The 43,626-nt window shown below is 71.3% G+C and carries 46 protein-coding genes and 2 pseudogenes; 36 read left to right on the top strand and 12 right to left on the bottom strand.

All coding sequences use genetic code 11. The annotated features are described in order from the left end of the window. The first annotated feature begins 64 nt into the window (after positions 1-64). Entirely contained in the window at positions 65-1,048 is a 984-nt protein-coding gene (thiL, locus tag QM641_RS06520; RefSeq protein ID WP_415114666.1) for a thiamine-phosphate kinase, read from the top strand. Positions 1,049-1,053: 5 nt separating this feature from the next. Here thiL and rsmD read toward each other — a convergent pair whose 3' ends face one another. Next, positions 1,054-1,611, bottom strand: coding sequence for a 16S rRNA (guanine(966)-N(2))-methyltransferase RsmD (gene rsmD / locus QM641_RS06515; RefSeq protein WP_415114664.1), 558 nt, complete (start codon positions 1,609-1,611; stop codon positions 1,054-1,056). Between the two features lie 45 nt (positions 1,612-1,656). Here rsmD and QM641_RS06510 point away from each other — a divergent pair, with 45 nt between their 5' ends. The 8 genes and pseudogenes from QM641_RS06510 to QM641_RS06475 all read left to right on the top strand — a co-directional run. After that, positions 1,657-3,807: an ATP-dependent DNA helicase RecG gene (locus tag QM641_RS06510; RefSeq protein WP_415114662.1), complete on the top strand. Its 2,151-nt coding sequence runs from the start codon at positions 1,657-1,659 to the stop codon at positions 3,805-3,807. A 24-nt stretch (positions 3,808-3,831) separates the two neighbouring features. Further along, entirely contained in the window at positions 3,832-4,329 is a 498-nt protein-coding gene (coaD, locus tag QM641_RS06505; protein ID WP_415114660.1) for a pantetheine-phosphate adenylyltransferase, read from the top strand. A 57-nt stretch (positions 4,330-4,386) separates the two neighbouring features. After that, positions 4,387-4,959, top strand: coding sequence for a YceD family protein (locus QM641_RS06500; RefSeq protein WP_415114668.1), 573 nt, complete (start codon positions 4,387-4,389; stop codon positions 4,957-4,959). 2 nt (positions 4,960-4,961) lie between these two features. Further along, a complete protein-coding gene (gene rpmF, locus QM641_RS06495; protein ID WP_347344213.1) occupies positions 4,962-5,171 on the top strand; it encodes a 50S ribosomal protein L32 in 210 nt (69 codons plus the stop codon). A 20-nt stretch (positions 5,172-5,191) separates the two neighbouring features. After that, positions 5,192-5,884, top strand: a complete 693-nt coding sequence (gene rnc / locus QM641_RS06490; RefSeq protein ID WP_415114657.1) for a ribonuclease III — start codon at positions 5,192-5,194, stop codon at positions 5,882-5,884. Then, a complete protein-coding gene (mutM, locus tag QM641_RS06485; protein ID WP_415114655.1) occupies positions 5,877-6,818 on the top strand; it encodes a bifunctional DNA-formamidopyrimidine glycosylase/DNA-(apurinic or apyrimidinic site) lyase in 942 nt (313 codons plus the stop codon). The genes rnc and mutM overlap by 8 nt, the downstream gene beginning before the upstream one ends. 180 nt (positions 6,819-6,998) lie before the next feature. Further along, positions 6,999-8,465: an ATP-binding protein gene (locus tag QM641_RS06480; RefSeq protein WP_415114653.1), complete on the top strand. Its 1,467-nt coding sequence runs from the start codon at positions 6,999-7,001 to the stop codon at positions 8,463-8,465. Positions 8,466-8,542: 77 nt separating this feature from the next. Then, positions 8,543-8,707 (top strand): annotated as a pseudogene (locus QM641_RS06475) (zinc finger domain-containing protein); the annotation flags it as partial. On the opposite strand, the gene QM641_RS06470 reads toward QM641_RS06475, so the two are convergent. Then, complete coding sequence (locus QM641_RS06470; protein ID WP_415114651.1) at positions 8,691-9,599, bottom strand: SDR family NAD(P)-dependent oxidoreductase; 909 nt, start codon at positions 9,597-9,599, stop codon at positions 8,691-8,693. The pseudogene QM641_RS06475 and the gene QM641_RS06470 sit on opposite strands and share 17 nt — an antisense overlap. 124 nt (positions 9,600-9,723) lie before the next feature. Beyond that, on the bottom strand, positions 9,724-9,963 hold the full coding sequence (locus QM641_RS06465; RefSeq protein ID WP_415114649.1) for a hypothetical protein: 240 nt from the start codon (positions 9,961-9,963) through the stop codon (positions 9,724-9,726). A gap of 34 nt (positions 9,964-9,997) precedes the next feature. On the opposite strand from QM641_RS06465, the gene QM641_RS06460 reads away from it, so the two are divergent. Further along, entirely contained in the window at positions 9,998-11,254 is a 1,257-nt protein-coding gene (locus QM641_RS06460) for a GNAT family N-acetyltransferase (protein ID WP_415114647.1), read from the top strand. 216 nt (positions 11,255-11,470) lie between these two features. Next, a complete protein-coding gene (locus QM641_RS06455; RefSeq protein WP_415114645.1) occupies positions 11,471-12,790 on the top strand; it encodes a DUF222 domain-containing protein in 1,320 nt (439 codons plus the stop codon). Positions 12,791-12,817: 27 nt separating this feature from the next. On the opposite strand, the gene QM641_RS06450 is transcribed toward QM641_RS06455, so the two are convergent. Genes QM641_RS06450 through QM641_RS06440 form a run of 3 tightly spaced genes read right to left on the bottom strand, consistent with a single transcriptional unit; the run spans position 12,818 to position 15,512 of the window. Then, positions 12,818-13,825, bottom strand: coding sequence for a GNAT family N-acetyltransferase (locus tag QM641_RS06450; RefSeq protein ID WP_415114643.1), 1,008 nt, complete (start codon positions 13,823-13,825; stop codon positions 12,818-12,820). After that, positions 13,822-14,409: a GNAT family N-acetyltransferase gene (locus QM641_RS06445; protein WP_415114641.1), complete on the bottom strand. Its 588-nt coding sequence runs from the start codon at positions 14,407-14,409 to the stop codon at positions 13,822-13,824. The genes QM641_RS06450 and QM641_RS06445 overlap by 4 nt, the downstream gene beginning before the upstream one ends. Beyond that, on the bottom strand, positions 14,406-15,512 hold the full coding sequence (locus QM641_RS06440; RefSeq protein WP_415114639.1) for a GNAT family N-acetyltransferase: 1,107 nt from the start codon (positions 15,510-15,512) through the stop codon (positions 14,406-14,408). The genes QM641_RS06445 and QM641_RS06440 overlap by 4 nt, the downstream gene beginning before the upstream one ends. 463 nt (positions 15,513-15,975) lie before the next feature. On the opposite strand from QM641_RS06440, the gene smc reads away from it, so the two are divergent. After that, a complete protein-coding gene (gene smc, locus QM641_RS06435; protein ID WP_415114637.1) occupies positions 15,976-19,467 on the top strand; it encodes a chromosome segregation protein SMC in 3,492 nt (1,163 codons plus the stop codon). A 20-nt stretch (positions 19,468-19,487) separates the two neighbouring features. On the opposite strand, the gene QM641_RS06430 is transcribed toward smc, so the two are convergent. Continuing rightward, a complete protein-coding gene (locus QM641_RS06430; RefSeq protein WP_415114635.1) occupies positions 19,488-19,994 on the bottom strand; it encodes a hypothetical protein in 507 nt (168 codons plus the stop codon). A gap of 4 nt (positions 19,995-19,998) precedes the next feature. Continuing rightward, the gene (locus QM641_RS06425) at positions 19,999-20,328 is read right to left on the bottom strand and encodes a helix-turn-helix transcriptional regulator (protein WP_415114633.1); all 330 of its coding nucleotides are present in this window, start codon (positions 20,326-20,328) and stop codon (positions 19,999-20,001) included. 68 nt (positions 20,329-20,396) lie between these two features. Between QM641_RS06425 and ftsY the strand changes: the two genes are divergently transcribed. Together ftsY and QM641_RS06415 are read left to right on the top strand one after the other, a co-directional pair. Continuing rightward, complete coding sequence (gene ftsY / locus QM641_RS06420; RefSeq protein ID WP_415114631.1) at positions 20,397-21,269, top strand: signal recognition particle-docking protein FtsY; 873 nt, start codon at positions 20,397-20,399, stop codon at positions 21,267-21,269. A 55-nt stretch (positions 21,270-21,324) separates the two neighbouring features. Then, positions 21,325-21,825, top strand: a complete 501-nt coding sequence (locus QM641_RS06415; RefSeq protein ID WP_415114629.1) for a DUF2004 domain-containing protein — start codon at positions 21,325-21,327, stop codon at positions 21,823-21,825. Positions 21,826-21,830: 5 nt separating this feature from the next. On the opposite strand, the gene lipA is transcribed toward QM641_RS06415, so the two are convergent. Both lipA and lipB read right to left on the bottom strand, forming a co-directional pair. Further along, positions 21,831-22,862, bottom strand: coding sequence for a lipoyl synthase (gene lipA / locus QM641_RS06410; RefSeq protein ID WP_415114627.1), 1,032 nt, complete (start codon positions 22,860-22,862; stop codon positions 21,831-21,833). Then, positions 22,859-23,542, bottom strand: coding sequence for a lipoyl(octanoyl) transferase LipB (lipB, locus tag QM641_RS06405; RefSeq protein ID WP_415114625.1), 684 nt, complete (start codon positions 23,540-23,542; stop codon positions 22,859-22,861). The genes lipA and lipB overlap by 4 nt, the downstream gene beginning before the upstream one ends. Before the next feature lie 33 nt (positions 23,543-23,575). Between lipB and QM641_RS06400 the strand changes: the two genes are divergently transcribed. Next, entirely contained in the window at positions 23,576-24,190 is a 615-nt protein-coding gene (locus QM641_RS06400; protein WP_415114623.1) for a TetR/AcrR family transcriptional regulator, read from the top strand. Positions 24,191-24,234: 44 nt separating this feature from the next. Beyond that, a complete protein-coding gene (gene ffh / locus QM641_RS06395) occupies positions 24,235-25,788 on the top strand; it encodes a signal recognition particle protein (protein WP_415114621.1) in 1,554 nt (517 codons plus the stop codon). A gap of 35 nt (positions 25,789-25,823) precedes the next feature. Here the strand turns inward: ffh and QM641_RS06390 are convergent, their stop codons facing one another. Then, on the bottom strand, positions 25,824-26,984 hold the full coding sequence (locus QM641_RS06390; protein ID WP_415114619.1) for a glutamate--cysteine ligase: 1,161 nt from the start codon (positions 26,982-26,984) through the stop codon (positions 25,824-25,826). Between the two features lie 122 nt (positions 26,985-27,106). On the opposite strand from QM641_RS06390, the gene QM641_RS06385 reads away from it, so the two are divergent. The 12 genes from QM641_RS06385 to pyk all read left to right on the top strand — a co-directional run bounded on the left by QM641_RS06385 (position 27,107) and on the right by pyk (position 37,677). Further along, positions 27,107-28,270, top strand: a complete 1,164-nt coding sequence (locus tag QM641_RS06385; protein ID WP_415114617.1) for an NAD(P)/FAD-dependent oxidoreductase — start codon at positions 27,107-27,109, stop codon at positions 28,268-28,270. Then, positions 28,267-28,518, top strand: coding sequence for a (2Fe-2S)-binding protein (locus tag QM641_RS06380; protein WP_415114614.1), 252 nt, complete (start codon positions 28,267-28,269; stop codon positions 28,516-28,518). Before QM641_RS06385 ends, QM641_RS06380 begins: the two co-directional genes overlap by 4 nt. Next, positions 28,506-29,903: an FAD-dependent oxidoreductase gene (locus QM641_RS06375; protein ID WP_415114612.1), complete on the top strand. Its 1,398-nt coding sequence runs from the start codon at positions 28,506-28,508 to the stop codon at positions 29,901-29,903. Before QM641_RS06380 ends, QM641_RS06375 begins: the two co-directional genes overlap by 13 nt. Next, entirely contained in the window at positions 29,900-30,817 is a 918-nt protein-coding gene (locus tag QM641_RS06370; protein WP_415114610.1) for a dihydrodipicolinate synthase family protein, read from the top strand. Before QM641_RS06375 ends, QM641_RS06370 begins: the two co-directional genes overlap by 4 nt. Next, complete coding sequence (locus tag QM641_RS06365; RefSeq protein WP_415114608.1) at positions 30,817-31,818, top strand: proline racemase family protein; 1,002 nt, start codon at positions 30,817-30,819, stop codon at positions 31,816-31,818. Before QM641_RS06370 ends, QM641_RS06365 begins: the two co-directional genes overlap by 1 nt. 16 nt (positions 31,819-31,834) lie before the next feature. After that, positions 31,835-33,301, top strand: a complete 1,467-nt coding sequence (locus QM641_RS06360; RefSeq protein WP_415114606.1) for an aldehyde dehydrogenase family protein — start codon at positions 31,835-31,837, stop codon at positions 33,299-33,301. A gap of 208 nt (positions 33,302-33,509) precedes the next feature. Further along, the gene (rpsP, locus tag QM641_RS06355; RefSeq protein WP_415114604.1) at positions 33,510-33,908 is read left to right on the top strand and encodes a 30S ribosomal protein S16; all 399 of its coding nucleotides are present in this window, start codon (positions 33,510-33,512) and stop codon (positions 33,906-33,908) included. Between the two features lie 4 nt (positions 33,909-33,912). Beyond that, on the top strand, positions 33,913-34,143 hold the full coding sequence (locus QM641_RS06350; protein WP_415114602.1) for an RNA-binding protein: 231 nt from the start codon (positions 33,913-33,915) through the stop codon (positions 34,141-34,143). Continuing rightward, on the top strand, positions 34,144-34,737 hold the full coding sequence (rimM, locus tag QM641_RS06345) for a ribosome maturation factor RimM (protein WP_415114600.1): 594 nt from the start codon (positions 34,144-34,146) through the stop codon (positions 34,735-34,737). It abuts the gene before it with no gap. A 1-nt stretch (position 34,738) separates the two neighbouring features. Continuing rightward, entirely contained in the window at positions 34,739-35,446 is a 708-nt protein-coding gene (gene trmD, locus QM641_RS06340) for a tRNA (guanosine(37)-N1)-methyltransferase TrmD (RefSeq protein ID WP_415114598.1), read from the top strand. A gap of 11 nt (positions 35,447-35,457) precedes the next feature. Further along, positions 35,458-36,123, top strand: coding sequence for a GNAT family N-acetyltransferase (locus QM641_RS06335; RefSeq protein WP_415114596.1), 666 nt, complete (start codon positions 35,458-35,460; stop codon positions 36,121-36,123). 132 nt (positions 36,124-36,255) lie between these two features. Further along, the gene (gene pyk, locus QM641_RS06330; RefSeq protein WP_415114594.1) at positions 36,256-37,677 is read left to right on the top strand and encodes a pyruvate kinase; all 1,422 of its coding nucleotides are present in this window, start codon (positions 36,256-36,258) and stop codon (positions 37,675-37,677) included. A gap of 17 nt (positions 37,678-37,694) precedes the next feature. Here pyk and map read toward each other — a convergent pair whose 3' ends face one another. Then, the gene (map, locus tag QM641_RS06325; protein ID WP_415114592.1) at positions 37,695-38,477 is read right to left on the bottom strand and encodes a type I methionyl aminopeptidase; all 783 of its coding nucleotides are present in this window, start codon (positions 38,475-38,477) and stop codon (positions 37,695-37,697) included. Positions 38,478-38,532: 55 nt separating this feature from the next. Here map and QM641_RS06320 point away from each other — a divergent pair, with 55 nt between their 5' ends. The 8 genes and pseudogenes from QM641_RS06320 to QM641_RS06285 form a co-directional block, all read left to right on the top strand. Beyond that, positions 38,533-39,030: an MFS transporter permease gene (locus QM641_RS06320; RefSeq protein WP_415114590.1), complete on the top strand. Its 498-nt coding sequence runs from the start codon at positions 38,533-38,535 to the stop codon at positions 39,028-39,030. A gap of 173 nt (positions 39,031-39,203) precedes the next feature. Beyond that, a complete protein-coding gene (rplS, locus tag QM641_RS06315; protein ID WP_415114588.1) occupies positions 39,204-39,545 on the top strand; it encodes a 50S ribosomal protein L19 in 342 nt (113 codons plus the stop codon). Between the two features lie 74 nt (positions 39,546-39,619). Then, positions 39,620-40,360 carry a signal peptidase I gene (gene lepB, locus QM641_RS06310; protein ID WP_415114586.1) on the top strand — a complete coding sequence of 247 codons (741 nt, stop codon included), beginning with the start codon at positions 39,620-39,622 and terminating at the stop codon, positions 40,358-40,360. Beyond that, a complete protein-coding gene (locus tag QM641_RS06305) occupies positions 40,357-41,016 on the top strand; it encodes a ribonuclease HII (protein ID WP_415114584.1) in 660 nt (219 codons plus the stop codon). Before lepB ends, QM641_RS06305 begins: the two co-directional genes overlap by 4 nt. A gap of 44 nt (positions 41,017-41,060) precedes the next feature. After that, positions 41,061-41,384: a DUF2469 family protein gene (locus QM641_RS06300; RefSeq protein WP_415114582.1), complete on the top strand. Its 324-nt coding sequence runs from the start codon at positions 41,061-41,063 to the stop codon at positions 41,382-41,384. A 102-nt stretch (positions 41,385-41,486) separates the two neighbouring features. Further along, on the top strand, positions 41,487-41,849 hold the full coding sequence (locus tag QM641_RS06295) for a YraN family protein (protein ID WP_415114580.1): 363 nt from the start codon (positions 41,487-41,489) through the stop codon (positions 41,847-41,849). Beyond that, the gene (locus QM641_RS06290; RefSeq protein ID WP_415114578.1) at positions 41,846-43,378 is read left to right on the top strand and encodes a YifB family Mg chelatase-like AAA ATPase; all 1,533 of its coding nucleotides are present in this window, start codon (positions 41,846-41,848) and stop codon (positions 43,376-43,378) included. Before QM641_RS06295 ends, QM641_RS06290 begins: the two co-directional genes overlap by 4 nt. After that, positions 43,375-43,626: pseudogene (locus tag QM641_RS06285) on the top strand (DNA-protecting protein DprA); the annotation flags it as partial. The gene QM641_RS06290 and the pseudogene QM641_RS06285, both read left to right, overlap by 4 nt.

Below are 43,626 nucleotides of genomic sequence, written 5' to 3'. Positions count from 1 at the left end.
CGCGCGGGCGCGGCCGGGCGGGGGCGAGCGGGGGCGGGGCCGCCGCGCCGGGTAGCGTGGGGGCGTGCACGAGGCGACGGTGGGGGAGCTCAGCGAGGGCGAGATCCTCGGCCGGATCCTCGCGGTGCTGGCCGGGTCCTCGCAGGCCGTCGTCGGGCCCGGCGACGACGCCGCCGTGCTCGCGGTCCCGGGCGGCCGCGTCGTGGTGACGACGGACACGCTCGTGCACGGCCCCGACTTCCGCCTCGCCTGGTCGAGCGGTCGTGACCTGGGATTCAAGGCCGCTGCGGTCAATCTCGCCGACATCGCCGGCATGGGGGCGCGGCCCATCGCGCTGCTCGTCGCGCTCGCGATGCCCGCGCACACGGACATCCGGTTCGTCGAGGAGCTCGCCGCCGGCCTGCGCGAAGCCTGCGACACCCTGGCACCCGGATGCGCCGTCGAGGGGGGCGACCTCACGATCTCCGAGACGCTCACGATCGCCGTGACGGCCATTGGAGTGCTCGACGGCGCCGAGCCGGTGCTCCGCTCCGGCGCCCGTCCGGGAGACGTCGTCGCCGTCGCCGGTGAGCTGGGCCTCGCCGCGCGCGGGCTCGCGGTGCTGTTCGACCGCTTCCGCGACGCCTCGGGTGAGCCGGTCGCCGTGGACGAAGGCATCCTCTCGACGGAGGAGCACCGGGCGCTCCGGGCGCAGCGGCGACCCGCGCCCCCGATCCGGCTGGGCGCGGTGGCGGCGGATGCCGGGGCGCACGCCCTCATGGACGTCTCGGACGGCCTCGCGCTCGACGCGCGGCGCATGGCGACGGCATCCGGCGTGACGATCGACCTCGACGCGTCCCTGCTCGGCGACGATCCGGCGCCGGCGCTGGAGGGCGGCGAGGATCACGCCCTGCTCGCGATCTTCCCGGACGGGCCGCTGCCGGATGGTTTCCGCGCGATCGGCCGGGTCGTGCCGCGCAGCGCGGTCCCCGTGACGGTCGACGGCGCGCCGTACGAACGCGCCGGCGGCTGGGATCCCTACCGCGACTGGGATCACCGCACCGGCTGAGCGGGTCAGGCCCGCGCGACCCACCAGAGCATCGTGTCTCCGTAGCGCTTCGAACGGGTGAGGGCGAGCCCGTCGGGCAGGATCGGCTGCGGGGAGCGGGCGGCGCGCTCGATCACGACCACGGCATCCGCCGCCAGTGCGGGCACGAGAACCTCCAGGGTCGCGGCGAGCTCCGAATCGCCGAGGTCGTAGGGCGGGTCGAGGAAGACGAGGTCGTACGGTCCGGGCTCCCGGCGCAGGAACGCGTCGGCGCCGGTGCGGCGGACGTGCACGCGGGCACCCGGCACCGCGCGAGCGACGTTCCTGGCGTTGCGCTCTGCGACGGATGCCGCGACCGGCGCCTTCTCGACGAGCTCGGCCGACGCGGCGCCACGGCTCACCGCCTCAAGCCCCAGCGCGCCGGAGCCTGCGTAGAGGTCGAGGACGGCGGCATCCCGCACCAGGCCCGCGGCCTCCAGCGCGCCGAACAGCGACTCGCGCACCCGGTCGCTCGTGGGCCTCGTGCCGGAACCGGGCACCGCGAGGGCGAGCGAGCGGGCCCGGCCTGCGATGATGCGCGTCACACGCTCACGATATCCGTGTCGTACCGCTTGCCTAGACTCGGAGCCATGTCCGTCACGCTGTCCTCGCGCCTGGACGGCGTCGTGGGCGGCAAGACCGCGGGCACCCTGTCGCGCGCCTTCGGCATGAGCACCGTCGGCGACCTCATGGCGCACTATCCGCGTCGCTACGCGCTGCGGGGCGAGCTGACCCCGATCTCGTCGCTTCCGGTGGGGGAGACCGTCACGATCGTCGCCGAGGTGCGTGCGGTGAACGCCCGGCACATGCGGCAGCGCAAGGGCTCGATCCTCGAGGTCGTGATCGGCGACGGAGACGGCACGGTCTCGCTCACCTTCTTCAACCAGGCCTGGCGCCAGAACGAGCTCCGCGTCGGCAGGCAGGGCATCTTCTCCGGCAAGGTCGGCGAGTTCAAGGGACACCGCCAGTTCGCCCACCCCGACTACGAGCTGTTCGACGACGAGGACGAGGCGCGGGTGAGCGCGCAGGCACGCCAGCACCTGCCTATCCCGATCTACCCCGCCACCAGCACCGTGACCAGCTGGCAGGTCAAGCGCGTCGTCGACCACGTGCGCGAGGTGCTGGGCCCCGTGCCCGATCCGCTCCCCGAGGAGTTCCGCCGCCGGCACGGCCTGCTCGATGCCCGCACCGCGCTTGACCGCATCCACGCGCCCGATCTCATCGAGCACGTCGAGCCGGCCCGTCAGACCCTCCGCATGCACGAGGCGTTCGTACTGCAGGTCGCGCTGCTGCAGCAGCGCCAGTTCGTCCGCGCCCTCTCGGCGACATCCCGCCACCCCGGGCCGCTGCTGGCGCGCTTCGACGCCGAGCTGCCGTTCGAGCGCACGCCCGACCAGGTCGCCGTGGGTGACGTGATCGCACAGGATCTTGCGGGCGCATGGCCCATGAACCGCCTGGTGCAGGGCGAGGTCGGCTCGGGGAAGACGCTCGTGGCGCTGCGCGCGATGCTGCAGGTGGCCGAATCGGGCGGTCAGTCCGCCCTCATTGCCCCCACCGAGGTGCTCGCCGCTCAGCACGTGCGCTCCATCGCGCGGATGCTCGGACCGGACCTCGCGCCCGAGCTCATGCCGACCCTGCTGACCGGACAGCTGCCGGCGGCGCAGCGGCGCAAGGCGGCGCTGCGCGCGGCATCCGGCCAGGCACGCATCGTCGTCGGCACGCATGCGCTGCTGAGCGAGTCGACCACGTTCGCCGATCTGGGGCTCGTGGTCGTCGACGAGCAGCACCGCTTCGGCGTCGAGCAGCGCGAGACGCTGCGGGCCAAGGGCACCTCGCCCCATGTGCTGGTCCTCACGGCCACCCCGATCCCGCGCACGGTGGCGATGACCGTGTTCGGCGACCTCGACGTGTCCACCATCCGCACCCTGCCGCCCGGGCGCCCGGGCATCTCGACGTTCGTCGCGCCGCTGGGCGAGCGACCGGCCTGGTTCGCGCGGGTGTGGGAGCGCGTGGCCGAGGAGGTCGCGCTCGGCCGGCAGGCGTTCGTCGTGTGCGCGGCCATCGACGCCGAGACCGCGGGGAGCGACGACGCCGATCCGGCCATCGCCGCTGCGGCCGAGGGCAGGACGCGGTGGGGCGTCGTGCAGGTGCAGGATCTCCTGTCGCGGCATCCGGCGTTCGCCTCGGTACGCGTGGAGACCCTGCACGGAAAGCTCCCGACCGAGCAGAAGGATGCCGTCATGCAGGCCTTCTCGCGCGGTGAGATCGACGTGCTCGCGGCCACCACCGTCGTCGAGGTCGGGGTCGACGTGCCGAACGCGTCGACCATGGTGATCCTCGAGGCCGACCGCTTCGGCGTCTCGCAGCTGCATCAGCTGCGCGGCAGGGTGGGCCGTGGCAGCGTGCCGGGGCTGTGCCTGCTGGTCACCGAGGCGCCGGCCGGAACGCCCGCCCGCGCGCGCGTCGAGGCCGTCGCCGGCACCGGCGACGGGTTCCGCCTCGCCGAGATCGACGTGGAGCTGCGCGGCGAGGGCGACGTGCTCGGCGACGCGCAATCCGGCGCGAGATCGTCGCTGCGGCTGCTGCGCGTGGTCGCCGACGCCGACCTCATCGCCCTCGCGCGGGCCGAGGCCGAGCGCGTGCTCGACGACGATCCCGCGCTGCTGCGCCATCCCGGCCTGGCCGAGGCGCTCGAGCGCCGGGTCGGTCAGCAGGAGCGTGCCGCCCTCGCGAAGAACTGAACGCGATCCGCGTAGGCTCGTGCCATGAACAACCGCATCGCGGTGGTCCCGGGCTCGTTCGATCCGCCGACCCTCGGCCACCTCGACGTCATCCGCCGCGCGGCCACGCTCTACGACACGCTGCATGTGCTCGTCGTGCACAATCCCGACAAGGAGGCGATGCTCCCGATCGCACGTCGGGTGAGCCTGCTGGAGCAGGCGATCGCCGAGGCGGGCATCGCCGGCGACGTCATCGTCGCCTCGTGGAGTGTCGGACTGCTGGTGGACTACGCGGCAGAGGTCGACGCGGGGGTGCTCGTCAAAGGCATCCGCTCGCAGGTCGACGTCGCCTACGAGACGCCGATGGCGATCGTGAACCGGCACCTCACGCACGTAGAGACGGTCTTCCTGCTGCCCGATCCGGCGCACGCGCTGGTCTCCAGCTCGCTCGTGCGACAGGTGGCCGCGCTCGGCGGCGACGTCACGCCGTTCGTGCCTCCCGCTGTCGCGCGCCTCCTCGACACCGGCACCGCCGACGGCTGAGTTCGGCGTCCGCACAGCGGCAGCCCGCTACCATGGACGACCGTGGTCAGGAAGCGCGTGAACGGTCCCTTCGTCCTGCCGGTGCACGATATCGTCCATCGCGCGGGCGAAATGAGGGAGTTCGCGTTCGAGACCCCGGCGCCGCAGAAGTGGGGCGAGGGTCTGGTCGCCGTCGCGGCGGGTGAGCCGGTCGACGTCGAGGTGCGGGTGGAGTCGGTGCACGAGGGCATCCTCGTCTCCGCCGACATCGCCACGCAGTACGAGGGCGTGTGCGGACGCTGCCTCGCCGACCTCGTCCGGCCGGTCGAAGTCGAGTTTCAGGAACTGTTCGGCTATCCTGGGGACGAAGCCCTCGACCTCCAGGTTCAAGACGACCACGTGGATCTTGAACCCCCGATTCGGGATGCGATCGTCTTGGCGCTTCCGTTCCAGCCGGTGTGTCAGCCGGATTGCCCCGGCCTCGACCCGGTCACGGGCGAAAAGCTGACGAGGGAGCCGGGGCACGAGCCCCGCGAATCCACCGATCCGCGCTGGGCCGAACTAGAGAAGGTCATCCGCGGTGACCAGGCACCCCGACCGGACGCCGAGAACACCGCCCTGAACATCACCCTGAACACAGAGAAGAGCTAGTCATGGCAGGCAACCCCCCGAAGCGCAAGGTCTCCCGCTCCAACACCCGCTCGCGTCGCGCGCAGTGGAAGGCGGAGGCTCCGGCGCTCGTGAAGTCGGTCGAGAACGGCAAGGTCGTCTACAGCCGCCCCCACCAGGCGAAGGTCGTGACCGATTCTCAGGGCACCGAGCTGTTCCTCGAGTACAAGGGCCGCAAGGTCGCAGACATCTGACCCGTGCGGCTGAGTTCGCCGTGACCGATCTCACGCTCACGCACGACGCGCTGGTCGAACAGCTCGGGGTGCGCATCGACCCCGAGCTGCTGCAGCTCGCGCTCACCCATCGCTCGTACGCGTACGAGCACGGCGGCATCGCCCACAACGAACGGCTGGAGTTCCTCGGCGACGCCATTCTCGGGCAGGCGGTGACCGTGCAGCTGTTCACCGAGCATCCCGAGCTCGACGAGGGGGCGCTGGCAAAACGTCGCGCGAGCCTCGTCTCGACCGTCGCGCTGGCCGAGGTCGCCCGCCGCATCGGCCTCGGTGCGCACGTGCTGCTGGGTCGCGGCGAGGACCAGACCGGTGGCCGTGACAAGGACTCGATCCTCGCGGATGCCATGGAGGCGGTCATCGGCGCCACCTATCTCGCCGCGGGCGGGAGGGAGGCGGCCGCCCTCGTGCGACGGCTGGTCCAGCCGCTCATGGACGATCCCGCTCGCGACGGCGCCGCGATCGACCCGAAGACGAGCCTTCAGGAGCTCGCCGCGCAGTTGGGCATGGAGCCGCCGGTCTACGTCGTCGACGTCACCGGCCCCGACCACAACCGCGCCTTCACCGCAACCGTGACGGTCGGCGACGTGACGCTGACCGGTGCAGGCTCGAGCAAGAAGCAGGCCCAGATGGCCGGGGCGCTGGCGGTGTGGCGCGAGCTGGCCTCGCGTGCCTGAGCTTCCCGAGGTCGAGGTCGTCCGCGCCGGACTCGCTCCTGCGCTCATCGGTGCTCTGGTCGCCGGCGTCACCGTGCTCGACCCCCGTGCGCTGACCCGTCACCCCGGCGACGTGGCCGATTTCGAGCACACGCTCACCGGGGTCACGATCCGTGCGGTGGCCCGGCGCGGCAAGTTCCTCTGGCTTCCGTTCGACGGTGCGCCCGGGCGCGCCGACGCGGTCATCGCGCACCTGGGTATGAGCGGACAGCTGCTGCTGCGCGCACCGGGTGCGCCGGCCGAGCGCCACGAGCGCGTACGGCTGGAGGTCGATCATCCCCGGCACGGCGAGCTGGCCGTCGTGTTCGCCGACCAGCGGACCTTCGGGTCGCTCGCCGTCGACGCGCTCGTCGCGACGGGCGACGGTGCGCCGGGCGGGTGGGGGACGGATGCCGCGACCACCCCGTCCCAGGTCGCCCACATCGCGCGCGACCCGCTCGACGCCGCATTCGACGACCGCGCGTTCGCTGCTGCGCTCAGGCGCTCCCGCTCCACGGTCAAGCGCGTGCTGCTGGATCAGACCGTGGTCAGCGGCATCGGCAACATCTACGCCGACGAGGCGCTGTGGTCGGCCCGCATCCATCCGGAGACGCCTGCTGCCGCGCTGTCCACTCGTGCGGCAGGGCGCCTCCTCACCGAGGTGCGGGCCGTGTTCGAGAAGGCCCTCGCCGAGGGAGGCACGAGCTTCGACGCGCAGTACGTGAACGTGAACGGTCAGGCGGGCTACTTCGCGCGTTCACTACGTTCATATTCTCGCGAGGGCGAGCCCTGCTACCGCTGCGGCACCCCCATCCGGCGCGAGCCCTTCATGAACCGCTCGAGCTACTTCTGCCCGAGGTGTCAGCGGAAACGCCAGTCGAGTGAGGAGAGCGGAGTCCGTTCCCAGCGCCGCTGATCCGTCGCGAGATTTATCCGAGAGGCTTCAGCCGGACGGATGCCCAGGTGGTGGACAGCGAGATATTGCCGTTGAGTGTCCAGCCGAACTGTTCGGCGCGCTTCCAGATGCTGTCGCGGGGATAACCTGTTTCAAAACAGCCTGTTTTAGATCAGGCTGTTTTGGTCTAGGGTTTGGCCCATGGCAGTGAAGACCTACCGTTGGGCGGCGCGGTCGCAGTTCCGTGACCGTACCAAGGCTTTGGCGACGCTGGAGCGGTGGTGGAACTCGCCATCGCCAGAGCCCGTCAGCCTCTACGGTCGACGGCGCGTGGGGAAGTCGTGGCTGTTCCGCAGCTTCGCACACGGCAAGCCGGCGGTCATCCTGGTCGCCGATCGGGTGGCGGCCGGACAGCAGCTCACTCATCTGGCGGGGCAGCTCGCCGATTCCCTCGGCGTTCGCCCCCAGCTCGACAGCGTCGCCGACTTGTTCACGGTGCTGTATGACATGGCGGGTCGCCGCAAGACCCTCGTAGTCATCGACGAGTTTCCCTACCTGCTGGGCACAACCGCAGCCGAGCAACAGCGCACCCTGTCCTCGATCCAGGCGGTCATGGAACGCAAGCGCGACGAGTCCAGGCTCAAGCTCGTGCTCACCGGTTCGACGATCTCCCAGATGGAGGACCTCCAGGCGGAGAAGAACCCGCTGCACGGGCGATTGACGCCGTTGCCGCTGTGGCCGATGACCTTCGCCGAGGCCACTACGATGCTTACGCACCTTGACACGCTCGACCAGATGACACGGTACGCGATCTCGGGCGGCATGCCGCGCTATCTCGATGCCTTCGCTGGGGACGACCTTGCTGAAACTCTCGCGCGTAACGTGGTCGACCCGCACAGCCAGCTCTTCAACGAGCCGCGGTCACTGCTCAACAGTGAACTGCGTGAACCGGCAGTCTACTTCTCCATCCTCGCCGAACTCGCTCACAAGCCCCAAGATGTCGCTGCGGTGGCGTCCTCGCTGCGCATGGAAGCCAAGGAACTGTCGAGGTACCTGACCACGCTGGAGTCACTGCGACTGATAGCACGACGCCATCCGGTCGGAGTCGCCGCTACCGCGAGAGGGGCGCAGTGGACGTGCATCGACCACTTTGTGCGATTCTGGTTCCGCTTCGTGCAGCCCTTCCAAAGCGAACTCGAAGCGGGTGCAGATCCCGCCGCCCACGTGACCCGCAACATCCTGCCCCACCTGGCTGATCACGCTGCGCTCCCTTTCGAGGAAACTGTCGTCTCCTGGGTTCGCCAGCGATCAGCCGGTGCCACCGCAGTCGGGGCTTGGTGGGGGTCCGCTCTGCACGGACTGCGTGCGGCCAAAGAACGATTCACCGAAGAGATAGACGCGGTCGCGCTCCACGGCCGAAGCGTATCGATCGCCGCGGAGGCGAAATGGACCACCAAACCACTCGACGCCGGAGTCCTCACCGATCTCCTCGACTACAAGCTGCCCGCGTTGAGCCAGGCGGGGTTCCACACTTCAACGACTGAGATACTCCTGATCTCCAGATCAGGCTTCACCACCGGCCTACGCAAGCTGGCCGACACCACTCCACGGGTCGTCCTGAAGCACGCCTCCGAAATCCTCGGCGACCTCAAGGATCGACAGGACTGACCAGTGCGTCGAGGCGCTGACATCCGTGAGTGGACCTACGGGGATCCGGATTTCAACGCATCCAACTCGTGAAGTAGGGCTGGTTCGCGCACTCGCTGAACGCCTACGGCCGCGCGGGCCTTGCGTGCCCGCGGTGCGGCCGCCCGATCGTGCGGGTCTCGTTCATGAACCGGTCCTCGCACTACTGCCCCAGATGTCAGCGTCAACCTGCGCGTTCGGTGTGCGCTACAGGTCGATCATGATGCCGGTCAGCGTGGCCGAGAGGTCCCAGAGGCGCTCGCCGACAGCGGGGTCGAGCATGGCAGGCAGCGGTGGCACCGGTCCCGGCGGGCCGGCAGAGCCTCGGTGCTTCAGCGGCCCGTAGTAGGCGGCGGCGTTCGGTGCGGTGGCGGCCAGGAGCACCGGCTGCGCCCCATCGGCGGGAGACTGGAGGGCGCCGGTCATGCGGCCGATCGCGGTCACGACAGCGGGCGGGCCTCCCGTGTCGAAGATGGCCGTCGCGCACCAGCCAGGGTGCGCGGCCACCGCGGTCACTCCGATCCGTGCACGCTCGGCCCGCCTTCGCAATTCGCTTGCGAACACGACGGTGGCGAGCTTGGAGTCGCAGTACGAGCGGTAGACCGATCCGGTGGGGGAGCCGAACCCGTGCTCGATGCGACCGCGGACAGCCATCGTGGAGCCGAGCGTCACGACGCGCGCTCCGTCGGTGTACCTCAGCGCCGGCCATAGGCCGGCGCTGAGAGCCCACGCGCCGAGGTAGTTGACGCCGACCTGAAGCTCGAATCCGTCCCGCGTGAGCGCCCCAGGATCGTCGCTGCCGACGCCGGCGTTGTTGATCAGCAGGTCTACCGGGCGCCGACCGATGCGATCCGCGGCATCCGCGATGCTGCGCAGCGAACCCAGGTCGACGAGCTCTACCCGGAGATCGGCGTCGGGGTGCTCGACCCGGATCCGTGTCGCTGCGTCCTCACCGCGCTGGCGGTCACGGACGGCGAGCACGACCTCGGCTCCGGCGCCGGCGAGCGCGGCGGCGGTCGCGAGACCGATGCCGCCGCTCGCGCCTGTCACCACCGCGCGCTGCCCGGCGAGGTCGGGCAGCGAGAGCGGCTTCAGCCGGTCGCGGACGGCACGCATCCTCATCGTCCGATTCCGCCCATGGTGCGCCCTCCTCTACGCACGAACGCTCTCGACACCATTCTGGGTCGTCCGAGCTGCGGCGCCACGATCACCGCCGTGCGGAATCCGGCATGGTGTGGTCTCACGCGTCAATGATGACGGTCACGACGTCCCGGATCCGGCCCCGCCGGTACAGCTCCGCCGTGTAGGGGCCGGTCGGGTCGAAGGGGCTGATGCGCACCGCCCTGCGCCCATCGGGGGAGCGTAGCGCGATCGCCCAGTCTCCGGTTCCGCAGGGCGTCCAGCCCGCCGCGGCGAAGACGCGTTCCGCATCGATGTGGTCGGCGTCCGCAGGCAGCGCGGGATGGTCCCTGCGCTCCATTCTGAGGGGAGGAGCCCACTGATACCCTCGGCGGGTGGCATCCCCGCGAATCGTGCGCATCGACGGCGACACCGTGGTGCGACCGGTCAAGCCCTGGACGGCGACCGTGCACTCGCTCCTCCGCCACCTCCACGATGCCGGCCTGCCCGTGCCGGAACCGTTCGGAATCGACGCCGGCTTCGAGCGCGTGCGCCTCGTCCGCGGCGCGGCCGGTCAGGATTGCTGGCCCCACCAGCTCGAGACCTCCTCGGTGGCTTCGGCGGGACGTCTTCTCCGCCGGCTCCATGACGCCACGCAGGACTGGATGCCGCCGGCAGACGCGGTGTGGGCTGTTCCTGTGGAGGCCCCCTCTGACGGCGTGATCTGCCACGGCGACTTCCAGCCCGCGAACCTCGCGTGGCGCGATGGCGTCGCGGTCGGCGCCTTCGACTGGGACGACGCGCGTCCGGCCCCGCGCATCAGCGACATCGCCTATGCGCTCGAGTACCTGACGCCGTTCGAGACCGATTCCGCGGAGCTTGCACGGCGTGGCTTCCGCGGTCGCCCTGCACGGCGTGAGCGCATCGAGGCGTTCTTGGACGGGTACGGCTGGGATCAGCCGTTCGACGTCGTCGAGGCCGTGGCCACGCGCCAGCAGCGAGCCATCGACGAGGTCGTCCTCCACGGTGAAGGAGGCCATGAACCCGCGGCGACATGGGTCGCGGCGGGGTGGCCGGAACGCTGGAAGGCCAAGCTCGAGGTCACCCGGTCACTCACGGACGAGGTACAGCCCGGCACCCTTTCGAGCGTCGAACTGCGTCCGCTCACTCACGCGGATGCCGAGGCTCACTGCGCCGGAGAGGATGAGCAGACCGTGCGCTGGCTCACCGGCGGCTACGGCACAGTGGAGGGAACACGCGCCTATTTCGATGTGCTGGCAGGGAATGCCGCGGCCGGCCGCGGCAAGCGCGGCTTCGGCCTCTGGCGCGATGGCCGTCTTGCGGGCTATGTCGACTTCGATCCCGACAACGCCGACGGGCTTCAGCCGGGGGACGTGAACATCTCCTACGCCGTCCATCCCTGGGCCCGCGGTTCGGGCGTGGCGTCCGAGGCCGTACTCGCGATCTGCCAGCGCCTGCGCGACGAGGACATCGGACGCCGGGTCGCGATCCGCGTCGAGCCGGAGAACGTCGCGTCGGTGCGCGTGGCCGAGAAATGCGGCTTCCGTCCCGCCGGTTCGTTCACGTCGTCCACCGACACGCACCCCGACGGGACGCCGGTCGTTCTGAGCCTCTACCTTCTCGACCTCTGAGGGATTCGAGTGAATCCCTTCGAAATCGTGCAGATCTCCGAACAAGTGAGGCGGGGCACGGCTGTACGGATGCTGATCCACGAACGATCGTCGAAGAAATATGCTATACTTGAGCGTAACGAAGTACTCGCGCACCGTGCCCAACTTGTGCGCAGCAGATGGCAGCCACCCCGTGTACGGGTGGCGCGAACCCCCGGGAGGGTTGCTGTGGGGCACGTGGACGAAGCGTCGTCCGAGGGCACGCTCTGGAGGGAGCTGGATGCTCTCGTCGAGAGCCTGCTGGCCGTACGCTACGAGGTCGCGGCGGCGCAGGCGCGGGAATCGGAGCTGCTGGCTGCCGCGGTCGGGCTGATCGAGCAGCGGACGGCGGAGCGCCGAGCCCGAGGCGTCGTGTTCGGGAACGATCTACCTGTCCGCGAGGTCTCGGCGGAGTTGGGGGCTGCGATGCGGGTTGCGGATCGCACCGTGCAACGCCGCATCGACGACGCCTACACGCTGGTCACCCGATTCCCCGCCACGTTCAGCGCGTGGCGCAGCGGGCGCATCGAGAAGGCGCATGCCGCCGCGATCGTGGACGAAGGCGCGTTCCTCGCCGACGATGCGGTGCGAGGAGAGTATGAGGCGCTCGTCGTCGCGGTCGCGGAGGTCGAGTCCGCCGGGAGGCTCCGGCCCATCGCTCGAGCGATCGCCGCGCGTCTTGATCCCGAGGGCGCGGCCGAGCAGCGCGACGATGCGCAGAAGGATCGCGGCACGAGGGTGTACGACCTGGGCGCCGGCCTGGGTCGACTGATCGCCGACCTGCCGTTGCATCTGGCGCACGCGATTCAAGACCGCCTCACGAGGCAGGCCGAACTCATCCACGACGCCATCACTGACGCATCCGCTGCGACCGCGGATCCGAGCGACACCGGCGCTCACGACGACACGGAAGGCCTCGCGGATGCGCGGACGCTGGATCAGCTCCGTGCCGACGTGCTCGCCGACGTTCTGCTCACCGGCTCGCCCACGGCGTACGCCGCCGACGAGAACCTGGCCGGACTGCACGCGATCCAAGGACACATCCGGGTCACGATCCCCGTCGAATGCCTCGCCGGCACGAGCGCCGAGCCGGCGATCGCCGATGGCATCGGTGCCGTCAGCCCGGGCCTCGCGCGAAGGCTCGCGGCGACCGCGCCGGGATGGGACCGCATCCTCACCGACCTGCCCTCTGGAGTACCCGTCGCGGTCGATCGTTACCGTCCATCCGCAGAGCTGCACCGATTCGTCGCCGCGCGCGACGAGCACTGCCGGTTCCCCGGATGCCGTCGGCCGGCGGAGAGGTGCGACGTGGATCACACGATCGACGCCGCCAAGGGCGGTCCGACGTCGGCGTGCAACCTCGGTGAATTCTGTCGCCGGCATCACACCCTGAAACATTCGACCCCGTGGACGGTGGAACAACTGCCCGGCGGGCGATTCCGATGGACCAGTCCCACAGGGCGCAGCTACACCGATCACCCTCCGGCCACCCTCCGATTCGTTCCCGAACGGACATAGCCAAACGGCTGCACACGTGACTCCGACTCAATCGAGGACCTTCTGCCAGACGCCCGACCACGAGGCGGGCTCGAAGCCGATCGCGTCGTTGATGGCGAGCATGTGCACGTTCTCTGCAGCGTTGCCGGTGGCGACCCGGGGCGATTCGGGTACCAGCTCGCGCCAGCGCAGCAGGTTCGCGCACTTCACGATCGTGCCCAGCCGGTGGCCGCGATGCTCCCTCAGCACGAGCGTGCCCCACTGCTGTGTCGTCGCGGTCCGGTCGGCGCCGACGCACAGCTCGTTGTAGGCGACGAGGCGGCCGGACGGGACGTGGCGGGCGGCCGCGATCGACACGAGCTGATCCGCCTCGGCGAAAGCGCGCTCACGGGTGCGCACACGTTCCGCATCCCAGATCTCCGCGGTCACGTTCAGGTCTCCGGAGGGCGCGTCGGTAGACATGCGCGCGATGACCGCGGCGAGGTCGTCTGCGAGCTCGTCCGGAGTGGGGATCGTCCAGCACACGACCTCGTAGTCCGATCCGGCCGTCCGCTGCGCCTCCCCGAGCAGTTCTTCGAGAGATGTCGCGGGCGCGGCGAGGTCGAGCACGCTCGTGCGCTCGCCGGTCTGCGGGACGAGCCGGTGCCCCGTCGAGCCGGGCCGGTGCATCGAGAAGGTGTGCAGCTCGGAGAACCCCGCGCCGCGCGCGGTGTCCTCCACCGCGTCCAGCAACGCGTCTTCGACTCCGAGGCCGCGTGCGACGGGGTGGACGAAGACGGCGAAGTCACCCGTCACGGCGGCGTCCTCGCGCGGCAGGGTGAGGCGCGCGGCGCCGAGCACGCGGTCTGCGAGAGACACCGTGAACCCGAGCTCCCGGGCGTCCGGCTGGTCGCGCCACCAGGGGAGATGCTCGGCCGCATCCTGATCCCACAGGTCGTGCCCGGCATCGTGAGGCCCGACGCGATTCTCCAACTCCCACAGCGCCCGGAACGGCCCGGCGTCGTCGTCGTCGAGCGACGCGGGAACGGTGATCGGCTCGACCTGCCACGCGTTCACGACAGCACCTCCTCCGGGAGCACGCATGCTCCTCGGTCGTCACGCAGCAGACCGTAGATCGCGCTGTCGTGGAACGCGCCGTCGTCCTCCCAGGAGCACGCACGCCGCGTCCCTTCGTGCACGAAGCCGACGCGCCGGACGAGCCGGATCGACGGATGGTTGTCGGCGATGATGAGCGCCTCGATGCGGTTCAGGTCCATGGTCGTGAACGCACAGTCCACGATCGCCCGGACCGCTTCGGTCGCGAGCCCGCGGCCCCAGTGATCGCGGTGCACGTCGTAGCCGAGCTCCGCGCGGCGGTGATGTCGATCCCAGGAGCCGAGTCCGAACAGGCCGATGACGCGGTCGTCGTCGTGCAACGCCAGCGCCCAGTGCACACCCTCGCCGGCCTGGAACTCCGCTCGAAGGCGGTCGATCAGGGTCACGGCGTCCGCGACCTCGCGCAGCGGCTCGTCGTTGTACCGCTGTGCCTCGACATCGCTGCGGAAGACGAACAGATCCGCAGCATCAGCGGGACGGAGCTCTCGCAGCACCGTCCGCGGCCCGCGCAGCACGGGGAACACCGACAGCACCTCCCCGGTCACGATTCCGGCTCCGGCTCCGGCTTCGGGTCGCTCGCGAGCTCCTTCTGCCACGCGGCGGCGTAGGCCACCGCGACGAAACCGACGGCCTCGTTGACGTCGAGCATGGGCCGGTTCTCCTCCGCGTTGAACGTCGTGATGAACGGCGACTCGGGCACAAGCTCGTGCCACCGCAGGATGTTCGCGCACTTGACGATCATGCCCAGCCGGTGTCCGCGATGCTCCGGCAGCACGAGGGTTCCCCACTGGTGCGTCGGGCGGGTGCGGTCGGTGCCGATCACCAGCTCGCTGAAGGCGACGAGCTCTCCCGTGGGAATGTGCTCGACGCCCGCGACCGACATGGTTTGACCGCCCGCGTGAAACGTCGCCTCTCGCCGATCGATCCGTGCGGCATCCCACTGTTCGATCGGCCAGTCGATGTCGCCGGCCGGCGGGTCCGTCGACATGCGTGCCTGCATGCGGGCGTAGTCGTCCTTGTAGCGCTCCGGCGTGGGGATCGTCCAGGTGACGACCCGGTAATCCGCGCCGGCCTTCTGCAGGGCACGATCGAGCCGCTCTCGCACGCCGTCCAGCGGCGCGGTGAGGTCGAGATTGCTGTTGCGCTCGACCTGGCCGAGCACCATGCCGTGAGCCCGATAGAACCGTGCCTTCTCGTCCAGCGGCACCGAACCGAGGCCCGCCGGCGAGACCAGGCGCGGGACGTCCTGGTCGACGCGATGCACGGTGTACGCCTGCAGCACGCGTCGGCCGTGGGCGCGGGCCTGCCGCTCCGCCTCGCCGAGCAGCAGCTCGCCGACGCGATCGTCGCCGGTAACAGGATGCACGGCCAGCTCGAACTCGGCGCTCACCGTCCCGGCATCCTGCGGGACGCGGAGGATGATCGCGCCGACCGCTTCGCCGTCGCGGCGGGCGAGGAGGCCCGAGAGTCGGCAGTCCCTCTGGTCGTGCCAGTTCGCCAGCTCGATGCGGGGATCGTCGTCGAGATGGTCGCTGCCGAGATCATGGCGACAGGCGACGTTGATCCGGTCGATCAGGGTCAGGAAGTCGGCGGCGTCCGGTTCATCGAGCGATGCCGGGACGACGACGGGGGTGAGGGAGAGGGTCATGAGGTTTCCGTTCGGGAGGTTCGACGGGTCGCGTCGAGGGGTGAGAGTGTGTGAGGGGCGGCGCTCGACCGGCGATGGCGGTCCTCTGCGCGGCAGGTGCGGACGTGCCGAATTGTCGCGGATGCGGCGAACGGATGCCGCCGGGTCGAACGAGGCGCAACGCCCGGAAACGGGCAGACTCGTCCCCTGCGGCGGCTCAGCCGGCGGTGTGCGTGCGACCGTTCTGGTGGATCCCGAAGGAGTCGGTCGCGGCGATGCCGCCGGCTGCGACAACGGGTGCGATGGCAGATGTCACAGCAGACCTCCTCTCGACCTCGGGTGCGGCTCACGCTAGCCCCGTCGGTACCCGACGTCAAGGGGGCGACCCGTGGCCGGGTTTGGGCACCGACGGCTCGTCGCCGCGGAGCGCCCGATGCCATCCGATACCGTGGGCCGGAACGCCCAGCCTGCGGAGGACCACGGAATGCACCTGAAGAGCGTGACGCTCAAGGGCTTCAAGTCGTTCGCCCAGCCCACGGCGTTCGCCTTCGAGCCCGGTGTCACCTGCATCGTCGGCCCCAACGGCTCGGGCAAGTCCAACGTCGTCGACGCGCTCGCCTGGGTGATGGGGGAGCAGGGGGCCAAGACCCTCCGCGGCGGCAAGATGGAGGACGTCATCTTCGCCGGCACCGCCACGCGCGGTCCGCTCGGCCGCGCCGAGGTGCAGCTCACGATCGACAACGCCGACGGCGCCCTCCCGATCGAGTACGCCGAGGTCTCGATCAGCCGCACGCTGTTCCGCAACGGCGCCAGCGAGTACGCCATCAACGGCGAGACCTGCCGCCTGCTCGACGTGCAGGAGCTGCTGAGCGACTCGGGCCTCGGGCGAGAGATGCACGTGATCGTCGGCCAGGGCCGGCTCGACAGCGTGCTGCAGGCGAGTCCCGAGGACCGGCGCGGGTTCATCGAGGAGGCCGCCGGCATCTTGAAGCACCGCCGGCGCAAGGAGAAGACCCTCCGCAAGCTCGAGGCGATGGAGGCCAACCTCACGCGGCTCTCCGACCTCGCCGGCGAGCTCCGTCGCCAGCTCAAGCCCCTCGGGCGGCAGGCCGAGCTCGCCCGTGAGGCCGCGACCATCGCCGCCGTCGTGCGCGACGCGAAGGCGCGCCTGTTCGCCGACGAGCTGGTCGCCCTCCGCGCCCGGCTCGACGACCACGCCCGCACCGAGCAGGAGCGTCACTCCGAGCGCATCGTGCTGCAGGACCGTGCCGAGCAGCTGGGGCTACGGATCCGCACGCTCGAGGCGCAGCAGCGCTCCGAGGCCGTCGACCGCGCTCGCGCCGTCGCCTTCGAGCTGCAGCAGGTGCAGGAGCGGCTGCGCGGCCTCTACACGCTCGCCGGGCAGCGCCTCGCCCTGCTGGAGGACGACGGCTCGGCGCCGCACGACGCGGTCACGGTCGGGCAGACCGCGATCGACGATGCCCGCGCCGAGGTCGAGGACCTGGCTGCGGGCCTGGGTGCTGCGCAGGATGCCGCGGCCGCCGCGGGCCGGGATGTCATCCGCGCCCGTGCGGAGCTCGACGCCCTCGATGCCGAGATCGCCGCCCAGAGCGCGCTCGTCTCCGAGCACGACATGCGCCTGTCGTCGCTGCGCGGCACGGCCGAGGCCGCGCACTCCCGCCTCGACGCCCTCCGGGCCGCGGTGGACCGCCAGCAGCGCGCGCTGGATGCCGCGCTCGCCCGTCGCGCCGAGGCCGAGACCGAACTCGCCGGGGTGGACGCCGATGCCGCCCCGCAGGGAACGTCCACCGAGCACGCGATCGAGTACGAGCGTGCGCAGCAGGCCGCGCACGTCGCCGAGGCGCACGTGAGTGCGCTGCGCGACCGACTGCACGCCGCCGAGCGCGAGGTCGAGTCCCTCACGGCGCAGTCCGCGGCCCTCGGCCGCGCTCTCGACGTGCGCAACGCGGCGGCGGAACTGATCTCGCGCGGCGGTGGCGGCATCCGGGGTCTCGTCGGTGACGCGGTGAAGGTCGCACCCGGCTACGAGGCCGCGATCGCCGCCGTGCTGGGCGCGCTGGCCGAGGGCGTGCTGGTCGACTCGGTCGACCATGCCGTGGCCCTCACCCGCCTGGTCGCAGACGGCGACCTCGGCGCGGTGGACATCGCGATCGCGGATGCCGCGGGCACGGCCGCCCCGCTGGTCGCACTTGCGGGCGTCACCGCCGCGCGGGACGTGGTCGACGCCCCAGACGGGGTGCTCGCCGTGCTGGCCGACGCAGGGATCGCCGACGACCTCGACACCGCACTCGCGGCCCAGGCCGGGCCCGGCGGATATCGACTGATCGCCACGCGCGCCGGAGAGCTCGTTACGGCCTCGACGGTGCGCGCCGGCGCCGGCGCCGGGCGCTCGCGGCTGGAGCTCCTCGCGGAACGGGATGCCGCGACCGCGCGCCTCGCGGAGGTCACCGCCGACGCCCACGCGCTGACCGCAGCGCTCGACGAGGCGAAGTCCGCGTGGACCGAGGCTCGCCAGGCCACGACGCGGGCACTGGAGGAGCTGCGCGCCCACGACGCTGCGCTCGCCGCCCACGCCGAGCAGCTCAATCGCGCCACCGTGCGGCACGAGGCGGCCGTCGCCGAGTGCGAGCGGCTCGCCTCCGGCCTTCGGCAGGCGCAGGCGGCCGTCGCGGATGCCGAACGCGCGGCATCCGTCGCCGACGAGGCGCTCACGACAGCCCAGGAGGTGCCGCGGCCGATCCTGGACGCGTCGTCCCGTGAGGGCATCGTGAGCCTGCTCGACGGTGCACGCGAAGCCGAGCTGCGGACGCGACTGGACGTCGAGACGCTCAGGGAACGGGTGCGCGCCGGTCGGGAACGCGTCGCGCAGCTGGAGGCTCAGCGCGCCCGCGAGCGCGCGGCGGCGGAGGAGGCGGCGCGGCGCGCGGTCATCCGGCGCGCACAGCGCGAGGTGGCGGCCGACGTCGCCGGCCGGCTCCCGCCGCTCCTGGACTCGGTCGACCGTTCCGTCAGCAGCGCCCGGGTCGAGCTGAGTCTTGCGGAGCAGGAGCGCACGGCGGTCACCGCCGAGCTGGCCGGGCTCCGGGCGCAGGAGACCGACACGCGCGACCGGCTCGCGCGGCTGACCGAGAGCGTGCACGGACTCGAGCTGCAGATGCACGAGGAGCGGCTGCACGTGACGACGCTGCTGGAGCGCGTGGCATCCGAACTCAGCCTCGACGAGCACATTCTGATTTCGGAATACGGCCCGGATCAGGAGGTCCTCGACGCCGACGGCGAGCCGGTGCGGTTCGAGCGCGCCGCGCAGGAGCGCCGCCTGCAGGAGGCGGAACGATCGCTGACCCGACTCGGGCGGATCAACCCGCTCGCGCTCGAGGAGTTCGCGGCCCTCGAACAGCGCCACGCCTTCCTCACCGAGCAGCTCGCCGACCTCGTGCAGACGCGCAAGGATCTGCTCTCGATCATCGAGGAGCTCGACGAGCGCATGAAGGAGATCTTCCTCGCCGCCTTCGAGGACACCCGCACCGCGTTCGCCGAGGTGTTCCCGGTGCTGTTCCCCGGCGGCACCGGCAGCATCGCCTTCACGCATCCCGACGAGCCCCTGACGACCGGCATCGACGTGTTCGTGCGCCCCGCGGGGAAGAAGATCGAGCGCCTCTCCCTGCTCTCCGGCGGCGAGCGGTCGCTCGCGGCCGTGGCACTGCTGACCGCGATCTTCAAGGCGCGGCCGAGCCCGTTCTACATCCTCGACGAGGTCGAAGCGGCCCTCGACGATGCCAACCTCGGGCGCCTCCTCGGCGTGTTCGAGCAGTTGCGGGAGTCGAGCCAGCTCATCGTCATCACGCACCAGAAGCGCACGATGGAGATCGCCGACGCGCTCTACGGCGTGTCGATGCGCCAGGACGGCGTCTCCGCCGTCGTCGGCCAGCGCGTCCGCGAGCACGCCGCGGTCTGACCCGCGGTCCGAGCAGGCGGCTACGCGCGATTCTTGGCGTGCCGGTACGCGAGGATCTCGCGGAGGGTCGGCAGCACGCGCTGGTCCTTGGGGCGGTTGGCCGCCTGCTTCGAACGGATGATGTCCGCGAGGGATGCCACCTGGATCGTGACGCCGTGGATCGTCGCATCCGTCGCGTCTGCCGCCAGATCGTCGTATCCGGTCGTGCCGTTGGGCACGAACGAGATGTCCAGGTCGCCGTGCGGCGTCGTGAGATTCCATACCCGCACACCGGCGAGCGATGCAGCGTTGTGATTGAAGGGAAGCCCCTCCGGATCGCTCTGCGTCCGGATTCGAGCATCGAGCTCTGTCAGCGCTGCCGACAGCCGTTCGAGATTCGCCGCAGACTGGTCGGGGGTGATGTCCACATCGTTCGTGAGGAACGGGGCATGCTGCAGAAAGGCGGCGTAGCCGCCGATCACGACGAACCGCACGCGGTGAGCAGCGAGCACTTTCAGGATGGGAAGCGGATCGAAGGCGTCGTCCATGATGTCAGGCTACGGCGCGGTCGAAATCTCGGCGCAGACCATCCACAGTGCGCTTCCAGGCCACAAGTTGATCGTGTCGTTGAGCCGGCGTCAGCGCGAAATTGCGCCGCGCCTGAGCCCAGTCCGAGTCGTCGCGCTCCACGAGCATGAGGTCGAGGTCGAGGTCCATGAGCCGCAGGTAGCGGATGACGTCGTCGAAGCTCGGCGCCGTCTTCGCCGCCTCCAGTCGCGCGATCGCCGACTGCGTGGTGCCGGCGAGCTCGGCCAGCTGCGCCTGCGTGAGGCCCCGGCGCTTGCGCGCCTCACGGATCAGATCGTTCCCGATACCCTTCATGCGCCCAGTATAGCAGGAATGATATATAGCGGATACGCGCTGAATCGGCGAGCCCGTAGGCTTGAGGCATGGCGGAAAGCTCTTGGTCGCTCGGTCGCGCGCTGCGCGGAATGTTCGTCAAGCCCACGATCGACGAGACCACGTGGGACGACCTGGAGACGGCTCTCCTGACCGCCGACTTCGGCCCGGACATCACCGAGCGCATCGTCGACGAGCTGCGCGAGAAGGTCGACCGCTATCGCACGACCGATCCGCGCGACCTGCAGCGCATGCTCAAGGAGACCCTGGAGGAGCACTTCGCCAAGTTCGACACGACGCTGCGACTCACCGAGCGCCCCGCGGTCGTGCTCGTGGTCGGGGTCAACGGCGTCGGCAAGACGACGACCATCGGCAAATTCGCCAAGTTCCTGCAGCGCTACGGGCGCTCCGTGGTCGTGGGCGCCGCGGACACGTTCCGTGCCGCCGCGGTCGACCAGCTCGCGACATGGGCCGAGCGCGGCGGAGCGGCGATCGTGCGTCCCCAGCAGGAGGGACAGGACCCGGCATCCGTCGCCTTCCAGACGATCGACTACGCCAAGCGCACCGGCACCGAGATCGTGCTCGTCGACACCGCGGGGCGCCTGCACACCAAGGGCGGGCTCATGGACGAGCTGACCAAGATCCGCCGCGTGATCGAGAAGCAGGCGCCCATCAGCGAGGTGCTGCTGGTGCTGGATGCCACGACCGGGCAGAACGGCGTGATGCAGGCCGAGGCGTTCCTCCAGCACGCCGGCGTCACCGGGCTCGTCATCACCAAGCTCGACGGCTCGGCCAAGGGCGGGTTCGTCCTGGCGGTGCAGGAGCGCACCGGCATCCCGGTGAAGCTCCTCGGACAGGGCGAGGGCATCGGCGATCTGACCGGCTTCACACCGCACGTGTTCGCCGCGGCGCTCGTGGACTGATCGCGACACGCGGGAGAGGGTCGCGTACCGGCGGCGCTGCTGGTTTCATGGGGACATGGCGATCGAGCACGACTTCTTCGGACTCCTCGACACCGGCCCGGACGGATCCATCTTCTGGTCCGAGAACGTCGAGCTCGGCGACCAGGTCGTCACCGTCGACCTCACCGCTCCCGATCAGGACGACGTCTCCACCGCAGCCCTCGACCTCGCCGCCGGGCTGATCACCTCGCTGGAGGCGGTCGACGTGCGCGCGCGCGGCGCGATGGTCTCCGAGCTCGACGACCGCACCAGCGAGGTCATCGAGTTCATCCTGCAGCAGCAGGACTCGCTGGGCTCCGACCTGGAGGACCTGCTGGTCGATGTCTCCGGCGACCTGCAGATCGACGTGATCCGCGCACTGCAGCTGGTGAGCCTGACGATCCTCGCCGACGAGCACGGCGGAGACGACCCGTTCGCGGTGTTGGAGTACGCGCTCGACCCGGATGCCACCGACGAGGTGCTGCTGGTCAACCTCGGCTCCGATGGCGAGGTCATGTCGGTGACCAGCGCCGAATAGCCCGCTCAGACCGCCTGCGCGAACGTGCGCTCGCCGCCGGCGATATCGCGCGCGAGGTGCTCGAGCTCGGTGGGGATCCGCCGCCCCTTCGACACCATCGACTGCGCCCACAGGCGCCCGGCCCGGTAGGAGGAGCGCACCAGGGGTCCGGCGAGCACGCCCAGGAACCCGATGCGCTCGGCCTCCTCCTTGAACTCGACGAACTCCTGCGGCTTGACCCACCGCGCGACCGGCAGGTGACGCGGCGTCGGCCGCAGGTACTGCGTGATCGTGACGATGTCGGTGCCCGCGTCGTGCAGGTCCTGGAGGGCCCGGACGACCTCCTCCGGCTCCTCGCCCATGCCCAGGATGAGGTTCGACTTCGTGATCAGCCCCGCCGCGCGGGCCTGTGTCAGCACGTCGAGCGAGCGCTCGTAGCGGAACGCCGGCCGGATGCGCTTGAAGATGCGCGGCACCGTCTCCACGTTGTGCGCGAAGACCTCGGGACGCGCGTCGAAGACCTCGCCGAGGAGGTCTGGCCGGCCGTTGAAGTCGGTGGCCAGCAACTCCACGCCCGTGCCCGGGTTGACGGCGTGGATCTGCCGCACCGTCTCGGCGTTGAGCCACGACCCGCCGTCGGGCAGGTCGTCGCGCGCGACGCACGTGACGGTGGCGTAGCGCAGCTGCATGCGCTGCACGCTCTCGGCGACCCGGCGCGGCTCGTCGGTGTCGTAGTCGGCGGGCTTGCCGGTGTCGATCTGGCAGAAGTCGCAGCGCCTCGTGCACTGCGAGCCGCCGATGAGGAACGTCGCCTCGCGGTCCTCCCAGCACTCGTAGATGTTCGGGCAGCCGGCCTCCTGGCACACGGTGTGCAGGCCCTCGTCCTTCACGAGCGATTGGAGTGCCTGGTACTCCGGGCCCATCTTGGCCTTGGTCCTGATCCACTCCGGCTTTCGCTCGATGGGCGTCTGGGCGTTGCGCACCTCCAGGCGCAGGAGCTTGCGCCCCTCGGGCACCGTGTTTCCGCCGGCAGTCGCGCCTGCCCCGCACGCGCTCATCGCGACACCGCCAGCGGGGCGTCGTCGTAGGCGGCCGAGAAGGCGGATGCCACCGCGTCGAGCACGTGGGCGGGGGAGAGGTCGGCCCCGACGATCTCGCTGAGGGTCGTGACCCCGGCATCCGCGATGCCGCACGGCACGATCTCGCCGAACGCGGCCAGGGAGTTGTCGCAGTTCAGCGCGAAGCCGTGCATGGTCACGCCGCGCTGGACGCGCACGCCGATCGCGGCGACCTTGTCCTCCGACAGCGGGCGGCGCACCCACACGCCGCTGCGCCCCTCCACGCGATGCCCGGTGACGCCGTAGCCGGCGAGCACCCCGATCAGGATCTCCTCCAGCCTGCGCACGTGCGCCACGACGTCGAGCGGCTCGGGAAGGCGCACGATGGGGTAGCCGACGAGCTGCCCGGGCCCGTGCCAGGTGATCTTGCCGCCGCGGTCCACGTCGACCACCGGCGTGCCGTCGGTCGGGCGCTCGTGCCGAGCCGTGCGGGCGCCGGCCGTGTAGACGGGCTCGTGCTCCAGGAGCAGCAGGGTGTCGGGGCGATCGCCGGCGACGACCTCGGCGTGGATGCGCCGCTGCAGGGCCCAGCCGTCGAGATAGGGGACGTAGTCGGGGGCGAGCCCCACCGTCTGCACGTCGAGCATCCGCACCTCCGCCTGTAGTTGGACCGCGTCCAACAATACGCCTCGCCGCGCGCGTACGCTGGGGGCATGGCGGCAAGGCACATCGGACGCCCGCGCGCCTCCTCGCGAGAGGTGCTCGCCGAGGCGGCCTGCGAGCTGTTTCTGGAGCGGGGCTACGAGCAGACGTCGATCGCGGACATCGCGACTCGTGCCGGGGTGAGTCGATCGAGCTTCTTCAACTACTTCGGGTCGAAAGCAGACCTCCTGTGGGGCGGCTTCGACGAGCGCACGGACGTCGCCGTTGCGGCGCTCTCGCTCGGCGAGGCGTCGACGCGACAGATCCTCTCCGACATGGCCGCGGGGTTCGCGCCCGACAGTCTCGCCCTCGCGGTGGCCCACGCCCACACGATGGGCATCGGGGACGAGCTGTGGCGCGAGCGGGCCATGCGGCAGGCACGGCTCGCGCGGGCCGTCGCCGAGCGGGCGCGCAGGGACGGGATGGCTCCGCTGGCCGCAGAGGTGCACGGTGCTGCGGCGGCAGCAGCCGTGCTGGCGGCGATCTGGACCTGGGCCGACGCCGGGCCCGGGCGGACAGAGCTGGCTGTCGTGATCGGCGAGGCGCTCGACGGCGTCCCCGGTCTGTGCGCGGGGGCTGTGAACGCACCCCCGCGCGCGATCCCATGCGTTGCCTCGGCGACCTGACCAGGAGGAGCAGTCGAGTCCGACTCCCGTAGAATCGGGGGATCATGGCTACCTTCGGCACGCTCTCCGATCGGCTCACCGAGACCTTCCGCAACCTCCGCACGAAGGGCCGGCTCACACCCGCCGACGTCGACGGCACCGTGCGCGAGATCCGGCGTGCGCTCCTGGACGCCGACGTCGCCCTCGCCGTCGTCAAGGAGTTCACCGCGAAGGTGCGCGAGCGCGCGCTCGGCGACGAGGTGAACCGAGCGCTCAACCCCGCTCAGCAGGTCGTGCAGATCGTCAACGAGGAGCTCGTGGCGATCCTCGGTGGCGAGCAGCGCCGGCTGCAGTTCGCGAAGAACCCGCCGACGGTCATCATGCTCGCCGGTCTTCAGGGCTCCGGAAAGACGACCTTCGCGGGCAAGCTCGCCAAGCAGCTGGAGAAGGACGGCCACACCCCCCTGCTCGTCGCGTGCGACCTGCAGCGACCCAACGCCGTGAACCAGCTGCAGGTCGTGGCCCAGCAGGCCGGCGCCGCGATCTACGCGCCCGAGCCGGGCAACGGCACCGGCGACCCCGTCCGCGTCGCCCGAGACGGCGTCGAGGTGGCGCGACGGCAGCTGCACGATGTGGTCATCATCGACACCGCGGGCCGGCTCGGCGTCGACGCCGAGCTCATGCGCCAGGCCGCCGACATCCGCCGGGCGACAGATCCCGACGAGGTGCTGTTCGTCATCGACGCGATGATCGGTCAGGATGCCGTGAACACCGCGAAGGCCTTCCAGGAGGGCGTCGACTTCACCGGCGTGGTGCTGTCCAAGCTCGACGGCGACGCGCGCGGCGGGGCGGCGCTGTCGGTGGCATCGGTCACCGGCCGTCCCATCGTCTTCGCCTCGACCGGTGAGGGGCTCGACGACCTCGAGCCGTTCCACCCCGACCGCATGGCCAGCCGCATCCTCGACCTCGGCGACATCCTGACCCTCATCGAGCAGGCCCAGGCCGCCTTCGACGAGCAGGAGGCGCTGAAGGTCGCCGAGAAGCTCGCGAAGGAGCAGTTCACGCTCGAGGACTTCCTCGACCAGCTGCAGCAGATGCGCAAGATGGGCTCGATGAAGAAGATGCTCGGGATGCTCCCGGGCATGGGCCAGATGAAGCAGCAGCTGGAGAACCTCGACGAGCGCGAGATGGATCGCACCGAGGCGATCGTCCGTTCGATGACCCCCGCGGAGCGGCGGAACCCGAAGATCCTCAACGGTTCCCGGCGCCTGCGGATCGCCCGCGGCTCGGGCATGACGGTCACCGACGTCAACCAGCTCGTGCAGCGCTTCGAGCAGGCCTCGAAGATGATGAAGACCGTCGCGCGCGGGGGCGTGCCGAACGTCCCCGGCATGGGTCCGCTCGGCCGCCCCGGCTCGTCGAGCAAGCGCGGCAAGCAGCAGAAGTCCCGGGCGGGCTCGCGCTCGGGCAACCCCGCCAAGCGCGCCGCCGAGAACGCCGGTCTCGCCGCGCAGGTCGCCGAGACCGCGCCCACCGGTTCGGGTTTCGGCCTCGGGGGAGCCGCGAAGCCGGCCGAGCCCGATCTCGCCGAGATCCAGCGCCTCTTCGGCAAGGGCTGACGCGACGCGGAAGCGGCTGCCCGGGGCTGTCGGGGTCAGTGCTCCAGGCTCGCGAGGTGATCGCGCAGCGTCGGACCGGCACGGAACTCGCGGATCAGGTGCTTCACGACCTCGCGCAGGTCCCCGCCGGCATTCTCGGCCACGCGCACCTGGCGGGTGGAGCTGTTGCCCTGCGAGACGATGGCCTCCAGGCCCGCGAACTCGCGCGGGCAGTGCAGGTCGGCGGCGATCGGGGCCAGGCGGGCCATGGTCTCGCGGAGGTGGTCCACGACCTGTCGCTGCGTGCCGGCGCTGTCGACGATGACCTCGGCGTCGAGACCGTAGCGGGCGGCGCGCCACTTGTTCTCGCGGACGAACCAGGGCTGGATGGTCGGGAGCTCCCGCCCCTCGTCGAGCTCGCGAGAGAAGTGCTCCACGAGCACCTGCACGAGGGAGGCGACCGCGGCGAGCTCCGGCAGGGTGGACATGCCGTCGCACGCGCGCACCTCGATGGTGCCCCAGCGCGGCGCCGGCCGGATGTCCCAGCGCACCTCGGTGGCGTCGGCCATGACGCCGGTGCCGACCATGTCGTCGAGGTAGGCCTCGAACTGCGTCCAGTCCTGGAGCGGCCACGGCAGCCCGGCGGTCGGCAGCTGCTGGAAGACGAGCGCGCGGTTCGACGCATAGCCGGTGCGCTCACCGGCCCAGAACGGGCTCGACGCCGAGAGCGCCTGCAGATGCGGCAGGTAGATCGACAGCGCTCCGATGATGGGGAACACCTTGCGGACGTCCTCGACCCCGACGTGCACGTGGATGCCCCAGATCATCATGTTGCGGCCCCACCACTGCGTGCGCTCGATGAGCTGGTGGTAGCGCGTCTTGTCGGTGACCTTCTGGTCGTACCACTGCGCGAACGGATGGCTGCCCGCGCACAGCAGCTCGATCTCCAGGGGATCGGTCACGGTGCGAACCGCCGCGATGGCATCCACGATGTCGTCGACGGCGAGGGCGACCGTTCCGCCGACCCCGCTGGTGACCTCGACCGTGTTGGTCAGCAGCTCCCCGGTGACGGTGAAACGCTCCGCCGCGGAGCGGTCCGCCAGCGCGGCGACGACCTCCGGGGCGCGCGGGACGAGATCGCCGGTCCCGCCGTCGGCGAGCATGAGCTCCCACTCCAGGCCCACCGTGGAGCGGGCGGATGCCGCGAAATCGACCATCCGTGTGCCTCCCGGGTGCGCTGGTCCTGCGCGCCATCCTCCCACGCCCCGGCGCCGCCGAGCACTACGCTGTGGATGTGACACGAGGGGTCCGCCGGTGAGTGCGGGCGGTGCATGAGCTCATGCCCCGCATCATCGTGGTCGGCGCGGGTGTCATCGGCGCCGCGTGCGCGCTCCGCCTCCGAGAGTGCGGCGCCGAGGTCGTCGTCGTGGACCGTGCCGGCGTGGCCGCGGAGACCTCCAGCCGCTGCGAGGGCAACATCCTGGTCTCCGACAAGAGCCCGGGCCCCGAAGCGGAGCTCGCGATGCTGTCGGCACGGGCGTGGCGGGAGCTGGCCGCGCGCCTGGACGACGACCGCGCGCCGGGACAGCCCAGCACCGAGTATCAGGCCAAGGGCGGCGTCGTGGTCGCTCTGGAGGACTCCGTCGACCCGCTGCGGGCCTTCGCCGACCGGCAGCGCGGAATCGGCATCCGCGCCCACGAGTGCGACCCCGCGCAGGTGCACGCCCTCGAGCCGCACCTGACCCCGGACGCGGCGTTCGGTGTGCACTATCCCGATGACGCGCAGGTGCAGCCGAGCCTTGCCACGCAGGCCATGCTCGCCCGCGCGATCAGGCTCGGGGCGACGCTGCGGATCGCGACGGTCGTGGCGGCGCTGCGTGCGGGGACGCGCATCGTGGGCGTGCGGACGAGCACGGGCGACCTCCACGGGGATGCCGTGGTCAACTGCGCAGGGCCCTGGGCGGGCGAGCTCGCCGCCGTGCTGGGAGCGCACCTGGCCGTACGGCCGCGGCGCGGGACGATCCTCGTGACCGCCCCGATGCCGCAGCGCGTCTTCCACAAGGTCTACGACGCCGATTACGTCGATGCCGTGGCATCCTCGGAGGCCGACCTCCAGACCTCCGCGGTGGTGGAGTCCACGCCCGCCGGAACGGTGCTCATCGGCTCCAGCCGGGAACGCGTGGGCTTCTCCGATCGCGACACCCTCCCTGCGCTGGTCGAGGTCGCCGCCAAGGCGGTGCGGCTGTTCCCCTTCCTGGCGGACACCACACTGCTGCGCACCTACCACGGCTTCCGCCCGTCCACGCCGGACCGGCTGCCGGCGATCGGTGCGGACGGGGAGCTGGCCGGCCTCTTCCACGCCGCCGGCCACGAGGGAGCCGGCATCGGGCTCGCCCCGACCACGGCCGAGCTCGTCGCCCACGCGGTGCTCGGGACCCCGGCGCCGATCGACCCCGCGCCGTTCCTCCCCACCCGTGGGCGTGTCGACGAGTCGGCGGCATGATCGTGCGCATCGCCTTCGAGGGCGAGTCGATCGACGTGCGCGAAGGCCGCACGATCGCCGGCGCGCTCATCGCCGCCGGGCACCGCAGCTGGCGAAGCGTCGACGGGCAGGCGCGCGGGATCTTCTGCGGCATCGGCATCTGCCAGGACTGCCTCGTGACCGTCAACGGGGTCGAGGGCGTGCGCGCGTGCCGCCGCACCGCCCGCGACGGGGACGTCGTCGAACGGGAGCGGCGATGCGGGTCGTGATCCTGGGGGCAGGCCCCGCCGGGCTCGCCGCCGCGCAGGCCGCCTCCGCGCAGGGGGCGGAGGTCGTGCTGCTCGACGAGGGCGAGCGCGTCGGGGGCCAGTTCTGGCGGCACCACGACACGCTCACCGACAGCGGGCTGCACCATCGGTGGCGTGCCTTCGAGCGCCTGCGCGGGGCGCTGGACCGTGTGAGCGTGCACACGAGCGCGAGTGTCTGGCGGGTGGAGAGGGACGACGGCATCCGCCTGCACGCCGTCGTGGGCGAGGCCGACGACACTGCGCGGCAGGCGCTGCTCGTCGAAGCGGATGCGCTGGTGATCGCCACCGGCGCGCACGATCGCGTGCTCCCCGTCCCCGGCTGGACCCTCCCGGGGGTGACGACGGCGGGCGCCGCGCAGGCGCTCGCCATGCGCGACGGCGTGGTCCTGTCCCGCCGGACGGTCGTGGCCGGCGCGGGCCCGTTCCTGCTCCCGGTGGCCCGCAGCATCGCACGGGCCGGCGGCGCCGTCGCCGAGGTGCTCGAGGCCGTCCGGCCGGCGGCGCTGGTGCGCGGATGGGGGCGGGCGCCGTGGCGGCTGGCGGGGGTCGCGCCGAAGGCGGTCGAGCTCGGGGTGTACGCGGCATCCCTCGCCCGCCACGGCACGCGATTCACGCCCGGGCACGCCGTCACGCGCATCCACGGCACCGGGGGCGTCGAGGCGGTCACCGTCCAGCGCCTCGACACCCAGTGGCGGCCCGTTGCGGGCGCCGAGCGCACCGTGGAGTGCGACGGCGTCGCCCTCGGATACGGCTTCACGCCCCGTCTGGAGGCGGCTCTCCAGGCCGGCTGCGCGCTCACGGCCGACCGGTTCGTCGAGGTCGATACGCGCCAGGCCACGAGCGTGCCCGGCGTGTACGCCGCCGGCGAGGTGACCGGCATCGGCGGAGCCGACCTGGCTCTCGCCGAGGGCGCCGTGGCCGGATTCGCCGCCGCAGGGGGAGGGCTCGCCGATCCGCGCATACGCGGTCCGCTCGCGGCCCGAGCCCGCATGCGCGCGTTCGCGGTGCGTCTTCGGACCCACGAGATCCGCCCCGGCTGGACCGACTGGCTCGATGACGACACGATCGTGTGCCGCTGCGAGTCGGTGCCCCGGTCCCGCATCGACGCGTACGCCCACGCGTCGCCGCGCGGCCTCCGCCTCGCCAGCCGCGTCGGACTGGGCGCGTGCCAGGGGCGCACGTGCGGCCCTGCCGTGGAAGCGCTCCTGGAGCGCGAGCTCGGCTTCGACCGGCGTCCCGTGCTGTCGTCCGTCCGTATCGGCGAGCTCGCGGCACTGCGACCGAGCTCCGCCCCCGTGCGCGCCGCGAACCCCGACCCCGCCCCGAACCCCGAGGAGCAGCAATGACCGAGCAGACCATGGACCTCGGCGGCGTCGTCGTCGCGACCGCGCTGGCGTTCAAGGAGGACGCGGCAGCCCCCGCGGGCCTCGCTGTGGACTACGACCGGTTCGCTGAGCACGTCGACTTCCTCATGCGCAACGGATGCCGCGGGGTCGGCCCGAACGGCTCGCTGGGCGAGTACTCCTCCCTGACCGACCAGGAGCGCCGCCGGGTGATCCAGGTCGCGGTGGAGGCCGTGGACGGCCGCGGCATCGTCATCGCCGGCGCGCACGGCGTCGGCAGCCACCAGGCGCGCGCATGGGCCGAGCATGCTCGCGAGGACGGCGCCGATGGCGTGCTCCTGCTCCCGCCGACCATCTACCGCGCCAACGAGCGCGAGGTCGTGGCGCACTTCGAGGAGGTCGCGAAGGCGGGGCTTCCGATCATGGCGTACAACAACCCCTTCGACACCAAGGTCGATCTCACCCCCGCGCTGGTGGCCGAGCTCGCCGCGATCCCGGAGGTCGTCGCGATCAAGGAGTTCTCCGGCGACGTGCGCCGGGTCTACGAGATCAAGGAGCTGTGCGACATCGACATCATCGCCGGCGCCGACGACGTGCTCTTCGAGCTCATGATCAACGGTGCGGTGGGCTGGTTCGCCGGCTACCCGAACGCCTTCCCCAAGGAGGCGGTGGAGCTGTACGATCTGCTCGTCGACGGCAGGTGGCGGGAAGCCCGCGACCTGTACGCGCAGCTGGTCGCGGTGTTCCGCTGGGACTCGCGCACCGAGTTCGTCCAGGCGATCAAGCTGTCGATGGACATCTGCGGCAACTCCTACGGCGGGCCGACCCGGCCTCCGCGCGGCCCACTGAACGACCACCAGCGCGCGCAGGTCATCGCCGACACCGAGCGCGCCCTCGCGGCGCTGGCGGCACGCTGATGAAGTCCCGCCGCGTGATCACCGCCGTCGACTCGCACACCGAGGGGATGCCGACGCGCGTTGTCACCGGAGGGGTGGGCGAGCTTCCCGGCGCGACGATGAACGAGCGACGGCTGCACGCCATCGCGCACCTCGATGGGCTGCGCGGCCTTCTCATGAACGAGCCGCGCGGGCACGCGGCGATGTCGGGCGCGCTCCTCCAGGCCTCCACGCGCGCCGACGCGGACTGGGGCGTCGTCTTCGTCGAGGCATCCGGTTTCCTCCCCATGTGCGGGCACGGCACGATGGGCGTTGCGACCGTGCTCGTGGAGACCGGGATGGTCGAGGTGCGCGAGCCGGTGACCGAGGTGCGGCTCGACGTTCCGGCCGGCCTCGTGATCGCGCGCGTCGCCGTCCAGGACGGACGCGCGAAAGCCGTCACGATCGAGAACGTGCCGAGCTTCGCGGAGCGGCTGGACGCCGTCATCGAGATCCCCGGCGTCGGGGCCGTGCCGTACTCGGTCGCCTTCGGCGGCAACTTCTACGCGCTCGTGCACCTCGACGACGTGGGGCTCCCTTTCGACCGCGCGCGCAAGGACGACATCCTGGCCTGCGGCCTGGCGATCATGGCAGCGATCAACGAGCAGGCCCCGCCGCGGCATCCCGTGCTGACCGGCGTCGATCGCGTGCACCACGTCGAGTTCATCGCGCCCGGCTCGGATGCCGTCCGCTCCCGCCACGCGATGGCCATTCACCCCGGCTGGTTCGATCGTTCGCCGTGCGGCACGGGCACGAGCGCCCGCATGGCCGAGTTGCACGCCCGCGGCGAGCTGGCACTGGACACCGACTTCGTGAACGAGTCGTTCCTCGGCACGGAGTTCACGGGGCGCCTCGTCGGCGAGACGGTCGTGGGCGGCATGCCCGCCGTCGTCCCCACCATCACCGGCCGGGCGTGGATCACCGGCATGGCGCAGTACCTGCTCGACGAGGACGACCCCTTCCCCGAGGGCTTCGTCTTCTGAGGATCGGAGAAAGACAGTGGACATCGAACGGATCGCCCAGCGCGCAGCGGATGCCGCGGCGCCGTACGCGGCGACGGCGCCGCGCGAGCGCGCGGCCGCGCTCGTCGCGGTCGCCGACGCGCTGGACGAGCACGCCGAGGAGCTCATCGGGCTCGCGATCGACGAGACCGGGCTCACCCGTCCACGGCTGGTCGGGGAGGTGCGCCGCACGTCGAACCAGTTGCGGCTGTTCGCCGAGGTGATCGTCGACGGCGCCTACCTCGACGCCCGGATCGACGAGGCCGACCCGGACTACATCATCGGCCCGCGGCCGGACCTGCGCCGCGCGCTCGAGCCGCTGGGACCGGTGCTGAACTTCGCGGCCTCCAACTTCCCCTTCGCCTTCTCGGTCGCCGGAGGCGACACTGCGGCCGCGCTCGCGGCCGGATGCCCCGTCGTCGTCAAGGCGAATCCCGGACATCTCCGACTCTCCCGGCGCACGGCCGAGCTCGTCGCGGGTGCGCTGGCCGGGGCGGGCATGCCGGACGGCGTCTTCCAGCTCGTGGAGGGCCGGCAGCAGGGAGTCGACCTGCTGAAAGACCCCCGCGTCCGTGCCGGCGCCTTCACCGGCTCCACCCGGGTCGGGCGGCTCCTTGCCGACATCGCCGCAGCGCGGCCCGTGCCGATCCCGTTCTACGGCGAGCTCGGCAGCGTCAACCCGGTCTACGTCACCGCCGCCGCGGCCCGCGCCGAGCCCGAGCTGCTGAGCGGCTTCCTGGCCTCTGTGGCCGGCTCGGCGGGACAGCTCTGCACGAAACCGGGGTTCCTGTTCGTGCCCGCTGACGCAGAGCTCGGTCCGCTCCCCGCGGAGGCCGTCGAGCATCGCCTGCTCAACCCCGGCATCGGTCGCGCGTTCGAGGAGCGCCGTGCGACGGTGCTGGGCGCATCCGGTGTGACGGTGCTCGCCGAGGGCGCCGTCCGCGCGGATGCCGACGAAGAGCGCTTTGCGACCCCGACGATCGTGGAGCTCCCGCTCGCCGACCTGCTCGCGCAGCGCGAGACCCTGCTGGACGAATGCTTCGGGCCGCTGGCGATCGTCGTGCGATACGACCGCTTCGAAGACCTGCCTGCCGTGCACCGGGAGCTCTTCCCGGGGAACCTCACCGCCACGCTGCACGCGACCGACGCCGACCTGCCGGGCCTGGCCGAGCTGGTCACGGCGCTCGCCGACACGAGCGGACGCGTGCTGTTCGGCGGCTGGCCGACCGGGGCGTCGGTCACCGCGGCGATGCAGCACGGCGGTCCGTTCCCGGCCACGACGGCCGAGGGCACCAGCGTGGGCACGGCCGCGATCGTGCGGTTCCTGCGCGGCGTCGCGTACCAGAGCGCGCCGCAGGCGCTGCTGCCCCCGCCGCTGCGCGACGACAACCCGTGGAACGTGCCTCAGCGACGCGGCCACGCGGGTCTTTCCCACCAGTGGGGCGCGCTCACCGGGCGGCACTGACGGGGGAACGCGCCGGTGCGCCGCGGGGCCCGGGCGGCACGCGGACCGTGTCGGTTCGCGGCATCCGTCGCCATCTGGCAAAATGGACGGTTGGACCGCTCGCCCGACCCTCTATCCGGCGCGCACGTCCGACTCAGAGCTTCCGCCGGGTGTGCACCCCACGCTCCAGGCGACGTTCATCACCTCATACACACCGTTCAGGAGAATTGTGGCTGTCAAGATCCGTCTCAAGCGCCTCGGCAAGATCCGCGCGCCCTACTACCGCATCGTCGTCGCCGACTCGCGCACCAAGCGCGACGGTCGCGTCATCGAGGAGATCGGCAAGTACCACCCGACCGAGGAGCCCTCGTTCATCGAGGTCGACTCGGAGCGTGCGCAGTACTGGCTGTCCGTCGGCGCGCAGCCGACCGAGCAGGTCGCGGCGATCCTCAAGCTGACCGGCGACTGGGGCCGATTCAAGGGCGACAAGGATGCCGTCTCGACGGTCCGCACCGCCGAGCCCAAGCCGGCCTTCAGCATCGACGCCGCCAAGAAGTCGGTCGTCAAGCCTCGCGAGGAGCGCAAGGCCGCTGAGGTCGAGTCCGCCGACACGACGGACGCCGAGTAGTCCGATGCTGGCCGCCGCGCTCGAGTACGTCGTCAAGGGGATCGTCGATCACCCCGACGACGTCACGATCCGTTCCGCCACGTCACCGCGCGGCGAGGTCCTGGAGGTGCACGTGCACCCGGACGACCGCGGACGGGTGATCGGGCGCGGCGGCCGCACGGCGAAAGCCCTGCGCACGGTCGTGGGCGCGCTCGCCGACGGGCGGCGGGTACGCGTCGACGTCGCGGGCGACTGAATGGGCGCCGCAGGACCCGCCCGCACACAGCTGCGGGTCGGGCGACTCGTCAAGGCGCACGGCCTGAAGGGCGCGCTCAAGCTGGAGCTGTACACCGACGAGCCCGACGCGCGGTTCGTGCCCGGAGCCGTCTTCACCCTCCAGGTGCCCGAGTCCTCGCCGTGGCACGGCAAGACCGTGACCGTGCGCGAGTTCCGGTGGATGAACTCGCATCCCGTGGTCTTCCTCGCCGGCATCGACGACCGCACCGCGGCCGAGAGCATCGTGCGGGCGATCCTGTGGGTGGACCAGGATGTGACGGGCACGGACGCCGGTGACGACGCCTGGTACGACCATCAGCTGGTCGGCCTGGACGTGCATCGCGACGGGGAGCGGATCGGCACCGTGGTGCGCGTGGATCACCTTCCCGCACAGGACCTGCTGATCGTCCGCCCGGCGGGCACCGCGGAGCGCGAGGTGCTGGTGCCGTTCGTGAAGGCGATCGTGCCGGAGGTCGACGTCGCCGCCGGCCGGGTCGTCGTCACGCCGCCGGAGGGCCTGTTCGAGGAGCTGCCGGCCGACGCCGACGCGCCGGTGGGACAGAACGCGGACTGATATGCGCATCGACGTCGTCACGATCTTCCCCGCGTTCTTCGACGTCCTGGAGGTCTCGCTCCTCGGTCGCGCGCGCGAGTCGGGTCTGCTCGACATCCGGGTGCACGACCTGCGCGAGCACACCCACGACCGGCATCGCACCGTCGACGACACCCCCTACGGCGGCGGGGCGGGCATGGTCATGAAGCCGGAGCCGTGGGGCGAAGCGCTCGATGCGATCGCGGCGGATGCCGCCGAGCCGCCCACGATCGTCTTCCCGTCCCCGGCGGGGGAGCCGTTCACCCAGGCGATGGCGCGCGAGCTCGCGACGGCATCCCGCCTCGTGTTCGGCTGCGGACGCTACGAGGGCATCGACGAGCGCGTGTTCGCCTACGCGGCCTCGCTCGGCGAGGTGCGCCTGGTGAGCCTCGGCGACTACGTGCTCAACGGCGGCGAGGTCGCCGCGATGGCGATGATCGAGGCGATCGGACGCCTCGTGCCCGGAGTGGTGGGAAATCCCGCGAGCCTCGTCGAAGAGTCGCACGAGGACGGCCTCCTGGAGTACCCCTCGTACACGAAGCCGGCGTCGTGGCGCGGCCTGGACGTGCCGGAGGTGCTGCTCAGCGGCCACCACGGTCGCATCGCGCAGTGGCGCCACGCGCAGCAGGTCGCCCGCACGCGCGAGCGCCGGCCCGAGCTGCTCGGCGACGAGCCGCCGTACGGGCCTTAGGATTCACGTCCATGGACCCCGACCCGCTCGCCGAGCTCTATCCGCCGTTCGGGCTGTCCGTGACCTGCGGCGGGCTGACGCTGCGGGTCCTGCGTGATGCGGACCTGCCCGCCTACGCCGAGCTCATTTCGGCGCGACTGTTCGCCGACGCGGACGCCCCGCACGTGTTCGCGTGGTGGGACCGCGACCCCGCGGTCCGGCAGCGCGAAGCGCTGCAGTTCCTGTGGTCGCGGCGGGCGCGGCTCGGGCCGGACGCGTGGGAGCTCCCGTTCGGCGTGTTCGAGGGCGACCGGCTCATCGGCTGCCAGGACCTCTGCGCCCGGGACTTCGCGCGCCGCCGCGTGGTCAGCTCAGGCTCGTACCTGCGGCTGGACGCCCAAGGACGGGGCGTTGGCACGCTCATGCGGCAGCTGATCCTCGTGCTGGCCTTCGACCACCTCGGCGCGCTGCGCGCCGAATCCAGCGCAGCGGTCGGCAATGCGGCATCCCTCGCCGTCTCGCGGCACTGCGGCTACCGGCCGGACGGCACCCGAGTCGAGCTCAACGGCGAACGCAGGCTCGAACTGCAGCGCGTCGCGGCGACGCCGGAGACGGTCGTCCGCCCGGCCGAGCCGGTGGTCGTCCGCGGGCTGACGACCGAGCTGAGGCGGCAGCTGGGGGCGGACGAGGTCCTCTGAATCGGATCGTGCCGGCGGCGTCGAGGTGCCCCGTGGCACGGCGTCGGGAAAAAAGCACACGCAGCACCCGCGGTCGATGGCAGACTGGGCGGGAGTGCTGTTCGAGGAGCGCGGCCTCAGAAAGGCGAACACATGCGTCGTGCCAAGATCGTGGCGACCCTCGGGCCCGCGACCTCCGACTACGAGACCGTCGAAGCGCTGGTGCGTGCCGGCCTGGACATCGCCCGGCTGAACCTCAGTCACGGCGAGCACGCGGTGCACGAGCGGTCGTTCGAGAACATCCGGCGCGCCAGCGAGGAGACCGGGCGGGCGGTCGGCGTGCTCGCCGACCTGCAGGGCCCGAAGATCCGGCTCGGCAGGTTCGCCGACGGACCCCACCTGCTCGAGCCCGGTGACGAGTTCACCATCACCGCCGAGGACGTCGTCGGCACGAAGGAGATCGTCGGCACGACGTTCCCGCAGCTGGCCGCCGACGTCAAGGCCGACGATACGCTCCTCATCGACGACGGGAAGATCCGCCTGCGCGTCCTCGAGTCCGACGGCGTGCGGGTGCGCACCGAGGTCGTCGTCGGCGGCATGGTCTCCGACAACAAGGGCATCAACCTGCCCGGCGTCGCCGTGCGCGCATCCGCATTGAGCGAGAAGGACGAGGAGGACCTGCGCTGGGCGCTGCGCCTCGGGGTCGACATGGTCGCGCTCTCGTTCGTGCGCAGCGCCAAGGACGCACTGCGCGTCCACGTGGTGATGGCGGAGGAGGGCCGGCAGGTCCCCATCATCGCCAAGATCGAAAAGCCCGAGGCGGTCGAGCACCTGCAGGAGATCATCGACGCCTTCGACGGGGTCATGGTCGCGCGCGGCGACCTGGGCGTCGAGCTGCCGCTGGAGTCGGTGCCGATCGTGCAGAAGCGCGCGATCGAGCTGGCCCGTCGCTGGGCCAAGCCGGTCATCGTCGCCACGCAGATGCTGGAGTCCATGATCGTCAACCCGGTGCCCACGCGCGCGGAGACCTCCGATGTCGCCAACGCCGTCGTGGACGGGGCGGATGCCGTGATGCTCTCCGGCGAGACGAGCGTGGGTGCGCACCCGGTGCTGGTCGTGGAGACCATGTCGCGGATCATCGAATCGACCGAGGAGCACGGCCTGGAGCGCATCCCTCCGCTCGGGACCAAGCCGCGCACGCAGGGCGGCGCGCTCACGCTGGTCGCTCTGGAGATCGCCGACTTCGTCGACGCGAAGTACCTGTGCGTGTTCAGCCACTCCGGCGACTCGGCGCGGCGCCTGTCGCGCCTGCGGCCCGCACGGCCGATCCTGGCGTTCTCGGACGCACCGCGCACGCGCTCGCAGCTGGCCCTCGTGTGGGGGGTGCAGCCGCACCAGGTGCGCCGCGCCGTCAGCACCGACGAGCTCATGGTCGTGCTCGACGAGACGCTGCTGGCCAGCGGGCTTGCCCGGGCAGGCGATCGCGTCGTGGTGATCGCCGGCGCTCCTCCCGGCTACTTCGGCTCGACCAACAACGTGCGGATCCACACCGTGGGCGCGGTGCAGGGCGCCTGAGGCGGCGCTGCCGGACTTCAGGACACGCCGAGGAACGATCGATCGGTCAGCACGATCGGTCCGTCCGCGGTGACCGCGACGGTGTGCTCGGAGTGCGCGCCGCGCGACCCGTCGGCACTGCGCAGCGTCCAGCCGTCGGGGTCGGTGATCAGCTCGTCCGTGGTGGCGAGGAACCACGGCTCCAGCGCGATCACCAGTCCAGTACGCAGCGGATAGCCGCGTCCCGGTTTGCCGTCGTTGGGCACGTGCGGGTCACCGTGCATCACCCGGCCGACGCCGTGTCCGCCGAAATCGGTGTTGATCGCGTAGCCGTCGGCGTGCGCGATCTCAGCGATCGCGTGCGAGATGTCGCCGATGCGGTGCCCGACCGTCGCCGCGCCGATCGCGGCATCCAGCGCGCGCCCGGTCGTGTCGATGAGCGCGAGATCCTCGTCGCGCGGCGTGCCGACCACGAACGAGACCGCCGAGTCGGCGACCCAGCCGTCGAGCGACACGGCGAAGTCGAGCGAGACGAGATCGCCGTCCCGCAGCGTGTAGTCGTGCGGGAGCCCGTGCAGCACCGCGTCGTTCACCGACGTGCAGATGACCTTGCCGAACGGGCGCGCCCCGAACGAGGGGTGATAGTCGATGTAGCACGAGGTCGCACCGGCCCGGCGGATCAGCTCATGGGCGCGGCGATCGATCGCCAGCAGGTTCGTGCCGACCCTCGTCTCGTCGCGCAGGGTGGCGAGCACCTCGGCCACGAACCGGCCGGCCGGTCGCATCGCCTCGATCTCGGCGGGCGAGCGCAGCTCGATCATGCAGAGCTTCCTTTCGTCTGTGTCCATCTTGCCCGACAGGCGTAGCATCTGATTCATGCTGCTGCGTCGCGCGTTCTTCGGCTGGCTCCTGCCCGCGGCGTTCGTGCTGCCGCTGTGGCTGCTGATCGGCTGGGGCGTGTTCCACTCCGGCGTGTGGGCGTTCCTCGGCGTGCTCCTGATCGCGGTGCCCGCGGTGCTCCTCGGCCAGCTCGTGCTCACCCTGCTCGTGCGCGCCCGGGGCACGGTGCGTCACTCCCGCGCGGTCTCCTGGTGGGACGTCCTCGGGTTCACGGTCTGGCACGGGCTCACCATCGCGGCCGGCTTCTACGGCAGCTCCTCGTTCTGGCCCCTCGTGATCGCCGCGATCGTGGCGTTCCTCGGGTTGTTCTGGCTGTCGCTGTGGCAGCTGTTGCGCGAGGCGAAGCCCACCACGGTGCTGCTTCGCACCTCGGCAGGCGTCGGCTATCAGCCCCCGGCCGCGACGCCGACGCCGCACGCGCGCGACCACGACGTCGTCGTCATCGCCGAGAAGCCGCAGCAATCGGGGGAGTGAGCATCCGTCGCGTTTTGGCGACGCCGCGGCATCCGTGGCAGAATGGTCGATCGTGCCCGGACAGGCTCTGCCACAGGGGAGCACGGCGCCGCACGGCGGACGCCAGGGCACGACCGGAACCCTTCTGAACCCCTCTCGCGATCGACCTGCGGCGGTCGCAGGAAGTGACGATCATGCAGATCCTCGACTCCGTCGACGCCGCCTCGCTCCGCGACGACATCCCCGAGTTCGCCCCCGGCGACACCGTGAAGGTGCACGTCAACATCACCGAGGGCAACCGCTCCCGCATCCAGATCTTCCAGGGCGTCGTCATCGGCCGCTCCGGCGACGGCGTGCGCGAGACGTTCACCGTCCGCAAGATCAGCTTCCAGGTCGGCGTCGAGCGCACCTTCCCGGTGCACAGCCCGGTGATCGACCACATCGAGGTCGTCACGCGCGGCGACGTGCGCCGCGCCAAGCTGTACTACCTGCGGGCCCTGCGCGGCAAGAAGGCCAAGATCAAGGAGAAGCGCTGACGCTTCTGATCGGGAGGATGTGCGACCCTTGAATCGGGTCGCCGATCCTCGGCGGCCACGGGCAAAGGACGCGCATGACCTTCGACACGACGGCCGCCGTCGACGGCACGCCGGTGCGTCCGCGCCGACGCCGGTTGTTGATGCTGTTGCGCGACGTCGCGATGATCGTCGTCATCGCCGTGGTGCTGTCCCTGCTGGTGAAGACCTTCCTGGTGCGATCGTTCTACATCCCGTCCGGGTCGATGGAGCAGACGCTGCAGATCAACGACCGCATCCTCGTCGATGAGCTGACCCCGCGCTTCGGCGGGTACGACCGCGGCGATGTCGTCGTGTTCCGCGACCCGGGCGGCTGGCTCGCCCTGACCCCGACGCCCTCCCGACCTGCGTTCGAGGAGGCGGTCGACTGGGTGCTCTCGATCGTGGGGCTGGCCGCTCCCGACAGCAAGGATCACCTCATCAAACGCATCATCGGGGTCGCCGGCGATCACGTGGTGTGCTGCAACGCGCTCGGTCAGATCAGCGTCAACGGCCAGCCGATCGACGAGACGGCCTATCTCAACCTGGAGCCGGGCCAGAGCGCGCCCGTGGAGGTGCCGTTCGACGTGGTGGTGCCGGCGGACTCGCTGTGGGTGCTCGGCGACAACCGCGACCACTCCCGGGACTCCCGCTACAACCTGGATCAGCCGACCGGGGGGTTCGTCCCGCTCGACAACGTGGTCGGCCGCGCGTTCCTCGTGACCTGGCCGCTGGCCCGCTTCGGCCCCATCGACACCCACCACGACGTGTTCGCGGGGATCCCCGCCGCCGCGCCATGACGCCGATCGTGCCGCGCCTCACGCTGGAGCGGCGGCTGCTGCGCGAGCACGCGTACGTGATCGCGTGCGACGAGGTCGGGCGGGGTGCGCTGGCGGGGCCCGTGGCGGTGGGCGCCGTCGTCGTCGACGCGCCGCGCGCGCGCAAACGCGTGCCCCAGGGGCTGCGGGACTCGAAGCTCGTCGCCGAGCATCACCGCGCGGCGGTGGCAGAGCGCGCCGCGCACTGGGTGACCGCCTCGGCGGTCGGCTGGGCCGAGGCCGCTGAGATCGACGAGGTCGGCATCATGCGCGCCCTCGGTCGAGCCGCGATCCGCGCGGTCGCGGGTCTGGGCGCGTACGGCCTCGTGCCGCAGGATGCGATCGTGATCCTCGACGGCAACCACGACTACATCTCGCCCGCGGGCGGGGTCGGGCTGCCGGTGCGCCCCGTCGTGAAGGCCGATCGCGACTGCGCGAGTGCGGCCGCGGCATCCGTCATCGCGAAGGTGGCGCGGGATGCCGTCATGACGCGGCTGCACGACGAGCACCCGGTGTACCTCTGGGCGCGCAACAAGGGCTATGCGAGCCCGGAGCACCGGGCGGCGATCCGCGCCCACGGGCTCAGTGCCCACCATCGCGCCTCGTGGGCGATCGCGGACGCTCCGACGCTGTTCTGACGCCCGCGCGCCCGGGCGGATGCGCCGCCTAGGATGGAGGGATCATGGATGACGAGGTCTTCGAGGACTACGACCGCGAACTCGAGCTGGCGCTGTACAAGGAGTACCGCGACGTCGTCTCGCAGTTCACCTATGTGATCGAGACCGAGCGCCGGTTCTACCTGGCCAACGAGGTCAGCGTGGTCCGCCGCGACACCGAGCACGACTTCTACTTCGAGCTGACGATGAAGGACGTGTGGGTGTGGGACATCTATCGCGCCGACCGCTTCGTCACCTCGGTGCGCGTGCTGACCTTCAAGGACGTCAACATCGAAGAGCTCCAGCGCCGGGACTTCCAACTGCCCGAGGAGCTGTCGCTCGACTCCTGAGCGCGCGCGAGGATCCCTCCCCATCGGCTTGTTCTCCGGATCTCTCCACGGATCCGGCCTGAGCGCCCCCACGCGGCACCTCCGGCGGCGACCATGCTGTGCATGGCAGACAAGGACATCCGCGGCAGGGCCGGCGAGGAACGGGCCGTGCGCTACCTCACCGCGCAGGGCTACGCGGTACTCGATCGCAACTGGCGCTGTCCCCTCGGCGAGCTCGATATCGTCGCGGCCCGCGGCGGCGACCTCGTCGTCGTGGAGGTCAAGACCAGGCGCAGCGACCGGTTCGGGCATCCGTTCGAAGCTGTCGACGCGCGCAAACGCCGGCGGCTCTGGCGCCTCGCGGCGGCGTGGGCGGGCGATCACGCCCCGCTTGCGCGCGGTCGCCGGCTGCGTCTGGACGTCGTCGGCATCACCGGCGAAGACCCCGACGAGGGCGTCATCGAGCACCTGGTCGACGTGCGATGACCGTCGCGCGCACGTGGGCGGTGGCCCTCACCGGGCTGACCGGAGATCTCGTCGAGATCGAGGCCGACCTGTCGCACCAGACCCCGGAGTTCCATGTCATCGGCCTCGCCGACCGCGCGATCGCCGAGGCGCACCGGCGCGTGTTCAACGCGTGCGCCAACAGCGAGCTTCCGCTGCCGCGGCGCCGGCTCACCGTGAACCTGTCGCCGGCGAGCCTCCCCAAGGCCGGCTCTGGATTCGACGTCGGGATCGCGGTCGCCGCCCTGGCGACCGACCGGCGGATGGATGCCGCGTCGCTGGCCGGCACCGTGCACCTGGGCGAGCTGGGTCTCGACGGCAGACTGCGTCCGGTGCCCGGGGTGCTGCCGGCGGTGCTCGCCGCCTCGCGCGCCGGGTTCCGCCGCGTCGTCGTGCCGCACGCCAACCGCGCGGAGGCAGAGCTCGTCGAGGGCATGCGGGTGCTCGGGGCCACGAGCCTGCGCGATGTCGTGCGCTGGCACGGTCTGGAGGTCGACGAGGTCGCCCTCGAACCGGTGCCCGGCCCGGCCCTCGACACCGAGTCGACACCGGAGCGGCTCGACCTCGCGGATGTCGTGGGCCAGCGCGAGGCGGTCGAGGCGCTGGTGGTCGCGGCCGCCGGCGGCCACCACCTGCTCATGACCGGTCCGCCGGGCGCGGGCAAGACCATGCTCGCGTGTCGGCTCCCCGGCATCCTCCCCCCGCTCGACGACGACGACGCGCTGCAGGCGGCGTCGATCCGGTCGCTGTCCGGCGCATCGGTCGTCGCGCTCTCCCGTACGCCCCCGTTCGAGGCGCCGCACCACAGTGCGAGCGTCGCCGCGCTCGTGGGCGGCGGCAGCCGTGTCGTGCGGCCGGGGGCGATCGCGCGGGCCAGCGGCGGCGTGCTCTTCCTCGACGAGGTCGGCGAGTTCGGTGCGCACACCCTCGACGCGCTGCGCCAGCCGCTGGAGACGCGCCGCATCCAGATCCACCGGGCCGGGTTCAGCGCGACCTTTCCGGCGCGGTTCCAGCTCGTACTCGCGACCAACCCCTGCCCGTGCGGGCAGTACGGGGTGCGCGGCGGAACGTGCGTGTGTCCGCCGATCGCCATCCGCCGCTACCTGGCACGCCTGTCCGGGCCGCTGCTGGACCGCGTCGACATCGAGCTCGCAGTGCAGCGCGTGTGCGCCGTCGAGCTCGAGGGCCTCGGCGGCGGAACCGTGAGCACGGCAGAGGCGCGCGAACGGGTCGCCGAAGCCCGCGCGCGTGCGTCGCATCGACTGCGCGAGACCGCATGGCGCACGAACGCCGACGTGGCCGGGACCTGGCTGCGACGCGGGCCGCTCGCCCCCGAGCCGGCGATCCGGCGGCCGCTCGACGCCGCGCTGCAGCGCGGAGCGTTGACCTTGCGCGGGTTCGACCGCGTGCTCAGGGTGGCGTGGACCCTCGCCGATCTCGCCGGCCGGCAGCGGCTGGAGTTGAGCGACGTGGGTCGCGCCCTGGCGCTGAAGCGGGGGAGCCTCGCATGAGCGCGGTGGACCTGGGACCGCGCGCGGCCCGGGAGCAGTCGGCCGGCCTGGTCGCCGAAGACCTCGACGACGAAGCGCTGGTGGAGCGGTTCGCACTCGCCCTGTGGTCGTGTCTGACGGAGCCGGGGGACGGGGTCGCGGGGCGCCTGGTCGCCGCCGTCGGTGCCGCGGCCGCCCTGCGGGTCGCGCTCGGAACCGACCGCGCGGCTCCGGCGGCCGCCGACCTCACGCCGGCGCAGCTCGCGCAG

The organism is Microbacterium sp. (genome assembly GCF_047605725.1).
Lineage (GTDB): Bacteria > Actinomycetota > Actinomycetes > Actinomycetales > Microbacteriaceae > Microbacterium.
The sequence above is the reverse complement of the archived record's forward strand: the minus strand, read 5'-3'. Positions and strand labels throughout refer to the sequence as shown.

Coding starts and splice junctions, on each gene's coding strand:
- QM641_RS06335 (WP_415114596.1), top strand. CDS start 35,458: ATGGACCCCGACCCGCTCGCCGAGCTCTATCCGCCGTTCGGGCTGTCC.
- pyk (WP_415114594.1), top strand. CDS start 36,256: ATGCGTCGTGCCAAGATCGTGGCGACCCTCGGGCCCGCGACCTCCGAC.
- QM641_RS06365 (WP_415114608.1), top strand. CDS start 30,817: ATGAAGTCCCGCCGCGTGATCACCGCCGTCGACTCGCACACCGAGGGG.
- QM641_RS06510 (WP_415114662.1), top strand. CDS start 1,657: ATGTCCGTCACGCTGTCCTCGCGCCTGGACGGCGTCGTGGGCGGCAAG.
- QM641_RS06380 (WP_415114614.1), top strand. CDS start 28,267: ATGATCGTGCGCATCGCCTTCGAGGGCGAGTCGATCGACGTGCGCGAA.
- QM641_RS06390 (WP_415114619.1), bottom strand. CDS start 26,984: ATGGTCGATTTCGCGGCATCCGCCCGCTCCACGGTGGGCCTGGAGTGG.
- QM641_RS06320 (WP_415114590.1), top strand. CDS start 38,533: ATGCTGCTGCGTCGCGCGTTCTTCGGCTGGCTCCTGCCCGCGGCGTTC.
- QM641_RS06350 (WP_415114602.1), top strand. CDS start 33,913: ATGCTGGCCGCCGCGCTCGAGTACGTCGTCAAGGGGATCGTCGATCAC.
- QM641_RS06300 (WP_415114582.1), top strand. CDS start 41,061: ATGGATGACGAGGTCTTCGAGGACTACGACCGCGAACTCGAGCTGGCG.
- QM641_RS06470 (WP_415114651.1), bottom strand. CDS start 9,599: ATGCGTGCCGTCCGCGACCGGCTGAAGCCGCTCTCGCTGCCCGACCTC.
- QM641_RS06385 (WP_415114617.1), top strand. CDS start 27,107: ATGCCCCGCATCATCGTGGTCGGCGCGGGTGTCATCGGCGCCGCGTGC.
- QM641_RS06375 (WP_415114612.1), top strand. CDS start 28,506: ATGCGGGTCGTGATCCTGGGGGCAGGCCCCGCCGGGCTCGCCGCCGCG.
- QM641_RS06290 (WP_415114578.1), top strand. CDS start 41,846: ATGACCGTCGCGCGCACGTGGGCGGTGGCCCTCACCGGGCTGACCGGA.
- map (WP_415114592.1), bottom strand. CDS start 38,477: ATGATCGAGCTGCGCTCGCCCGCCGAGATCGAGGCGATGCGACCGGCC.
- QM641_RS06295 (WP_415114580.1), top strand. CDS start 41,487: ATGGCAGACAAGGACATCCGCGGCAGGGCCGGCGAGGAACGGGCCGTG.
- rplS (WP_415114588.1), top strand. CDS start 39,204: ATGCAGATCCTCGACTCCGTCGACGCCGCCTCGCTCCGCGACGACATC.
- QM641_RS06430 (WP_415114635.1), bottom strand. CDS start 19,994: ATGGACGACGCCTTCGATCCGCTTCCCATCCTGAAAGTGCTCGCTGCT.
- smc (WP_415114637.1), top strand. CDS start 15,976: ATGCACCTGAAGAGCGTGACGCTCAAGGGCTTCAAGTCGTTCGCCCAG.
- lepB (WP_415114586.1), top strand. CDS start 39,620: ATGACCTTCGACACGACGGCCGCCGTCGACGGCACGCCGGTGCGTCCG.
- lipA (WP_415114627.1), bottom strand. CDS start 22,862: ATGAGCGCGTGCGGGGCAGGCGCGACTGCCGGCGGAAACACGGTGCCC.
- QM641_RS06480 (WP_415114653.1), top strand. CDS start 6,999: ATGGCAGTGAAGACCTACCGTTGGGCGGCGCGGTCGCAGTTCCGTGAC.
- ffh (WP_415114621.1), top strand. CDS start 24,235: ATGGCTACCTTCGGCACGCTCTCCGATCGGCTCACCGAGACCTTCCGC.
- coaD (WP_415114660.1), top strand. CDS start 3,832: ATGAACAACCGCATCGCGGTGGTCCCGGGCTCGTTCGATCCGCCGACC.
- rpmF (WP_347344213.1), top strand. CDS start 4,962: ATGGCAGGCAACCCCCCGAAGCGCAAGGTCTCCCGCTCCAACACCCGC.
- ftsY (WP_415114631.1), top strand. CDS start 20,397: ATGGCGGAAAGCTCTTGGTCGCTCGGTCGCGCGCTGCGCGGAATGTTC.
- QM641_RS06370 (WP_415114610.1), top strand. CDS start 29,900: ATGACCGAGCAGACCATGGACCTCGGCGGCGTCGTCGTCGCGACCGCG.
- QM641_RS06425 (WP_415114633.1), bottom strand. CDS start 20,328: ATGAAGGGTATCGGGAACGATCTGATCCGTGAGGCGCGCAAGCGCCGG.
- rimM (WP_415114600.1), top strand. CDS start 34,144: ATGGGCGCCGCAGGACCCGCCCGCACACAGCTGCGGGTCGGGCGACTC.
- QM641_RS06400 (WP_415114623.1), top strand. CDS start 23,576: ATGGCGGCAAGGCACATCGGACGCCCGCGCGCCTCCTCGCGAGAGGTG.
- QM641_RS06415 (WP_415114629.1), top strand. CDS start 21,325: ATGGCGATCGAGCACGACTTCTTCGGACTCCTCGACACCGGCCCGGAC.
- trmD (WP_415114598.1), top strand. CDS start 34,739: ATGCGCATCGACGTCGTCACGATCTTCCCCGCGTTCTTCGACGTCCTG.
- QM641_RS06440 (WP_415114639.1), bottom strand. CDS start 15,512: ATGACCCTCTCCCTCACCCCCGTCGTCGTCCCGGCATCGCTCGATGAA.
- QM641_RS06305 (WP_415114584.1), top strand. CDS start 40,357: ATGACGCCGATCGTGCCGCGCCTCACGCTGGAGCGGCGGCTGCTGCGC.
- QM641_RS06465 (WP_415114649.1), bottom strand. CDS start 9,963: ATGGAGCGCAGGGACCATCCCGCGCTGCCTGCGGACGCCGACCACATC.